Consider the following 48517-nt stretch of genomic DNA (forward strand, 5'->3'; position numbering starts at 1 on the left):
AATTTTCTGACAAATATTTCTCAAATAAACTTCGAGTAATTTCTACCATCAATCAATGAAAATAATTTCGATCGATCAACCAGTAAAAATCCACACAAGTTGTTCTTCATAATCTCTTAATGATCTTTCTAACACCTCGTCAGTGCTAGAAGCTGGACTTCGACAAACTTAACAACTCAGCAATCTGCTTCGTTCGTTTCCGTCTATCTCGTCGGTATGGGTGCATTCTAGAGGATTTCAGAATCATTGCAACCCCCTATTCACTATATTTTTCACGTATGTCTTTTTTTTCTACAAAAAATCCTAAAAAATCGCTTTTTTATCTAATTTTTAAGCGTTTTTATGCAATAAATGCACTAAACACATCATTTTATTTTTATAAGCCAAAATTTAATTAGACTTAAAAGCGATCAAAATAATAGCTAGAGTAGTGATTTTTTACTTTTTATCTTTAAATAATGCTTTTATCTCGTTCAACCCCCAGAAACAAAACCAAATCATGACATATTAGCGAAACCAACGATTCTTTCCCTTCGACTTGGTAGTTCATTCGCACTTTTTCAGTGAAACTTCTTATAAAAGCGTATAGGTATCTTAGGCTATAAAGACGTTATTCAATGATTTTGGTGTTTGGGTATAAGGCCGCACAAGCTTGCTTATCTATATAGATATAGAGATAGAACATATCAGCAGGTTAATTCTATTCAGTTACTTTTCCTGCTTGCGCTGCTCAAGCCAGTATTGCATGACTTCTATAATCATGTCTTTTTTGCCCTGATAGTCTTCAGCAACAAAGAATAGTTTTGCGCGTCGCGGTAAACGCTCTTCAATCAGGGAAAATAGATAGTAATTCGCAGCCAGATCAAGCTGCATAAATAAGTTATAGACAGGGATATAACGTTGCTGTTTTTGTTCGGCAGACTGATATTCAAATAAGAAACTTAAAATACAATCAATGTCTTCATCAAAAATATTTTCTGTTGGATAGCGATACATCGAACCCCCTCTGCTTTCTTTTTATATTGTGCTGTCTTTTGCGAACCAATATAGTCAGCCACCCTTTAGCTAGCAAAACAACACTTAATTAGAGGATGAATTCTAGGTGGAATGTCCTCCAAGAAAATAATACCTGCGATTTTAAAGGTTCAGAATGAAATCGCTACAAATAAAAAAGGAAGAGATCTCTCCCAAAATCTCCTCCTTAGAATTGAATCTTTACCCGATCCATTATGTCATTATTATAGTTATTCACTTTAAAGCTTAAAAAAGAGTCTCTTGGGGAAGAGACCTTATAAATTGTGGAGTTGTCTTATTATCACCCTCTAGATGCTTTGAACCAATTCTCTAGATGAATAAATCCTATAGATAATAAACCCGAAAAGCAAGCAATTTGGGAAAATTTAACTCTTGTTTTTATAGGGTTTTTTTTGAAGTTGCTTATTTGCTTTATGAATATAGGACATCAATAAAAAAGCAGACCGAAGCCTGCTTTTATTTCAATAACTTATCAATTTTTTAATCGGTGAAAGTAACTTTCGCAATCGCTTTTTTGCTGGCCTGAACGATCAAGGTCAGATTTTCCTTAACCGAATAAGAACTATCTACAGTGTGCCAATCCACTTTCACCGCGCCACGACCTAAAGCATCTTTGGCTTGGGCCGCATTCTTGGTCAAACCTGCTTCACGTAAAATTGAAGTAATAAAGATTTCACCACCAAACTCGCCACGTGAAATAGTGACTTCTGGCGTACCTTCCGGTAATTCACCCTCAGTAATGATATTACCCGCACCTTTATGTGCATGCGCAGCAGCGTCACTTCCGTGGAAACGCTCAACCAGCTCCAGCGCAAGAATCTTTTTCACCTCTTGAGGATTACGGCCTTCAGCAATTTCTTTTAGCAACTGCTGAATTTCTTCAATTGATTTAAAGCTGAGCAGATCAAAATAACGCTCAATCAATGCATCCGGCATTGAAAGCACTTTTTGATACATCGCACCTGGCGCATCAAATACACCAATATAGTTGCCTAAAGATTTAGACATTTTATTCACGCCATCTAAACCTTCAAGAATAGGCACCGTAATACACACTTGTGCTTCCTGATCATAACGACCTTGTAGCGTACGACCCATCAACAGGTTAAAGGTCTGGTCTGTACCGCCCAACTCTACGTCCGCTTCTAAAGCCACCGAATCATAACCTTGTACCAATGGATACAAAAATTCGTGAATCGCGATCGGCTGTTGACTGTTATAACGCTTGGTAAAGTCGTCACGCTCCAACATACGCGCCACAGTTTGCTGTGATGCCAATTGAATTAAATCAGCCGCGGTTTTTTGTGCAAACCATTCCGAGTTAAATACAACTTTGGTTTTGTTTGGATCAAGAATTTTAAACACTTGTTCTTGATAGGTTTTTGCATTTTCTAAAACTTGTTCACGTGATAATGGTGGACGTGTAGCACTTTTACCTGTTGGATCACCGATCATCGCCGTGTAGTCACCGATCAGGAAGAATACTTCGTGGCCCAAATCCTGAAATACTTTTAACTTGTTGATGAGAACCGTATGACCTAAGTGCAGGTCAGGCGCAGTTGGGTCAAAACCTGCTTTAATTTTTAATGGACGATTCTTTTTTAATTTCTTAAGAAGGTCTTCTTCAGAAATAATTTCATGGGTGCCTCGTTGAATGAGGGCAAGTTGTTCTTCAGCCGGCAGGAAATTTGACATCACAAAATCCAATACATCAGTTACTCAATTTGTGCGATATACTAACACTTTTTCAGCATATTGCAGGCTTAAGAATAACCATGACAGCGATCTATATTGGGGTAATGACCGGCACAAGCATGGATGGTGTCGATATTGTTGCTGCTTCTTTTGATCCTTTACAGCTTCATGCCACACTCACTTTGGCATTCGATCCTGACCTGCGGCATGAGCTGATGGCACTGACTTTGCCCGATGACAATGAAATTGACCGTATGGGCAAGGCCGATGTGGCCTTGGCAGAAATGATTGGTCATGGTATCAACCAACTGATTGAAAACAACCAGTTAGATAAATCTAAAATTAAAGCCATTGGCTCACATGGTCAGACCATCCGCCATCGCCCTGAGCATGGTTTTACCCTGCAAATTGGTGACCCCAATATTATTACCGAAATCACCCAGATTCCGGTGATTTCAGATTTCCGTCGTCGTGATTTGGCGGCTGGCGGTCAAGGCGCACCATTGGTGCCGGCCTTTCATCAGGATATTTTCCAGCATGACAGCATTCACCGGGTAATTTTAAATCTGGGCGGGATTGCTAATGTCAGCCTGTTACCTGCCGGAAAGCCTGATGATGTTTATGGCTTTGATACAGGGCCGGCCAACATTCTGATGGATGCCTGGTGCGCGCGTTATACCGGCCAGCCTTATGATGAAAATGGCAATTGGGCCGCTTATGGTACGCCGATTCGCAGCCTGCTGGATCGTTTACAGTCACACGAATTTTTCTCTAAAGAACCGCCTAAAAGTACCGGCCGTGAAGACTTTAACCTGGAATGGCTGGATGAACAGATTGCCGACTGGCGCAATGACCTGCAATACGATGAACTGGAAGATACCCCGGAAAATGTGCAGGCGACCTTATTAAAGCTCACTACCCGCGCCATTAAAAAAGCCATTTATCGTTCTGGCATGGATACCGGACAAGTTTTCGTGTGTGGTGGTGGCGCTTATAATTCTTATTTACTTGAGCAACTGCGCTGGCGCTTACGCAAACATGAATGGAGCATACAAACCACGGCTGATTTGGGCCTAAGTCCGACCTGGGTAGAAGCCACCGCCTTTGCCTGGCTGGCGATGCGTTTTATCAAGCAACTCAATGGTAACCTGCCAGCGGTGACCGGTGCTTTAGGCTACCGTGTTCTGGGAACCATTACTGCTGTTTAAACCTGACCAGAGCAATCTAAAGTTATAAAAAAAGGTCTACATTTATACAGACCTTTTTCATTTTCAATCTTACTTATTGCATCATCAGTTTGGCATTTTCATTACGGAACGCACGCAGAATCTGCTGGCCGGCGCGGCCGGTCGGACTCAAGCCCAAACGCTGCTGTTCCTGACGAATCGCCTGACGGGTTTTATCACCGATCAGGCCATCCACCGCACCAATGTCATAGCCACGATTTAGTAAAAATTGCTGAATCTCGCGACGTTCTGAACGCGAAGTACCCGCGTCATCGGTTGGCCAAGATGTGCTGAAGCTCCCTTTACCCTGTAAACGATCAGATAAATGCGCAATCGCCAAGGCATAACTTTCTGCTGCATTATAGCTATAAATGGCATCAAAGTTTCTAAAGACCAGGAAGACTGGGCCATTCGGGCCGGCAGGCGCAAGCAAGCCAGCTTGAGAAGACGCTGATAAATTCCCTTGAATTAAAGGGGAACCATCGGCACGCACTACACCACGGCTAATCCAGCTATTCAGTGATTTTTTATTGCGACGGCCTTCATTTGAGATTGACATGCCTTGCGGGATTTTTACTTCAAAACCCCAAGGCTGTCCGGCCTGCCAACCACGCTTGCTTAAAAAGTTGGCGGTTGATGCCAAAGCATCCGGAATACTACTGACCAGATCACGGCGGCCATCGCCATCAAAATCGACCGCAAGCTCATCATAGGTCGATGGCATAAACTGGGTATGACCAAAAGCTCCAGCCCATGAACCTTTCAGCTGATCCTCTCGTACATCACCGCGCTGTAACAGTTTCATCGTGGTAAAAAACTCACCACGGAAATAACTCTGGCGTCGCCCTTCACAGCTCAATGTTCCCAGAGCCTGCAATAAAGGATAGCGACCGGAAATATCACCAAAATTACTTTCTACACCCCATACCGCGACAATCGTTTCTGCAGGCACGCCATAGGCTGCGGAAACACGATTTAAGACTTCGCGATGTTGCTGTAATTTTTGCCGGCCGAGCTGAACCCGCTCTTCATCGACCAAACCAGACAAATAGTCCCAAATCGGGGTAGAAAATTCCGGTTGATAGTTTAAACGTTCAATTACGGAATAATCAGGCGTTAAATTTTGCGTATAACGGTCATAGCTGCCTGCACTAACACCTTTTGCTACAGCCTGACTACGTAAATTCGCCAAACAGTTTTGAAAATTATTCTGGGCAGGGAAATTTGACGGGCTGCTGGCCGCTGAAGGCAAAGTAGTCGTGTCGACACGCTGACCATTAATAATCAGCTCGGCATTTGCCTGAGAAACAGCCAAGAATAAAGAACCAACCACAAGCGCAAAACGTTGCATAAGACCCTTGAATATTTAGATTTTGAATTATGTTCCTAACATAGCAGCTCAATCTAAAAATTAAAGCTCAAATAGGTAAATTTAAATTCATAATTTCTGCACTTTTGAATTCATTTTGTAGTTTTAAATTTAAATAACTTACCCACAACTTGTTTTTAAATTCAAAAGCAGCGGCGCTGTTTGAATTTAAATTTAAAATCCAGGAAACAACCTTTAAATTCAAAACCTTCTTTGTGGATAACTTAGCATAAACAGGATTAATCAGATATTTATCAAGGTTTTATTTTGTGAATTAAAAACAGGGTGGCTTGGTTTATTTTTAAATTTAAACTTTGAATTCAAAGTAGCGGTTTGAATTTAAATTCATATTTTGAATTCATTTAAACTTTAAATTCAAAGACTGTTTTAAATTTAATATTTTAAATTCAAAGTATTTCTCTGTGGTCTGTGAATCTTCATTTAGACTCTTTTATGTATACGCAATTGTTTATTTTACAATCAATTGAAAAATATCATGATCCGATAAATGGCAGGCATTTTCGAAGAGGCGCAATCATGCCTGAATCTGGATAAATAAAAAAGCGACCACCGAAGTGATCGCTTTTTTTATCAGCAAGATAGCGCTTAAATGGTCATATCTTCGCTCAATGCCAGTGGATTCGGTAAAATCTTCGCCAGTTGACGGCATAAAGTCGTCAGCTGAGTACTGTCGGTTGGCATCAGGGTAATGTGACCAATCTTACGACCTTCACGCTCTGACTTGTTATACAGATGCAAATGCGCACCTTCTAAAGCCAGAACATCTGCAGATTTTGGATGCTGTCCGATGATATTCACCAGTACGCTTGGACGAATCACTTCCGTTGAACCCAGTGGCAGACCGGCCACCGCACGAATATGGTTTTCGAACTGTGAGCAGACTGCACCTTCAATCGACCAGTGCCCTGAGTTATGCACACGTGGTGCCATCTCGTTTGCATATAAGCCTTTGTCTGTCACAAACAGCTCAAGGGTCAAGACGCCCACATAGTTCAGATGATTGAGCAGGCGAGTAATGTAGTCCTGTGCGACCGGTTGCAAGTCTGCACTGTTCGGTGCAGGCACAATCGAGTGCGACAGAATGCCATTGTGATGATGATTTTCAGCCAGGGGCCAGGTTTTTACATCACCATTTTGACCACGTACCGCAATGATCGATACTTCACGTGAGAACGTCACAAAGCTTTCTGCAATCAGTTCACCGGCAGGGCCAAGTTCCGCCCAAGCCTGCTCAATCTGATCAGCACTACGCAGGACAAATTGACCCTTACCATCGTAACCACCGCGAGAGGTCTTTAATACAATCGGTAAGCCCAGTTCAGCCACAGCAGCCTGTAAACCGTCAAGTGCAGTCACTGCTTTATACGGCGCAACAGGAATGTCGAGCGTATCAAACAGGGCTTTTTCAGACAGACGATGCTGTGCAATTGCCAAGGCTTGACGTGGTGGATACAGGTCTTTATTTTTCACCAGCACATCCACATCTGAAAGAGGTGTATTTTCAAATTCCAGACTGAATACATCAGCACTGTCAATAAAATCCTGTAGACCATTTTCGGCCTTGCTGGAAATCACTTGACCGAGTGCCGCAGAAGGGCAATCCGTACTTGCTTCAAAGAAAGTACATTGAATATTCAATGGCAATGCCGCTTGCGCCATCATGCGCCCGAGCTGACCGCCGCCAAAAATACCGATGGTTTTATCCATGATGTCTGTCCCGTATGAAGCTTGGTTTTAGTTTTGACCAGGAATGTTATTGCTTGCCACTTTATCTGTTTGTGCCGCACGGAAATCTGCAACATTTTTCGCGATATCAGGGCGGGTCAGACCTAAAATTTGCGCTGCCATAATGGCTGCATTGGTTGCACCGGCAGGGCCAATCGCAAGCGTACCCACCGCAATACCTGCTGGCATTTGTACAATTGAAAGCAAAGAATCGACGCCGTTTAAAATGGATGATTTGACTGGCACACCCAAGACTGGAAGATCAGTCTTTGCCGCACACATGCCCGGCAAATGCGCAGCACCACCAGCACCGGCAATAATCACCTGAATGCCACGATCACGCGCCTGTTCAGCATATTCAAATAAACGGTCAGGAGTACGGTGTGCAGAAACGACTTCAGCTTCAAATGGGACACCAAGCTGCTTGAGCATGTTGGCAGTATGTTCGAGAGTTGCCCAATCTGATTGAGAACCCATGATAATTCCTACTAGAGGAGCATCTTGTGCAGCAGCCGCATTCATTGCAAATTTTCCAGAGATTAAAGTAACAAAAAATAAATCTCGACGAGAGAGCCAAGCTTTAATAGGAGGTGCTTATTATAGACTGATTTTTCGGCTTCATAAAATTTAACGGTCAAAGCAAGGTTCGATTTTTCTTATTTTTTTGGCAGAATATTAAAAACTGGAATAAAAATAGGCCTGTAGTCTGCAAAGCTTTCGATCAGGAAGTTCTGAAGACAAAATACACACATCCGCACAGACACAAGGCTGCCCAGAGATAATCCAGTTTAAAGGGCTGCTTAAACATGAAAATCATAAAAGGCACAAAGACCAGCAAGGTCACCACTTCCTGAGTGATTTTCATTTGCCCCACGGCCAGTCCCTGCTGTGCCAGTAATCGGGTGGCCGGAATCATCAGGCTATATTCAAACAGGGCAATCATCCAGCTGAATAAAATTGCCTGCCACAACGGCGCATCATGCGGTAAAAATTTTAAATGCCCATACCATGCCAAGGTCATAAAGCAATTGGCAATTACCAGAAGAAATAAAGCCGGTAACATCGGCATGTACTCTGCAAAAAGATCGGGTTTATTCTACGATTTATTTTGCAAAAAGATATTCTCTAAATTTGAAATTTTCTCTGAATTTATCCGTGAAACAGGATTTAAAAATTCCCGCTGCAATGCTTGAACTTTGACTATCTTTTCCGTGTAAGCCTTGCTATCGTTGCTTGCAAATTGAATAAATCATGATAACCGCACCAATATAAGGTGATGGGTCAGACAGGAACGGAGTGAAGTAGATGCATCTGCATATTTTGGGTATTTGTGGCACTTTTATGGGATCGCTGGCGCTCCTTGCACGCGATCTGGGCCACAAGGTGACAGGTTCAGATTTGAACGTCTATCCACCGATGTCGACCCAACTTGAAAATGCAGGCATCAGCTTGATGCAGGGTTATGAGCGTAGTCACTTGCAGCCACATCCGGACCTGATCATTGTCGGCAATGCCATGAAGCGTGGTATTGATGCAGTAGAATATATGCTGAATGAAGGCTTGCCTTATATTTCAGGCCCACAGTTCCTGGCAGATCATGTTCTGCAAGGCAAACATGTATTGGGGGTTGCGGGTACACATGGCAAAACCACCACCACAACCATGCTGGCCTGGGTGCTGGATCAAGCCGGTTTAGAGCCAGGCTTCCTGATTGGTGGTGTGCCACTGGGTTTTAGTGAGAGTGCACGTCTCGGTGGCGGCAAATATTTCTGTGTCGAGGCGGATGAATACGATTCGGCTTTCTTCGACAAGCGTTCCAAGTTTGTGCATTACCATCCAAAAACGGCGATTTTAAATAACCTTGAATTTGACCATGCTGATATCTTTGATGATCTGGCTGCGATTCAAAAGCAGTTCCATCATTTAGTTCGTACCATTCCAAGCGAAGGCCGCATCATTGCGCCGATTACCGAAAGCAATATCGATGAAGTACTAGAGCAGGGTTGCTGGACACCGGTGGTACGTACCAGTCTGGATGCCAACGAAAAATCTGAACTGTATGCTGAACAGTTATCGACAGATGGTTCTCACTTTAAAGTCTTGCAACACGGTGTGGTGAAAGGTGAAGTGCAGTGGAGCATGACCGGACAGCATTCGGTGGCCAATGCGCTCGCGACGATTGCCGCTGCCGAGCATGTCGGCGTCTCGATTGAAACCGCCTGTGAAGCTTTATCTAATTTCGGTGGGGTAAAACGCCGTATGGAACTGTTAGGCACAGTCCGTGGTATTGAGGTTTATGATGATTTCGCCCATCATCCGACAGCGATTGATACGACCTTGGAGGGCGCGCGCAAACGTCTGGGCGAACGCAAACTCTGGGCAATTATTGAACCACGCTCCAATACCATGCGTATGGGCAGTCATAAAGAGGGTCTGGCTCATTCAGCACGTCTGGCCGATGCAGTAATCTGGTATCAACCGGAAGGACTGGACTGGGATCTGCAACCGGTCATTAATGCTGCGCCAAATAAAGCCAAAATTGCACGCACACTGGATGACATCATTCAGACCGTGGTAGCAGAGGCAGGTGAGGGCGATGTGGTGGTGATCATGTCAAATGGCGGTTTTGGTGGTTTGCATCAGAAATTGATCAGTGCTTTAAACGCATAAAATAGATGCGTGGATAAGTATGTGAAAAAAGAAGCCCGCGATGCGGGCTTCTTTTTTTAGGGCAATTGTTTTAGCAAAAAGAGAGAATGGCTGTTTTGACCTTCACATTGCATGATGTCAAATTGGCCTAAAATGCCGATCACTCATTAGTCATTACGCATGATGTTTTGTTGCAATCTGAACGCGAGATAGATTGCAGCAGCACATCACTCAAGGCACAATCGAGAAGAACACAGGTATTTATAGACCTGACAGCCAGATCAGAATCAGGTCATTCTCATTCCTCACTCCTTCAGGAGATGTGTCATGACAACAATGAAAGCCATGGTCTATTACGGCGAAAACGACATCCGGTTTGAAGACCGTCCCATTCCCACTATTTTGCATCCCAGCGATGCTGTTATCAAACTCACTAAAGTCACTATTTGTGGTACAGACCTCGGGATCTGGAAAGGTAAAAACCCGGAAATTGAACAGCAAGCCACACGCAAACAGGGCAGTTTTAATGGCCGTATTTTAGGCCATGAAGGCATTGGCATTGTAGAAGAAGTCGGTTCTGCCGTTCAAAACTTCAAAAAAGGCGACCGGGTGATTATTTCCTGTGTCAGCCGCTGTGGAACCTGTGAAAACTGTCAGAAACAGCTGTATGCACATTGTCGCAATGAAGGCGGCTGGATCATGGGCTATATGATTGATGGTACTCATGCCGAATATGTACGCACGCCGTTTGCGGATACCTCACTCTATCATTTACCTGAAGGGTTAAATGAAGATGTCGCTGTGTTTTTATCGGATATCTTGCCGACATCACATGAAATTGGTGTGCAATATGGCGATGTCAAACCCGGAGACAATGTGGTGATTGTCGGTGCCGGCCCGATCGGCATGAGCTGCCTGCTGACCGCTCAATTCTATTCACCGGCCAACATTATCATGGTCGATGTCGATGACAACCGACTCGAGTTCGCCAAAACAGTGGGAGCGACGCATAGCATTAACTCCGCGAAAGAAGATGCCATACAACGTGTGCTGGAGCTGACGGATGGGCGAGGGGTCGATTGTGCCATTGAAGCGGTTGGTCTGGAGGCAACCTGGAATATCTGCCAGCATGTAGTCAAAGAGGGTGGACATATTGCCAATGTCGGCGTACATGGCAAATCAGTTAATTTTGAACTGAATAAACTCTGGATTAAAAACCTGACCATCACCACCGGACTGGTCAATGCCAATACCACTGCTATGCTGCTCAAAACCTGCTGTTCCGGTAAATTACCGCTGGAAAAACTGGCGACCCATCACTTTAAATTTAATGAATTTGAAAAAGCTTATGATGTGTTCAAGCATGCAGCCGATGAAAAGGCCTTGAAAGTGATGATCGAACTCAATTAATGCGGGAAAGTAAAAAGTCCGCTTGGCGGACTTTTTTTTATTTGTAGCTGGAGTGAAAAATAGGGCATATCACCGCACTACTTATCAGCTTGTATTGAAAGCTCATTAGGCCGTTTTGCTCTTGGCAAATCGATCTAAATGATTAAGTAGAAGAGGCCGCGACATCAGATAAACTTTGGTCACGCTTAAACATCACATCCACATAGGAACATTGCGGAATGATGGTTAAACTTTTTTCACGGGCAAAATCGACCAGCACATCCAGCATTTTTCGGGCAACGCCCTGACCACGCAAGGAATGATCGACCCAGGTATGATCTGCAATAATCACCGAGGCTTCCCGCCATTGATAGGTAATCTCGGCCAGACGTCGACCTTGATCTTCCATAAAAAATACACCACCGCGTTTTGAATCTTGATATTGAATCTGCATAGATCTCCACCTTTATTTTCATTTTTAACTGCTTAACACATCGCTGAAATTAGGATCACGCTCAAATACCGATTGAGCAAAAGGGCATTCCGGAATAATCTTGACCCCTTGCTCACGGGCAAACTTGACTGCTGCTTCGACCAGATAATGTCCGACATGTTGTCCACGCAAACTGTCATCGACCCAGGTATGTTCAATCACCAGTCGATCCTCATCTTTCCAGAAATAACTCATTTCGGCCAGACGCTTTTCATTTGGCTCGACAAACCATTGACCTTGACTACCTTGTTGCTGATGCTCAATCAACATCCTCTAAACTCCGTATTTTTAATCCAGACTGACATATTTTTCAGTCGCATATTGTTCGATTTCTTTAAACGATTGTGAATCTGTGCTCTTTCCTGATATCACCGTGCAATGAACAGGTTTAAACTGCCTGTCTGTTGTTTAAGCCAGATATTTATGTCCAGCCCTTCTTTTAGCTCCTCGGTAAGACGTCAATGGATCTGCGTAATTGCGTTAGCCAGTGCCGCCTTTATTTTCAACACCACCGAATTTATTCCCGTGGCCTTACTCAGTGATATTGGCGCAAGTTTTGACATGTCGGCGACTCAGGTCGGGTTGATGCTGACCATTTATGCCTGGGTCGTGGCTTTATTGTCTTTACCGATGATGCTACTGACCAAAAACATTGAACGGCGTTTCTTGTTGATGGTTTTATTTGCGGTCTTCATTTCCAGTCATGTGCTGTCTTATTTTGCCTGGAGTTTCAGTGTTCTGGTATTTAGCCGGATCGGGATTGCAGTAGCGCACGCGCTGTTTTGGTCAATTACCGCTTCGCTTGCAGTACGTGTCGCACCAGCAGGCAAAGAATTTCAAGCCTTGGGTTTATTGGCCACAGGCACTGCCATGGCCATGGTTCTGGGAATTCCCTTTGGTCGCATGATCGGGGAGGCCTATGGCTGGCGCAATAGTTTTGCCTTGATTGCCATCGTCGCCAGCGTGGTCTGCCTGCTACTGGCCAAAACCTTGCCCTTATTACCGAGTGTCAATTCAGGTTCACTCAGCAGCTTGAAAACCTTGTTAAAACGTCCAAGCCTGATGCTGGTATTTGCCCTGACGGTCATTGTAATTAGTGCACAATTCACCGCCTATAGTTATATCGAGCCATTTTCACTGAATATTGCCCAGCTCAGTTCTGTACAGACCACGACTTTATTGCTGGTCTATGGTGGGGCAGGTTTAATCGGCTCTTATCTATTTGGCCGTTTTGCACCGCATTTTCCCAAACTTACTATTCCACTGTTCACACTTGGACTGGCTATCTCGTTGCTATTATTGCTGCCGTTGTCCAGCAATGTCTTGCAGTTAAATACCCTGGCTTTACTCTGGGGCGTCAGTATTATTGGTTTTAGTCTGGCCTTGCAAGCCAAGACCTTAAATCTGGCCTCCGATGCCACCGACGTGGCCATGGCGATTTATTCTGGCCTGTATAATATTGGAATTGGTGCTGGCGCTTTACTCGGTGGGATCGCAACGGCACAGATCGGCTTGCACAGTATTGGCTGGCTCGGGGCCATCTTGGCCAGTCTGGGTTTTCTCATCACGTTATATTTAATTCGCCGTCCGGATTTTATTGCTCAAAAAATAGCTTGAATCATGCATTTTTGTAAATGAAATTGTAGTCTTAATAAAAATCTGTCATGCTTCTGCATATTGAGCATTTGCTCAAACAGAATTTCGTTTGAACAAGGGGAGTAGCCTCCTCCAAACGTTTAGCAATTGTAGTTCAGATTGTTCAACGTGTCAGAATATCGTCATTACACTTTGCAAAAAGTCGGTATCTGAGCATCTTACTGCGACACTTTCAATGAGAAGTGTAACACTAAGATGTAGGCAAGACCTTGATCATGTTGGTATAGATGTTTTTCATCTGACAACAGGTCAAGGTTTTTTTATGGCCGATTGTCAGATGTGGAGAATTCACATGGAAACAATTGGTACGCTGTGGCTGTATCTTGTCTTTTTCGCGATTGTCGCAGTCATGCTGATCATCGATTTCGTCGGCTTTAAACATCAGCATGGTCAGGAGGTCAAAGTCCGGACTGCGGCCTACTGGAGTATTGCCTGGGTCAGTGTCGCGACCTTATTTGGTGGCGGTTTATGGCTGTATCTGGAGCAGACTGCAGGTACGGCAGTTGCCAATGCTAAAGTCATGGAATACTTTGCCGGTTATCTGCTGGAAAAATCCCTGGCAATTGATAACGTCTTTGTCTGGCTGATGATCTTCGCTGCTTTCGCCATTCCACCCGCGCTGCAACGTAAATTGCTGCTCTACGGTGTACTCGGTGCGATTGTCCTCAGAACCATCTTTATTTTTATTGGCGCCTGGTTCGTTCAGGAATTCTCATGGATTTTATATATCTTCGGTGCCTTTCTGGTGTATACCGGCTTTAAATTCCTGCGTGGTCAGGATGAAGAAGAAAGCAATATTGAAGATATGGCGATTCTGAAATGGCTGCGTAAACGTATGCGGATTACCCCGCAACTTGAAGCTGACAAATTCTTTATCCGTAAAGATGGTTTACTGTGGGCAACGCCGTTATTCCTGGTTTTGATTCTGGTCGAAGCCTCGGATGTGATCTTTGCGGTCGATTCTATTCCGGCAATTTTCGCTGTGACCACCGATCCCTTCATTGTACTGACTGCTAACCTGATGGCGATTTTGGGTCTGCGCGCGATGTTCTTCCTGTTATCGGGTGCCGCATCAAAAATGCATTATCTGCCATATGGTCTCGGGATTATTCTGGTCTTTATCGGCTTTAAAATGCTGATGCTGGATGTATTCCATATGCCAATCTGGATTTCACTGAGCTTTATTGTGATTGTCTTGACAATCACGGCGATCCTGTCGATTCGCCACAGTAAAAAACATAACCAAACCACGCTCTAATAACTGTATAGACGATCATCTTTAGCGTCACAAAAGTCCGTTCAATCATGAGCGGTCTTTTTTTATTGCTCGACTGCCTTACCACAGCTTCGACTTAACTCAGGCAAATGAAGTCAGCATGATCACGTTATAAATCCACTGAAGTGGGTTACAATCTATTGAAAAAATTAAAAGCACAGGTTTTAACATGTCTTCTCAGATTGCAACAACGGCAGTCCGCGGTCGTTTCCTTGATATCCAGCATACAGTTGCCCAGGCACATGAGATTGATGACCAGGTGCGCTATGTAGAAGATGGTCTGATTATCATGCAAGACGGCAAGATTCAATGGTTTGGCAGCTGGGATGAAGGGCAGAAACATCTAGCTGAAAATATCCAGGTCGCCCATTATCCTGAACAGCTGATTGTGCCGGGATTGATCGATACCCATATTCATTTCCCGCAAACCGAGATGGTCGGGGCCTATGGCGAACAACTGCTGGAATGGTTAAATACCTATACTTTTCCAACAGAAATCCAGTTTGCAGATACAGCCTATAGCGAAAAAATCGCCGAATTTTTTGTGCAGGAATTGCTTAAAAATGGCACCACCACGGCACTGGTCTTCTGTACCGTACATCCTGAATCAGTAGATGCTTTGTTTACAGCGGCGAGCCGCAGAAATATGCGTCTGATCGCCGGTAAAGTCTTGATGGACCGACATGCACCGGAAGCGCTGACAGATACAGCAGAAAGCGCTTATACCGATTCTAAAGCGCTGATTGAGAAATGGCATGGGCAGGGCCGTAACCTGTATGCCATTACCCCTCGCTTTGCCCCGACGTCCACCAATGAACAACTTGAAAAAGCAGGTCAGCTCAAAGCCGAATATCCAGATGTCTATGTACATACCCATTTAAGTGAAAATAAAAATGAAATTGCTTGGGTCAAAGAGTTATTTCCGGAACGTAAAGGCTACCTGGATGTCTATCATCACTATGGTTTAACCGGTGCAAAATCAGTGTTTGCACATTGTGTACACCTGGAAGAGCAGGAGTGGGATTGCATGCAGCAGACCAATTCAGCGATTGCCTTTTGTCCGACCTCAAACCTGTTTCTGGGCAGTGGTTTATTCCCATTAAAGAAAGCGTGGGACAAGCAGGTGAAAGTCGGTCTGGGTACCGATATCGGGGCAGGCACCTCGTTTAACCAGCTACAGACCTTAAATGAAGCCTACAAAGTGCAGCAATTGCAGGGAGAAAAACTCTCTGCTTTTGAAGCCTTGTATCATGCAACGCTGGGCGGTGCTAAAGCCTTAAGTCTGGACGATCGTTTGGGGAACTTTAATATCGGCAAGGAAGCGGACTTTGTGGTGCTGGATCTAAATGCCACTGCCTTACAGCAATTACGTCAAAGCAGAGCCAAAAATATTGAAGATGCATTTTTTGCACTGACCATGCTCGGCGATGACCGTAATATTGCAGTGACCTATGTCTACGGAGAAGCTATCTATGTCAAAGCCCGATGTACCCGCTCAGACGACTAAAACCCAGCACCGCCATTGCTGGCTGATCGTCTCTGCCATGTTGCTGACCTGTACTTTCATCCTGCGCAGGGATTCGCAGGCAGCAAAGAAATGATTACATTTACAGCATGCAAAACAGGTGCATCTGCAGTAGGGATGTATTAAAATTACAGTGTATTCAGGTGTTGCAGGTCAACACCTTTTTTATTTTGCTATTTTTACTTTTTAGGTATCTACCCATGACCGTTCAAATGAGCGTAATGATTTCCGCTGAAGAAATTCAAGCTAAAGTCAAAGAGCTTGGTGCTCAAATCGATGCACACTATGCCAATAGTGACAAAGACCTTGTGCTCATCGGTTTATTACGTGGTTCAGTGATTTTTATGGCCGATTTGTGTCGTGTGATTTCCAAACCCCATGAACTGGATTTCATGACGGTATCCAGTTATGGCGGCGGCACCGTATCTTCGCGTGATGTAAAAATTCTGAAAGATTTAGACGGCGAAATCCGTGGCAAAGACGTGCTGGTGGTTGAAGATATTATTGACTCGGGTAATACCTTGAGCAAGGTGCTGGAAATCCTGCAAACCCGCCAACCGAACTCGATTCAACTGTGTACTTTGGTAAGTAAACCATCACGTCGTGAAATCGATTTAAAGGTCGAATTTTTGGGCTTTGAAGTTGAAGATAAATTTATCGTAGGTTATGGTCTGGACTATGACCAGAAGTATCGTCATCTGCCATTTATTGGTGAAATCGGTCTTTAAAATTTATTTAAAAAAGTGGCTTAGGCCACTTTTTTTATGTCTCAAATAGACAGAAAAATAGGAACAAAAAATAACATCTCGTTTCAGGATTCAACTTTTTTTGCTTTCTATTCTGTTTCAAGATAATTAAACATGATGTAAAAACAAAGACATGATAACAAGGAGCATACCTATGTGGACAATTATTGTTGCGATTGTCATTGGTTTTATCGCGGGTCTGATTGCACGTGCAATCCATCCAGGTAATGACAAGGCAGGCTTTATCATGACGACACTGTTAGGTATTGCCGGTTCCTTATTGGCTACATTTGCTGGTCGTATGCTCGGTCTTTATTCGGCAGATTCTGCGGCAGGTCTGATTGCTTCCGTGATCGGTGCGGTGATTATTCTGTTTATTTATAACATGCTGACCAAACGCCGTACGGTCTAAGCGGTTCTGGCTTAATCTGAGCAGTTCCAGTAAAAGCACCCAGTCGGGTGCTTTTTGCTCTTGTATATCTCTCGACTTTATAGTGAAAATTCCTTAAAAATCTGTTCGATCTGTTCTGCCGGATAGGCCCCCATGACTTTAAAACCATTCGAAAAAATAATTGCTGGTGTCCCATTCACACCCAAAGACTGGGCCAGTTTTTTATTGCGCTCAATCGGATTGGCACAACTTTTTTTCGATTTTGGCAGGCTACCTTGAGTGATCAGATCTTCCCAGGCCTGAGCAGGATTAGACGCGCAATACACCTGTTTTGAAGGCGCAACCGATTGTGGCTTTAAAGGCAGAATAAAAGTATAAATCGTCACATCCTTGAGTTTTTTCAACTCTACTTCAAGCTGTTTACAATACGGGCAATTTGGGTCAGAAAAGATCGCAATCTGACGTTTCCCCGTACCTCTTACACTTTTCACAGCATCTTGAAGCGGCAATTTTTTCCAGTCAACACTGTTCTGTTTTAGTATCAAATCACGGGTCAGATTATGCTGATCCTGAATCCGCAGCATCGACCCGGCAATCAGATGCTGGGCATCTTCATTCAGATAAACCACTTGACCCTGCATAAAACCACTGTAGATGCCCTTCATTTCCGTGGTCTGGATATTTTCGATTTTTAAATTGGGGCTATTCTTTGCCAGATTGGCTTTTACCATATCAATATTAGCGAATGCGAAGCTTGAAATGACTGTACTTAAAGCAATGATCAGTGTTTTTTTTAACATGAATGTTCTACATGAATCAGATAAAAATATGCTTCGATTCTAATGGGTCTGCTTTTAAATTACCCACGGATTTATGTTACTGTTTATTCCAAGTTTAATCAGTGAATTATGTTTCACGTGGAACAGAAGCGATAAAAGAAGCTTAAATAACGGACAAAAATAAATCTTGCATGAGATTACATTCTGGTTAAGATTTTATATCTTATAAAATAATATATTATTTTATTGAAATACATATAAACACATCTATTTGATTTAAAATCTTTTACTGATTCGCCCTTGACCATGTTTCTTGGCCCGCTCTACACTGCATATACTTTTCTTTTTCTTCGCTATGCCCTGACATGGATTGGCCAAGGATCAACACTATAACGGCATGTTCATGACAACAATAACCACTTGGCGACCCTTCTGGATGGTCAGCCTGGCTTTAATCATGGGAACGATTGGTACTGCTTTAGCGAGTCCACTCTATCCGATTTATCAACAACTCTGGAATTTATCCCCAAGCCAGATTACCTATATTTTTGTCGCCTATATGTTTGGCTGTCTGGGCACCTTATTGTTTCTGGGGCGCACCAGCAATAGCATTGGCTTTTTAAAAACTCTACAAATTGGCCTCGTGTTTATTAGTCTGGGTTTGATTATTTCGGTCTTTGCCAATAATGCCCTGATTTTATCTCTGGGCCGTTTCATTATCGGGATTGCCTCTGGTTTGATGACGACTTCTGCCATGCTTGGCATGATACAGACCATTCCGGAGAGTCATAAGCAGCTTGCGCCGCAATGGGTCTCTATTTTGACTGCGATTGGCTTTGGCCTGGGTCCGTTTATCGGGGGTGTCATTGCGCAGTTTTCTCAAGCCCCGCTGGTGACTCCCTATATTCCGATTATTGTTGGAGCAGTGCTTTGTTTTATCGGTTTATTCTGGTTAAAAGTGCCTGCTTTTGAGCGTCAGCCCTTTAGTATCGCCCCCAAATTACAACGTCCTGAGGCTCAATATCATGCTGTATTTATGATCATTGGGTTCACTGCATTTAGTGCCTTTGCTGCCTTTAGTTTATTTGCCTCACTTTCGCCTTCTTTTGTGCAAGATATTTTACCGTGGCATGGTCCTTTAGTAAGTGGTACCGCCATTACCTGTATCCTGCTGGTATCTGCAGTGGTGCAATATCTGGCCAAAGCGGTGGCTGCAAAAAAATGTCTGAATATCGGCTTGGTCATGATGCTGATTAGCCTGCTCAGCCTTGCATTGTGTATGTTGCTTAAGGCAAGTTTCTTATTCTTCGTGAGCGATCTCTTATTTGGTATTGGGCATGGTTTTGCCCTGATGGGGGCTTTTGGCGTGATTCATGCTATCACCACTTTGCAAAACCGGGCCGCGGTGATGTCGACCTACTTGTTTATTGGCTATTTGGGCACCATTGTGCCGATTCTTGCGGTGGGTTACTTGGCCGACCATTTTGGATTAAATTTCGCTGTGATCAGCTTCTGTGTGGCGATGAGTGCTTTATGTGTCGTGCTCTGGTTATGCCACCAGAAGCTCAGTGTAAAAGCTTAAAATAGCCCTCTGATGAGGGCTATTTATGCATAATTTTTTGCTTACTTTCCAATACAAAACGAACCGAAAATTTTTCCAAGCAGATCATCGGCACTAAAGTCACCAGTAATTTCCCCCAGTGCATTCTGGGCTAGACGTAAGGACTCCGCCACCAGTTCACCGGCGTTGTACACCACCAATTGTTCACGTGCTTCAGCCAAATACAGTTGAGTGCGTTTCATTGCGTCTAAATGACGGGTACGCGCAATAAAGGTATCTTCTTCAGGCTGGAAGCCTGCATGCGCTGTAATCGCCTCTATGAGCGCTTGCACACCAGTTTCCTGCTTGGCAGAGACTGCGATATGCCGAAAACCATTCAAATCAGCAATTGCAGCTTCAGCACCAGTCAGATCACACTTATTCCCAATCAGCATCAAGCGTTTTGCTTCAATATGTTCAGCAAAATATTCTTGGGCCAGTTGCAGCGGATCTTCACCTTGACTTAGGTCATAGACCAGCAGTAACAAATCGGCCTGTTCGATTTCCTTGATTGCGCGGCGAATCCCTTCTTTTTCGACAATATCCCCGGTCTCACGCAAGCCTGCGGTATCCGTCAGGGTAATTGGCAAGCCATTTAAGGTGATTTTTTCATGCAGCACATCACGCGTAGTACCCGCAATATCCGTCACAATCGCACGTTCAATCCCGGCCAGCGCATTCAGTAATGAAGATTTACCGGCATTCGGTTTACCGGCAATCACCACTTGCAAACCTTCACGCAGTAACTGACCTTGACGTGCTGATTGCTGAACTTGCGTGACCGCAGTCGCCACACCATCGAGCAGATTCAGAATCTTGCCATCAGCCAGAAAGTCAATTTCCTCTTCTGGAAAATCAATTGCGGCTTCCACGTGCAAACGTAAATGTACCAGCTGCTCAAGCACCGTATTGACTTTGGTCGAAAATGCACCTTGCAGAGAACGAACCGCAGAACGCGCAGCTGCTTGTGAGGTGGCATCAATCAGGTCAGCAATGGCTTCAGCCTGTACCAAGTCCATCTTGCCATTTTCAAAAGCACGCATAGAAAACTCACCGGCTTTGGCAGCAATCGCACCCAGTTCCAGCAAACGTGCAAGCAAGGCATTTTGAATCACCGGACCGCCATGACCTTGTAACTCCACTACATCCTCACCGGTAAAAGAATGCGGATTCGGGAAGTAAATGGCTAGGCCTTCATCCATAATTTCACCAGCGGTATCGTAAAACTTACGAAAGGCAGCATAGCGTGCACCGGCAAGGGGTTGTTTTGTGAGTGCTTCGGCAATTTCATAGGATTTTGGACCCGATAGGCGAATCACCCCAACGCCGCCACGTCCTGGTGGCGTTGCAATCGCAGCAATAGTCGTGGTTCGGTTGAGCATAAAATTCACCTAAAAAATCCAAAAGTTCAGCCAAAAAAAATCCGCCTAAGAGTATCATCTTAAGCGGATTTATTCAGCCCGTCATTACAACTTAGTTGACTGGCGTTGCTTCATCACGTTTGGCACGTTCTTTAGCAACAGACTTGTTAATCAAACCTTGTTGCAGGATGGTGATCAAGTTGTTCACAATCCAGTATAGAACCAAGCCCGCAGGGAAGAACAGCAAGAATACGGTAAAAATCACCGGCATAATCTTGAAGACTTTAGCTTGCATTGGATCAGTGGGTTGTGGATTTAAGGACTGTTGAATATACATCGTCAGACCCATTAACAATGGCAGGATAAACCATGGATCCATTGAGGATAAATCCTGAATCCAGAGCATCCATGGCGCATGACGCAGTTCAACCGACTCCATCAAGACCCAGTACAAAGCCAGGAAGATTGGCATTTGTAATAACAGCGGTAAACAGCCTGCAAGCGGATTGACCTGCTCACGTTTATACAGTGCCATCATTTCCTGAGAGAAGCGCATACGGTCTTCACCAAACTCTTCTTTCATACGCTGCATTTCTGGAGCAATCACACGCATTTTCGCCATCGAGCGGTAGCTCTTCGACGACAATGGCCACAGAATCAGTTTCACCAGAATGGTCAATAGAATAATTGCCCAGCCCCAGTTACCCACTAAACCATGGAAGAATTCCAGACCCACGAACAAGAGCTTCGCAATTGGCCATAACCAGCCATAATCGACTGTTTGGTTTAAACCTGTGGCCAAATCCTTCAATTCTGACTGGATTTTTGGACCTGAATAGAAGGTCGCATCAATCTCGGCCACAGTACCTGCAGGCACATTAAAGGTTGGAGAAGTAAAGCCAATAATGTTCATGTTATCGGTTGATTTACGTGATTCAAGCTTGGCGCTATACGCTTCACCATTACCCTGAGTCAACTTCAGATTACCAGGTACCCAAGCACTGACAAAGTAGTGCTGTACCATGGCAACCCAGCCACCTGTCGCTTCAGTACTGACTTTTTCTTCAACAAAGTTGTCAAATTTAAGCTTGTTGTACTGCTCGTCTGGCGTACCCCAGGCACCGCCCAGGAAAGTCCCTAGCGTGAAAATACCCTGGTCTGATTTACCCGGATCTTCTGAATTATCACGTTTGATCTGGCCAAACATCTGACCTTGCCAGGTCTGAGCACTGCGGTTCACCACTTTGTGGTTCACAACAACCGGATATTCACCTTCAGTGAAATTGAAGGTTTTGATAATCTCGACACCATCCGCGGTTTTAAATACCAACGGTACAGACAAGACTTTAAGGTTTTCACCCTCTTTAGATTTGGTTGCTTTCGCGTCTGCCAAGGTATAAGCGGTTTTTTCCAGCTCATACATCGGACGGCCGTTACGGCTGCTGTCCGGTCCATTCAGACCGATCAGACCAGACTGAGCGACATAAGTACGTTTCGCATCGCTTTCCAGCATCACGAACGGTTCATCGCTGTCTTTGTTCTTGTCATGATTGAGTAATTCAATACGAACAATATCACCACCCTTAGGATTGATCCAAAGATGATAAAGGTCAGTTTGTACTGAAATAAGCTGCTGACTTACAGGTGCTGTGGCATCCGTGGCTTGCTGTGCTGGCACATTTGCTTGTGGCAGATCAGAGGCAACTGTAGCCGTCTGACCATTTGGCAAATCTGCAGATACGTCATGCGAAACAACAGCAGTTTCCTGCTGCGGTTTTGTTTCAGCATTTCCATAATCTTTTTGCCACGCCAAAATGAGCAAATATGCGACAACAAACATGGCTCCGAGAATTGCAATCCTGGCCCATTGTTGCATATGTATTACCCCAAGTGGTGAGAGTGATTTTGGTTCAATAAACGATCACGAAAGGGTACAGCAACGTGAAGCGTTTGAGAATCTATTTGCTGAAATGAAATAAAACGAATCGCTTTTGAGGGAACAGGATCATATCCCGAGCCCCCCCACGGATGACAACGGCAAATACGCTTAGTAGCCAGCCACACTCCACGTCCAGCCCCATGTATCTGGACTGCTTCCAAGGAATATTGAGAACAAGTTGGAATATAACGACAGCGCGGCCCCAATAAAGGACTGATCGCAATCTGATAGAAACGTATCAACCAATGTAGTAAACGTACCATTGGCCTACTCTACTTTTGTGGGGAGGGGGCTATTTTTGTATGCTTTTTGGCAAGACGGTTCAGTTTTTGCCAAGCAAATTGTAATTGCTGATGCAATTCTGCATTAGGCACTGCTTCCACACCAATTTTTGGCATGATTACAATGTCTAAGTCATCTAATTGCTGTTGATGCAGGCGAAAACTTTCGCGAGCAAGTCGTTTTACTCTATTTCGTTCGTGTGCTCGGCGCACTTTCTTCTTAGCAACAACTAAACCCAAACGGCTATTTGGCAGTTCGGAATGTTTTGCAAGAAATAAGAAATGGGGCTGATGCACTTTAAAAAGCGCACCATCAAACACACCTTTATAATCGGCGGCACAGCGTAATCGCAACTCTGTACCAAAACTATAAAGTTTTGTCATAACACCCAAAATCGTCTTAGCGTAACTGATTAAACAGTTAAGCTATGACGACCTTTTGCACGACGGCGAGCTAATACTTGACGACCAGCTTTAGTAGCCATACGAGCACGGAAACCATGAACACGCTTACGCTTTAATTCAGATGGTTGGAATGTACGTTTCATATTGAAACTCCAAAAAATGATCTTTCTATGAAGGTCCGCGATTTTAGTGCTCATTGCTTGAGCTGTCAATGCAAAAGCACTTTTCTTTTCAAATAAGCTTAAAAAAGATTTTTATACGAGTTTTCAAAAAACTGTTGCTAAAATGACTAAATTATACTTAACCACAGATTAAATTATTGTTATACATAGATATATAACTTATAAACAACTCTATCAACAAAGTTATCCACAATCTATCTAGTGTTGAAAAGCAAGATTCTGTTTTTGAATTTAAATTCGTAATCTCTCGATTTATCCACAGAAAACTCAAAGCTTATAAATAAATTCAAATTTATAAATTTAAGTTTATTATTATTAGGGAGCACTTTTTCTATGGATAAGCCACTTTTTATTTAACTAAACATACATTTATGTTGTGGATAAAACTGTTTCTAATAATTTTATACTTTGTGGATAACTTTGTGCTATATTTTATCCACAGCTTGCGGATAAACTTATCCACACCGGGTTTTAAATTTAAATTTATGCACGATGATGGCTTTTTGCACAGTTTCTGTGGAAATGATCATGACAGATGTGGATAACTTGGTTAGAATGGCGACCCGCTTTTGGTCGCGGTCATCTTTTTGAATGAACAATGGAATGAATAGGGGATTCACATGCTTTGGACGGACTGCTTAAATCGCCTGCGACAAGAGCTCTCTGGAAATGTCTTTACAATGTGGATTCGCCCATTGGTTGCAGAAGAGCTGGAAGATAGCTTGCGTTTGTATGCACCTAATCCTTACTGGACGCGTTACATTCAAGAGCATCATCTGGAACTGATTACGATTCTGGCTGAACAGCTGTCCGAAGGACGGGTACGCAAGGTCGAAATTTTGGTCGATTCACGTCCTGGTGCGATTTTATCGGCCAGTGAACAGCCAGCGACCACCACCGCGGCGTTGACTTCAACCCCAATGCCGGTACAAAAACCGAAAAAAGAAAAAGAAGATACGGTTAAAAATAGCCGTAGACGTCAGCTCAATCCGTTATTTACTTTCTCGCTGTTTGTCGAAGGCCGTTCTAACCAGATGGCAGCAGAAACCTGTCGCAAGGTACTGACCCAACTCGGTGCTTCACAGCATAATCCCTTATTTTTATATGGGCCGACCGGTCTGGGTAAAACTCACTTGATGCAGGCCGTGGGCAATGCACTGTTGCAGGCCAAGCCGAATGCACGGGTGATGTACATGACCGCGGAAAGCTTTGTACAAGATTTTGTTAGTTCTTTGCAGCAAGGCAAAGTGGAAGAATTTAAGAAAAATTGCCGTTCTCTGGATTTGTTACTGGTCGATGACATCCATTTACTGGCCGGTAAAGAAGCCAGCCTGGTAGAATTTTTCTACACCTTTAACGCACTTTTAGATGAATCTAAGCAGATTATTCTGACCTCGGACCGCTATCCAAAAGAACTGACTGAACTGGATCCACGTTTAGTTTCACGGTTTTCCTGGGGCTTGTCGGTCGGGGTTGAACCACCGGATATTGAAACCCGGATTGAAATTTTATTAAGAAAAGCCGAAAGCAATCAGGTGGATTTACCGCGTAACTGTGCCCTGTTTATTGCGCAGCAGGTGGTGGCCAACGTGCGTGAACTGGAAGGTGCGCTAAATAAAGTGGTGGCGATTTCACGTTTTAAAGGCACACCGATTGATCTGGATGTGGTGCGTGAATCCTTAAAAGATGTGCTGGCGATTCGTGCCCGCACCATCAGTACTGAAAATATTCAGCGTGTGGTCAGTGAATATTTCCGTATTCCCTTAAAAGAGATTGTCGGACCGAAACGCACCCGAATTTATGCCCGTCCACGTCAGCTGGCGATGGGTCTGGCACGTGAACTGACCGGCGACAGTTTTCCAGAAATTGGCATGGCTTTTGGTGGTCGTGATCACAGTACCGTGATGCATGCCTGCGAGAAAGTGCAGAGCCTGCGTGAGGAAGATCCAATCTTTAACGAAGACTATAAAAACCTGCAACGTCTGTTGCAAAGTTGACCTAAATCGCTCAAATTCTATTCTTGCTATGCGGCTGCTTTTGCCGCATAGTAAACCGTTAAAAATTCACTTTTTCTATATTAATCTTCAGCTTTAGAGGAATGCACCGTGCGTTTAAAAATCGCGAAAGAAAGCTTACTGAATGTTCTCTCACATGTCGTAGGAGCGGTTGAACGTCGCCATACCTTAAATATTTTATCTAACCTGAAAATTCAGGTGACTGCCCAGGCATTAACGGTGACCGGTTCCGACCTTGAGGTTGAACTGGTGGCCAGTACCGCACTGGCTGAAGGTGCATGTTTGCAGGCCGGGGAAACCACAGTTCCGGCGCGTAAGCTGATTGATATCTGTAAGTCACTTCCTTCAGCGGCATTGGTGGATTTGCATATTACTGAAGATCAGCGCTGCATTCTCAAATCAGGTAACAGCCGTTTTGTGCTGGGTACCTTGCCTGCTGATGATTATCCATTACTGAATACTGAAAACACCCAAGGTACGCAAGTAACTGTTACCCAGCGTGAGCTGAAGCGTTTATTCGAGAAAACTGCCTTTGCGATGGCGGTGCAGGATGTGCGTTTTTACCTGACCGGTACTTTGCTGGAAATTGATGCCAATCAGCTGCGTGCTGTGACCACCGATGGCCACCGTCTGGCGCTTTGTGAAACTGCGGCTCAATCTACTGCGACCCAGCCGATTCAAGCGATTGTGCCACGTAAAGCCGTGGCGGAATTACAGCGTCTGCTCAGTGTTGAAGATGAGCAGTTATCTTTGCTGATTGGTCGTGAACTGCTGAATGTGACCATCAATATGCCAAGCCGTGACAAGGAACAGGCCGATATTACCGTGCGTTTCACCACCAAACTGATTGATGGTAAATTCCCGGATTATCGTCGTGTGATTCCACGTGGCGGTGACAAAATCGTGATGATTGCGCATGATGTGTTCAAGCAGTCTTTGCAGCGTGTCGCGATTTTAAGTAATGAAAAACTCCGTGGCGTGTTCCTGAATTTTAATGCCGATTCCCTGCAACTTCGCGCCAATAACCCGGAACAGGATGAGGCGATTGAAGACTTAGCCATTCAATATGCCGACTCACCGCTGGAGATGTCGTTTAATGCGCAGTACTTGATTGAGGTGCTGGGTGTGCTGGATGGTGATGATGTCTCCATGACCATGACTGAAGCCAATCAGTCTGTGTTAGTACAAGACCCGGCACATACCGATCAAACTTATGTCGTCATGCCGATGCGTGTTTAAGTCGCGGCTATTGATACTCGTATAAGACATGCATATTACGCGTTTACATATTGAGCGTGTACGGAATTTAAAGACGGTTGCTCTCCACGGATTGCAGCCGTTTAATGTTTTTTATGGCCAAAATGGTTCAGGCAAAACCTCGATTTTAGAAGCGATTCATTTACTTGCTGCCGGTCGTTCTTTCCGTACCCATATCCCGAAAAATTATATTCAGCATGGCGCACAGGACGCGATTGTGTTTGCACAGTCCGCGACCGAAAAAATCGGCATGCAAAAAATGGCCAGCGGGGAACAGCTGATTAAGGTCAATGGTGATCTGGTGGCAACGCAGGGCCAACTCGCCAAGCTATTGCCTTTGCAGCTGATTGACCCACAAAGTACCGATATTATTGATCATGGTGCCAAGCCACGACGTCAACTTTTAGACTGGTTAATGTTCCACGTGGAACCTGAGTTTTATCATGCCTGGCAATATTATTCGCGTGCCTTGAAGCAGCGCAATAGTTTGCTCAAAAGCAAACGTTTCTTGAGTCTGTCCGATCTGGAGCCTTGGAACCAGATGCTGAGTGAGTATGGTGAACTTCTGCATTCGCAACGTGCGGGTATCGTGGAACAGTGGAAGTCCTTTTTTGAAGATGATCTAAAGCAGCTATTGCCTGATCTGCAGATCAGTCTGGAATACAGTCCGGGGTTTCATAGTGAAACCGGCCTGCTGAATGATCTGACCAATCAGCATGCAAAAGATCTGGAAAGACGTTATACAGAATACGGTCCACATCGCGCAGATTTGCGTCTGAAAACCCCTCTGGGGGATGCTGATGTGATCCTGTCACGCGGGCAAAAAAAGCTGCTGATGATGGCGTTAAAACTGTCGCAAATCGCAATGCTGCATTCTTGTAATAAGGAAACTGTGGTATTATTAGATGATGTGACAGCAGAATTAGATTTAACCGCACAACAACGTTTAATTGAGCGATTGAGCCAACTTGGTAGTCAAGTTTTTATTACCACCTTAGACCATGAATCAGTACAAAAGCACTTACATGATTTGTCTATCTCATATCAGTTATTCAATGTTGAAAACGGTACAGTTCAGGTTGTTGTGCAATAGTATTTTTTTAGTTTTACCCATCTTGGGATAGACCTATTTTTCACTAGGGAGAAACCATGAGTTCAGAAGATCAAGCTGCTTCTCAAACAGAACAAACCATTGAAAAGGCTTATGATTCCTCTAGCATCAAGGTATTACGTGGTTTAGACGCAGTACGTAAGCGTCCGGGCATGTACATTGGTGACACAGACGATGGTACAGGCTTGCACCACATGGTGTTCGAAGTAGTCGATAACTCGATTGATGAAGCCTTGGCAGGCCACTGTGATGAAATTATAGTGACTATTCATGAAGATGAATCGGTTTCAGTTTCTGACAACGGTCGTGGTATTCCAACCGATATTCACCCTGAAGAAGGCGTGTCTGCGGCAGAGGTGATTTTGACCATTCTGCATGCCGGCGGTAAGTTTGATGACAACAGTTACAAGGTCTCAGGCGGTCTGCATGGCGTAGGTGTGTCTGTGGTCAACGCACTCTCTGAAAAACTACTGTTGAACATCAGTCGTGCAGGTAAAACTTATGAACAGGAATACCGTCATGGTGATCCTGTTTATAAATTACGTGAAACAGGGATAACCGAAACGTCAGGTACCACTGTACGTTTTTACCCAAGTGCTGAAACTTTTAGCCAAACCATATTCAATGTCGATATTCTGGCGCGTCGTTTGCGTGAACTATCGTTTCTGAACGCAGGTGTACGCATTGTACTTCGCGATGAGCGCGTCAACCTTGAAAATATCTATGACTATGAAGGTGGTTTATCTGAGTTCGTTAAATACATTAACGAAGGCAAAACGCATCTGAACGATATTTTCCATTTCACTACTGCACAGCTCGATACCGGCATTACGGTAGAAGTGGCATTACAGTGGAATGATTCTTATCAGGAAAACGTACGCTGCTTTACCAATAACATCCCGCAAAAGGATGGTGGTACACATTTGGCCGGTTTCCGTGCTGCACTGACCCGTGGTTTAAATAACTATATGGACAGCGAAAATATCCTGAAAAAGGAAAAAGTTGCAGTCTCGGGGGATGATGCCCGTGAAGGTTTAACCGCGATCGTCTCGGTGAAAGTGCCTGATCCAAAATTCTCTTCGCAGACCAAAGAAAAACTGGTGTCGAGTGAAGTAAAAACTGCGGTTGAGCAGGCCATGAACAAGGCATTTTCTGAATATCTTTTAGAAAATCCACAAGCAGCGAAATCGATTGCCGGCAAAATTATTGATGCCGCGCGTGCCCGTGATGCAGCGCGTAAAGCCCGTGAAATGACCCGTCGTAAGAGCGCGCTGGATATTGCCGGTCTTCCAGGTAAGCTGGCCGATTGTCAGGAAAAAGATCCAGCCTTGTCTGAATTGTATCTGGTCGAGGGTGATTCTGCAGGTGGTTCAGCTAAGCAAGGCCGTAACCGTAAAATGCAGGCGATTTTACCGCTGAAAGGTAAGATTCTGAACGTAGAGCGTGCGCGTTTCGACCGGATGATTTCCTCTGCGGAAGTCGGCACACTGATTACTGCACTTGGCTGTGGTATTGGTCGTGAAGAATATAACCCGGACAAATTGCGTTACCATAAAATCATTATCATGACCGATGCTGACGTCGATGGTTCGCACATTCGTACGCTGCTGTTGACTTTCTTCTTCCGTCAAATGCCGGAACTGGTCGAGCGTGGTCATATCTATATCGCCCAGCCACCACTCTACAAGCTGAAAAAAGGCAAGCAGGAACAGTACATCAAAGATAACGATGCACTGGAAACTTACCTGATTTCCAATGCCATTGACGAGCTAGAACTGCATATCAGTGCTGAAGCACCTGCGATTCGTGGTGAAGCACTGGCAAGGGTGATTGCCGATTATCAAACCTCACAGAAGAGCTTGGCGCGTTTAACCCAGCGTTATCCGGCGAGCTTGCTCGATGCTTTGCTGTCGCTGGACGCCTTTAAACTCGATCAGCTTGAAGATAAAAGTTATGTCGAAACTTGGGGTGAAAACCTGCGTGCAGCGATTGAAGCCATTCAGCCGACGCTACGTCCAGAATTAACGCTGGAATCTTTCGAGAAAGAACTGGCAGATGGCCAGAAAACTCAAAGCTGGTTACCAAGAATCACCATCTATGTGCATAACCTGCCACATAGTTATCTATTAGACTCTGTGCTTTTAGGTTCAAGTGAATATGCACGTTTATTAAAGAATTCGAAGAGCTGGTTCAGCCTGCTTGAAGAAGGTGCTTATTTGCAAAAAGGTGATCGTAAGATTAACGTGAACAATTTTCATCAGGTTTGGCAGCATATTCTGTCTGACTCGCGTCGCGGCATGATGATCCAGCGTTATAAAGGTCTGGGTGAGATGAATGCGGAACAGTTGTGGGAAACCACCATGGATCCGGATAATCGTAACATGCTGCAAGTGACAGTCACCGATGCGATTGAAGCAGACCGCATGTTCTCTTGTCTGATGGGCGATGATGTGGAACCACGTCGTGCCTTCATTGAAGAAAATGCCTTGAATGCAGACATTGATACCTGATTAAGATGATTTTAAAAAGCGCCTTTCGAGGCGCTTTTTTGATGCAAAATTTATGCGAATATCATCTGAATTGTTTTGGAGGAATTCCAACCTAGAGCGTGCTTTTCTGCCAAATGATCAGCTGATTTTAGCTGCAAAAAAAGTCGAATTAAGCGGTGGCTAATCGACCTAAAAAATTATCCATAAGTAAGCAATATAAAGACAAGTATGAGATCTGGATGAATGCAATTTATCATGGTGGGGAAGTAATTGTGCCACTATAAATATGAAGATTTTAGCAGGGTTTAAAGGATAACTATCGATACTAGGATCAATTGTACATGTGCTAAAAAATAGCGTGTAGAAGCCATTGAAGCCAAAGTTGGTGTATGAAAAATACCCGTAGCGAAGGCCGAATTGAAGAGTGGAGAGCAATAGAGCTGGAAAATAATAAATACAAAATGATAAAGCTGGTTTTTTTAAATTCTATTATTTGAATGGCTTATTAAAATATCCTGCCGTATCTCAAATAATATGTGAATAGGATTATTTTAAGGTCTGCTCTAAATATGATCAAATATGTGGATAACTACAAAGTTATCCCTAATTAATTATGTGAATAAGATTGTATTTATCCACAAACCAACTCCCTCTCTAGTTAATTTCTGGTTTTAAATTTAAAAATATTTGGCTTGTGGGTAAGTGCTTTTGAATTTAAAATGGCGTTTTGAATTTAAAGTGCTATTTAGAGTTACATTTCCTCTGTTATATAACCCTGCAAAATCAATAGCTACTCGTCAGCATGCTTGAGCAGCTATTTTTATCGAAAACTACAAATACTTTTAAAATTAATTACTTATATATCTATTGTAGTTTTATTTAATAATGAGCGTGAAACATATTTTGATTGAAAAATAGAGGGTGTAGTTAAACTACATAATTAATTTAACAATCAAGTGAATTTTCATTTTTTAATTTAAAATCATCGTGTTATTACTTTCCTTTCTTAACTCTTTAGATTTGTATCTGCTGGTTAAGGTCTAAATTTCATTGTGACAATCATGCTATGCATGATGTTTAGAAAAAACAGAAAAGGACATCAAAGTTTTGTGAATTGAAAATAGAAAAAATACAATTCATCAAATGCTGTAAAAAAAGCGCCTGACGGCGCTTTTTGCTATCCAAGCTATTTAGGGTGTCAGGATAATCTTGCGGCAGTCTTCTTCACGTTTATCGAAAATGCGATAACCTTCAGCAGCATCTTCCAGTTTCATGCGATGGGTAATAATCAGGTCTGGCGAAAGATCACCATTTTCAATATGTTCCAGTAATTGTGGCAGGAACTTATGCACATGGGTTTGTCCCATTTTAAAGGTCAGACCTTTATCGAAGGCATCACCAAACAGGAAACCGTGAATTGGACCGGCATAAACCCCCGGCACACTGACCACACCGCCACGGCGCACCGCCGCAATACATTGTCTTAGCGCAGAACCACTCGAACCTTCCAGTTTTAGATTGGTCATTACCGTTTCCAGCATACTCCCTTTGGCCTCAAAACCCACCGCATCAATCACCGCATCGACACCACGATAACCTGCCGTATTTTGAATGATGAATTCGGCTGCATCCACGTCATCAAAATTGACCGGAATCGCCCCATAAGTTTGATGAGCAAAACGCAAGCGATAAGGATGGTGATCGACCATAAAGATCTGTTCGGCACCAAGCATGCGTGCGCAGGCCGCAGCCAGCAGACCGACCGGCCCAGCTCCATAAATGGCGACACTGGAACCTCGGCCAATCTGGGCATTGGTCACAGCTTGCCAGGCTGTGGGTAAAATATCGGTCAGAAACAATACTTTTTCATCAGGCAGGGAACCGGGAACCTTAAACGGTCCGACATTGCCTTTGGGAATCCGCACATATTCGGCCTGACCGCCTGGTACACCGCCATACAGATGGCTATAACCAAACAGGGCGGCACCTGGTGGAATCTGTTTTTTATTGATAATCGCACCACGTCCGCTATTGGTATTTTCACAGGCAGCCATCAGCTCGTGTTCACAGAAAAAACAGTGGCCACATGCAATCACAAAGGGAATAATCACCCGATCGCCTTTTTTTACTGAAGTGACTTCAGGACCGACTTCTTCGACCACCCCCATAAATTCATGACCGAAAATATCACCCTGTTCGGTTGCGGGAATTTTCCCACGATAAAGATGCAGGTCTGAGCCACAGATAGCAGTAGCAGTTACTCTGAGAATGACATCATCTGCTTCCTGAATGACTGGATCAGGAACAGATTCAACTCGTACATCGCGAGTACCGTGATAAGTAAGAGCACGCATGCGGATTTCCTCTCTCTAGTTCAACATTAAACAGACTCGAATCAAGGCTGCCAAAAATTAAAAAACACTTGTATTAGAGCCTTAGGATGCAAGCTGACGCTGTAAATTAATGTATGAAAAAAGCCACTCCACTGTTTAAAAAATAAACTTATATGGCACTTGCGTAATTCACGACAAAATGTGTCGAGTTTTGAAGAAGAGATGCAGCACTCAAGAATAGCGAGGAACTACACGAAGATGAAAAGCAGGAGGAAAATATTAAAAATGGGTGGTTTTAATAAAAAAAAAGAGATGAATAACGCTTGTTACTCATCTCTCAGATAATGGGGGGTATTGAAATAGCGTTAGAAGGACTGCTCCAGACTTTCCAGTTCCATCATCAGTTCCAGCATCTGTTCCTCGGCTGTTTCCAGTTTGGCTTTCAGCTCGGTTTGCTCATTCATCAGTTTGAGCAAATCATTTTTACGTGAGGCTTCATATAAAGCACTGTCACCCAGTAAAGTTTCAATTTCAGCCAGACGCGGCGTAACCTTTGCAATCTGTGCTTCGCATTTTTCGATATTTTTACGAATCGGGCGGCTCAGTTCCCGCTGGCGTGCCGCTTCCTTACGCTGTGCTTCTTTGTCCAGTTTGGAAATGGTTGCTTTGACTTCGACCTGAGATTTCACCGGCTCGGCTGGCTTCTGCCCGTTTTTGATCATCTCAATGCGGGCTTGGCGTAACCAGTCGGCATAAGCGGTCAGATCACCGTCAAATTCACGGCATTGACCATTATGTACCAGCAGCAATTCATCACAGACACTGGCAATCAGCTGGCGTTCATGCGACACCAGCACCACAGCACCTTCAAAATCCTGCAAGGCCATGGTTAATGCATGACGCATATCCAAGTCTAAATGGTTGGTCGGTTCATCCAGAATCAACACGTTTGGACGCTGCCAGACAATCAATGCCAAAGCCAGACGGGCACGTTCACCGCCCGAGAAACTTTCACTCGGCGTATCCATGCGTTCGCCGCTAAAACCAAAACTGCCCAGGAAAGAACGTAAGCTGGCTTCACTGATTTTTTTATCGGCAATACGGGCCAGCTGTAACATCGGGCTGGCATTGCCATCCAGTGCATCCATTTGGTGTTGGGCAAAGTAGCCAATATTGAGCAGTTCCGAGTCTTTGCGCAGACCCTGAAGCAATTTTAAATCACCGACCAGCGATTTAATTAGGGTAGATTTACCGGCACCATTCATCCCGAGCAAACCAATCCGGCTGCTTGGCGTGATCTGTAAATTGACATTGGTGACAATCAGCTTGTCACCATAACCAATATCGGCATGTTCCAGTTGCAATAAAGGCGAACTCATTTTGGTCGGTTCACGGAAACTGAAGGTAAATGGTGTATCAACATGGGCAGCAGACAGTTCCTGCATACGCTCCAGCTGTTTGATCCGGCTCTGTGCCTGCTTGGCTTTGGTGGCTTGCGCTTTAAAACGGTCAATATATTTTTGCAGATGTGCGCGGGTTTCCAGCTGCTTTTCATAAGCCTGTTGCTGCTGCGCCAGACGTTCACTGCGGGTACGCTCGAAGGTCGAGTAGTTACCGGTATATAAAATCAGTTCCTGATTTTCAATATGTAAAATATGGTCGGTAATCGCATCGAGAAAATCCCGGTCATGCGAAATCAGCACCAGCGTACCTTCATAGGCTTTCAGCCAGTCTTCGAGCCAGAGAATGGCATCCAGGTCTAAATGGTTGGTCGGTTCATCAAGAAGGAGTAAATCGGAACGGCTCATCAGGGTACGCGCCAGATTCAGGCGCATGCGCCAGCCACCAGAAAAACTTGAAACATCCAGTTGGGATTGATGTTCAAAAAAGCCCAGACCGGCCATCAGTTGCGAAGCTTTGGCCGGCGCAGAATAACCTGAAATTTCATCAAAACGGCCATATAAATGCGCCAGTTCTGCATCATCCAGTTGATCTGGCTGCTCCAGTTTCTGTTGAATATCCCAGTATTCTTCATCGCCGGACAAGACGAAATCAATGGCTTTCATATTCAGCGCTTTGATTTCCTGCGCCATATGCGCCACGGTCCATACCGCAGGACGGGTCAACGAACCGGTGTCTGACTCCATGCCACCAAGCAAAGCTGAAAACAGGGTCGATTTCCCGGCACCATTGACACCGGTTAGGCCAATTTTCCATCCTGGGTGTAACTGCATCGACGCTTTTTGAAATAAAACACGTCCACCGCGACGTATAGATAACTGGTCTAACTGAATCATTGAGAAATCAAAGCTAAGAAATAAGATGCGCCTATTCTAAAGGAAAGCCTTGTGAAAATGAAAAATCTTGCGACTTTTACTGAAATGAGCCAGCTTTTAAATATTGTGAATTTATATATTATGGACGAATAAGTTGAGTATAAGCTCTATTTTCAGCATTAACAGTTGTTTATAGTAGAAGCTGATCAAGCAAAAAATACGATAGAGTAAAATAAAAATGAAAAAGGGATTTTTAGTTTTATCTGCACTGGGTCTACTGGCATCGACTTCAAGTCATGCCAAAGTAAATGTCTGTGTTTTTGATTTGCTGGGCAAGTCTGGCGAATCTTTTAAATTAATGGAGGAATGGGCTTTAGCTGCAAAAGCCTGGAATACTGATGTTCAATTGACTGCCTATCAGGACGAAGCCAAAGTGGATCAGGATGCCAAGGCCGGCAAATGCGATGGCTTCTATATGACCTCTATGCGGGCCCGCGCCTATAACAAATTCGCCGGCTCGATTGATGCGATTGGTGGTGTGCCAAATAATGACATTGCCATGAAAGCCATCAGTTATGTACTGGACAAACGCAACAGCAAGCGCCTGATCACCCAGATTGGCAAAGAAAAATTTGAAGTGGCTGGGATCGGGCAGATTGGCCCGGCTTATATTTTTGTCCGTGATCGCGAGCTGAATAAACTGGAACAGGTAAAAGGCAAGAAATTTGCCGTGCTGCATTATGACTATGCCCAGAAAATTATGGTCAACCGGATTGAAGCCGTGCCGGTAATGTCGGAAATTTCCAATTTTATCCGTAAGTTTAATCAGGGCGAAGTTGATATTGTGGCTGCACCGGCTTATGCCTTTAAACCGCTTGAATTAGAAAAAGGTCTGGGCAATAAAGGCGCCATGATTAATTTTCCAGTGATCAATGTCACCGCCGACCTGATCATCCGGCAGGATAAATTTCCTGACTCTTTCGCAGTACAATCCAGAGACTGGTTTGTGAAACAGTTGCCGCGCAGTTTTGCCATGGTGAAACGTATGGAAGCGGAAATTCCCAATAAATATAAGTTGAACTTAAGCCGTGAAGATCGCATTGCCTATCAGAAGATTCTGCGCGAAGGCCGCATCGATTTAACCCGGCAGGGGATTTATGATCCCGGCATGATGACGGTATTGAAGCGTGCCCGCTGTACCATCGAAAGAACCAATTTTGAGTGTTCAATTAGTGGCGAATAAAATTCAAATGATGTATATCTTTGTAACTCTCACGGATTAAATGTAATGATACGAAACTTCTATTAAATATTAAGAAATTGATATTTAAAAATATTTTATAAAATAATATTTAGAACATACGCTTATTTATCTTTATAGGCCAAAACACGGGTTTTAAATGGAGTAAATGCTCTATTTTTTTTAATTAAACTTGCTTAATATTTGTTCCGTGTAAGGACACTCAGCGAATAACAAGATTCCAAAGGATAATACAATGAAAAAAGCACTCTTATCATTGGCTGCACTTTCTACATTTGGTTTTGCCAATGCGGTGCATGCAGAAAAAGTCGATATCTGCGTGTTTGACTTACTGGGTAAATCGGGTGAGTCTTTCCAGATGGCGCAAGAATGGGCACTGGCTGCAAAAGGCTGGGGCGCAGAAATCAATCTGATTGCCCGCCAGGATGAAGCTGTTGCCGACAATGATTTTAAAGCCGGAAAATGTGATGGCGTATTTATGACTGCCATGCGCGCCCGTCAATACAATAAATTTGCCGGTTCTATCGATGCACTGGGCGGTGCACCGAGCAATGCAATTGCACAGCGTGCCATTAGTTTTGCGCTGGACAAACGCAATGCCAGCAAAATGGTGACTAATCTGGGTGGTAAAAAATACGAAATTGCCGGGATTGCACCACTTGGTTCGGCGTTCATTTTTGTCCGTGACAAAAATATTAACTCGATCGAAAAAGCCGCAGGTAAAAAATTTGCGGTATTGGGCTATGACGATGCCCAGAAAATTATGGTGCAGCGTGTGGGCGCGCAGGCCGTGATTTCCGATGTATCCAATTTTGTGGCCAAATTTAACAATGGTCAGGTGGATATGGTGGGGGCACCAGCCTATGCTTATAAACCGCTAGAGATTTATAAAGGCCTTAGCAATAACGGCGCGATGTTTAATTTCCCGGTGCTGCATGTGACGTCTGATTTTGTCATTCGCTCGGAAAAATTCCCGGCAGGTTTTGGGCAAAAATCGCGTGACTGGTTTATCAAAAACCTGCCAAAAAGTATGGCCATGATCGGCCGTCTGGAAGCCGGAATTCCGTCGAAATATAAAATGAATCTGAGCGCTGAAGATAGAACCAAGTACCAGAAAATGTTACGTGATGGCCGTATGGACATGACCAAACGCGGAATCTATGATGCTGGCATGATGTCAGTGTTAAAACGCGCGCGCTGTTCTGTCGAGAAAGCCAATTTTGAGTGTTCACTTTCGGGTGAGTAATTTGATTTTTAAAGAAAAAGCTTAGCTGAGTCTAAGCTTTTTTTGTAGTTGAACTGAGGCAGATCAGCCATTGTACAGCTGATTAAATAGCTTAAGCTTGATCTAAAGATTGATCTCTTATGATTGATATAAAAATAATTAGATGCGGCTGAAATCGCAATAACAAAAACAAGGTATAAGGACATTAGGATGATGCAAAGAAGATGGAAAATACTGGCATTGGCCGCAGCGACATTTACTGTTTCAGGTCTGGTACAGGCCAAACAGGTGATGTGCGTATTTGATCTGGTGGGCAAAAATGGCGATGTGTATAGCGTGATGAAAGATTATCAGCTGGCAGCGAAAAACTGGGGCGCTGATATCGAGCTTAGAGTGAATACCAATGAAGCCGTGGTTGCAGAAGATTTTAAGGCTGGAAAATGTGACGGGATTAGTGTCACTGGAATGCGCGGACGTCAGTTCAACAGCTTTACCGGCTCACTGGATGCTATCGGGGCGATTCCAGATCTGAATCTGGCCGTTAAAGTGATGCAGGGTCTGGCGAGTCCGACTTTTGCCAAACATATGCTCAATGGCAAATATGAAGTGGTGGGGGTGATTCCTGTCGGTGATGCTTTTCTGTTGGTCAATGACCGTAGTATTAATACCGTGGCCAAAGCTGCAGGTAAAAAAATTGCGGTACTCGACTATGATGAAGCACAAAAAATCATGGTGCAGCAGGTTGGTGCTCAAGCCGTTAGTGCCGATGTCACCAACTTTGGCGCCAAGTTTAACAATGGTCAGGTTGATATCATTGGCGCACCCGCTGCGGTATTTAAACCCCTAGAATTACACAAAGGCTTAGGTACAAAAGGTGCGATTGTGAATTATCCGGTGTTGCAAGTGACCGGTAATATCATTATCCGTCCCGATAAATTCCCGGCGGGTTATGGTCAAAAATCACGTGAATGGGTGAGAAGCCAGTTGCCGCGCGCTTTTGGTATTCTGGGCAAAATGAAAGCCGATATTCCTGCAAAATACTGGATGGATATTCCGGCTGCAGATAAACCGGGCTATCAGAAAATGATGCGCGATTCCAGAATCGACCTGACCAAACGCGGCGTATATAATAAACGCATGATGAAACTGCTGTGGCAATTCCGTTGTAAGCAGAACCCGCAAAACTTCGAATGTGCCTTACAGGATGAGAACTACAAATAATCCTGATAAAATTACTCTGATTTGACTTTTAATCTGTAGAGACTGACCATATATTGAGTGTGTTATACTTCGATATGGTCTTTTCTTTTTAAAGACATTCCATTCAACAGAGGAATCCGCCATGAATGCCCAAGCGCTTGTGCTCACCGACAATGCCGCAAATAAAGTACGCCAGTTGCGTGACAGTGAAGGTAACCAAGACTTAATGCTCCGTGTGTATGTTACCGGTGGCGGCTGTTCAGGTTTCTCTTATGGCTTTAACTTTGCCGAAAGTCAGAATGAAGATGATGCAGAATTTGCCAACGGCGATGTGAAAGTACTGGTCGATTCACTCAGCTATCAATATCTGGTCGGTTCCGTTGTAGATTATTTAGAAGGTCTGGAAGGTTCACGCTTTGTGGTGCAGAACCCGAATGCGACCACCACTTGTGGTTGTGGATCTTCATTCTCGATCTAAACGCGCACAATAAAAAAGTCCTCTTGATGAGGACTTTTTTATATCTGAAGAAAACTTAATTTTCCAGTTTTACCGCTTCCAAGAGGTCAAAAATTACTGATGTGACATCCTGACTCAGCTCGCGATTATTAAAAATCTCATAAGCGCTAATGGTAATGTCGGTATCACTTGGCAACAGGCGCTGCTCTTCTTCGATCAGGTCATTGATCGGCAAGAGGGTCTGTTTGATTTCCAGATGTAAAATATCTTTATATTCCAGATTCTCATCGTCCAGTTCAATCAGCTGTTCATTGAAATAAGGCAATAAAATCGCATGAAGATGTGGCTGAATATCCTCAATATCAAAGATCTCGATATCACGCGTTTCATCAATCGTACTAATGTGGTCATTTACTTCAATTAAAATATGGTAGTAACTCACATGAATCTCCAAAGATGGCCTGAACAATGTAGCCGTTCACAATAACATGAAATCCGAATAGAGTGTTTTTTATAACACTTATACACTTAAATTAATTAAGGAATTCAGGCTGATCACTTAACGGTGATACAGCAAAGTCTTGTCGGCAGGTCGCAACTGAAAGTGTTGCAGATTCTGTTTTCCCAGTACCGGATACATCAGCGCCTCTGGATCATCATGATGATACAGGCCCAAAGCATGCCCCAGTTCATGAGCCAGTGTCAGACGCAGATCATCTTCTGCATCAAACTGATATACATGAATCTGATGACCCATAAATACCCCTTTATGAAATTCACGGGCAGGAAAACGTTGCTGGGCCTGAATGATATTCTGTTGATGATTTTCAAGACTATGTTGATGCAGCGAAACATTCAGGTTAAAAGAACTTTGCTGTCGCTGAAGATACTCGGCTTCCCGTTTAAAATTTTCCGATTTGCGCTGTAAAGCCTGAAACTCATATTCTAATTGTTCGTGCTCATAGGCAGATAAATTTGGCTGATGCCGTCGTTGCTGTAGCTTCTGAAATTCATAATTAATCTGATCTCTTTGCTGGATCAAGCGTTGTTGTTGACTTTCCAGATGTTGATAAGATGCTTCCAGATTTTTGACCTGACGTTGATACTGGGCATCATCTGCCAGCAACTGTTTTTCGACTTTCTTTAAGGCATTATATTCCTGTTGCCGTTGATCATAGATCAGATGAATACTCAGCTGGGCATTTTCATCATAGAGCAGCAGATCATCGCGATGGGTGCCCTGATGCCAGATCTCGACGGCTTCTTTGCTCAGTTGAATCACTTGCTCTTTACTCAGCCCAAAGCCTGCATCTACCTGATCGACCTTAAAGCGTAAACGTGTGTCAAAAGGATGACTGAGCCGGTCTGCAAGCGAGTTGTAGCGCAGTTGTGGATGAGCTTTGGTCTGCATATGCATAGAGGCAGACAGGATTAACCCAACGATGACCAGACAAAATAGAAGGCGCATATTGCTATTGAGATGCTTGTTTTTAAAAAATATAGCTTAATTTTAAGGCATTTCCCATGCTTATTTGCCTTCCTGCTCAGCTTTTGGATAAAGTCCTAATTCGGCCAAGGTTTGCTGTAAAATGTCCAGGCGAATCGCCGGATCCATATGACTGTGCATCTGCATATTCAGGGAAAAGGCCACGATGTCAGCCTGTGGTGTTTCGATCCAGCCCGTGCGTCAGCCAACTTGCGCTTCCAGCTCCATACCCCGGCCGGATTTGGCATACAGTCGACAAGCGTGGCGTTCCTGTAGCAATAACATGGCTTTAACCCATTGCTGAAAGGCCGCAAAATCAGAATTTTCAGGGTTGATGGTCGTTTCATGCTGGATTTAGCTTAAACAGCTTTACTTGAACATACGATCCATTTTTAGTCATTTTACCTTCATGCTTTAAAATTTGGACATAAAAAAACCGCGCTGTTGCGCGGTTTTTCAGTTAAAGCGACAAATTATTTTTTGTCATCTTTTACTTCAGTGAACTCAGCATCTACAACGCCGTCGTCCGCTTTTTGCTGTTGTTGACCAGCGTCACCACCGAATGCGTTCGGATCAAAACCTTGCGCACCGCCTTGGCCTTGAGCTGCTTCATAGGCACGCTGAGTGATCGGCATGATGATGTTTTGCAACGCTTCAGTTTTCGCTTTGATTTCTTCAACATCATTTTCTTTAGTTGATGCTTCAAGCTCAGAAACCGCAGTTTCAATTGCAGTTTTTTCGTCTGCAGTCACTTGTTCGCCAAGATCTTTCACTGCTTTTTGAGCAGAAGAAACTAACGCATCCGCTTCGTTACGTGCTTTCGCTAATTCTTCGAATTTGCGATCTTCTTCAGCATTCGCTTCAGCATCACGGATCATTGCTTCGATTTCAGCATCAGACAAACCTGAGTTTGCTTTAATCTGGATCGATTGCTCTTTACCCGTGCTCTTGTCTTTTGCAGATACTTTCAAGATACCATCAGCGTTGATATCGAAAGACACTTCAATTTGTGGCACACCACGTGGAGCCGGTGGGATATCGCCTAATTGGAAGTTACCCAACAATTTGTTTTGCTGCGCCATTTTACGTTCACCCTGGAACACAGAAATGTCTACAGCAGGCTGGTTGTCAGCAGCAGTCGAGAACACTTGAGATTTCTTCGCAGGAATCGTGGTGTTTTTCTCGATGATTGCTGTTAACACGCCACCCATGGTTTCGATACCAAGTGTCAGCGGAGTAACGTCAAGTAGAAGTACGTCAGTTTTGTCACCTGAAAGTACCGCACCTTGAATCGCAGCACCCATTGCGACTGCTTCATCAGGGTTTACGTCTTTACGTGGCTCTTTACCGAAGAATTCTTGAACCTTCTGTTGAACCATTGGCATACGTGATTGACCACCCACCAAAATCACGTCAGAGATGTCTGAAGTCGAAAGACCAGCATCTTTAAGTGCAATCTTACATGGCTCAATGGTACGCGCAACCAAGTCAGCAACTAAACCTTCAAGTTTCGCACGTGTTACGTTGATCACCAAGTGTTTAGGACCAGTCGCATCAGCAGTGATGTATGGTAGGTTAATTTCAGTTGCATTCGAAGAAGAAAGCTCGATTTTTGCTTTTTCAGCAGCTTCTTTTAAACGTTGCAGCGCAAGCGGATCTTGTTTCAAGTTGAAGTTTTGTTCTTTCTTGAACTCTTCAACCAGGAATTCGATCAATGCGTTATCGAAGTCTTCACCACCCAGGAATGTATCACCGTTAGTAGACAACACTTCGATTTGCTGGTCGCCATCAAGATCCGCAATTTCAATGATTGAAACGTCGAATGTACCACCACCCAAGTCATAAACCGCGATTTTACGGTCGCCTTCTTTCTTGTCCATACCGAACGCAAGTGCAGCAGCCGTTGGTTCGTTGATGATACGTTTTACTTCTAAACCTGCAATTTTACCTGCATCTTTAGTGGCTTGACGCTGGGCATCGTTGAAGTAAGCAGGAACGGTAATGACCGCTTCAGTTACTGTTTCACCCAGGTAATCTTCCGCTGTTTTCTTCATCTTTTTCAAGATTTCAGCAGAGATTTGCTGTGGCGCAAGTTTCTTGTCGTTGACATCAACCCAAGCATCACCGTTGTCAGCTTTGATGATTTTGTACGGTACCAGACCGATATCTTTTTGTACCGCTTGGTCTTCATAACGACGACCGATCAAACGTTTGATCGCGAACAAGGTATTTTTCGGATTCGTTACCGCTTGACGCTTTGCCGATTGACCTACCAGAATTTCGCCATCTTTATAGGCAATAATTGATGGCGTTGTACGCGCGCCTTCAGCGTTTTCGATTACTTTAACTTTGTCGCCTTCAAGTACTGCAACACATGAGTTTGTAGTACCTAAGTCAATACCAATGATTTTAGCCATTTGGATGTTTCCTCAAAAATTTTTTTATTCCCAAACTTTTCCCTTTATCAAAGGGAAATTAAAAGGGATTTACTTGTTATCCGATATGAGAGCCGTTCGATTTTTTTCAAGTAAAATTGTTGAAAAAATTTCACAAACTCCCGAATTTATTTGGCTTAAGCGCCAACCATGACCATCGCCGGACGCAACAGGCGATTATTCAGCGTGTAGCCTTTTTGCAAAACAGTGCCAATTTCATTGGCTTTGGCATTTGGATCAATCCCAACTGCCTGATGCAGATCAGCATTAAAGCCGTTACTGGTGTCTACCACCACGACTCCAAATTTCTCTAAGGTATTCAATAAAGATTTAAGTGTCAGTTCAACGCCTTCCAGCAGTGGAGTTTTCTCTTCACCTGCGGCAACAATGGCGCGCTCGAGATTGTCGACGGTTTCTAAAAGTTCTTTAGAGAACTTTTCTAAAACGGTATCTTTATGCTTTTCAGATTCACGCTGAATACGTTCCACACTTTTTTGTGCTTCGTAGACTGCATTGGCCGTACGTGCTTTTTCTAACTTTAAGTCACCTTCAAGCTGCGCAATCTGCTCTTGTAAAGACTCAACGGAAACTTCTGCCTGCTCGGTTTCAGCTTGAGTTTGCGCTGTATCTTGTTCCGCTTGCTCTTGCTCAAATTTTTGAGCTTGCTCGTTTTGCTCAGTCGCCATTGATTTACTCCGTTTAAATGGGTTCTTAAACATGTACAGTCCTCAGGCCTCAGTATTCACTGCGTTAATGCTGAACTGCCATGGTTGAAGTTCTTGATTACCTAAAGAAATCGGGGCAGGGTGTAAAAATTCAAGCGTCAGTCAAGATTAAATTTAAGATTTATACAAAATTCTGAATAAAACAGCGAGCAGATGGCAGGCTTTTACCGCGATATAGGCGGAGATAAATTGAAGTAAATGATCAAGGAGTCATCTGATCATTGTTGTATACGTCGCTGAATAGACAGTCTGAGCTTTAAAATAAAACATGAATTATTTGAAAATAAATATAAAAAATTGATAATCGTATTTTTAAATAAATTTAATAATTTTAATCTGTTTTAAATATTAGTAAAAAAATTGCATGATACTGACATAGACAGCGACCTTGTTCAGAGGAGAGAGCCGAACTCGGTTGCTGTTGCCTTATTTTAAGTTACTTTTTTCAAGCTGAGTTCCCCCAAGACTTGGCTTTTTTTTGCCTGATTATTTATTAGACATAAAAGCGATTAATATCTAAGCAATAAAGTATTTCTCAATAGATGAACTTTTGATTAATATTTATTCCAGATTCTATCGCTGTAGTTTCTTCTTATTTTGAAATGTGTTTTCGTGGCTTATCTTTTTCTCTAAGATAGGCCTTTTTTTTGCTAAAATTGAGCATTCTTGATCTGATCAAGATAAAAATGATTGCTTGGCGGCTTAGTCCGACCTTCATGCAAAAATACTGCTTTTATTCAATCAGCTTGAGATAAAATTTTCCATTAAAAAAGCCTGCTACAGGCTTTTTTAACAAAGAGTGAAATCAAAGCATTAATCACGGCGATCGCGTGGACGCTGCTGTTGCTGTTGACGTCGATTATCGCTCCAGCGTGGGTTAGATGAACGGTTTTGCTGGGCTTTTCTGGCACGCTGATCGGTGATCCGTTTACGATCCTGCTCCAGGCGGCGTTTATTACGTTCTGCTTCAGCCTGTTTTTGCCGTTGGCTCATCATGTTTTTACGCTGCTGTTCCTGGCGTTGTCGTTCCAGTTGGCTTTTACGTCGGTCCTGTTCTAACTGTCTTTTACGGTCCTGTTCCCAGTTACGACGCTGCACTTCCTGTTTACGTCGATCCAGTTCAATACGTTTACGTTGCTGTTCATATTCCCAGCGTTGCCGATCATAACGACGCTGTTGCTCATAACGACGGTCCTGTTCATAGCGGCGATCAGAACGCTGATCATAACGGCCATCGTAGTAGCCACCATCTTCAGGGAAAGCAACACAGCCTACAGCCAAAAATGCAGTCGCCAGAGACAGAGCTATAATTTTGCCAGCCATAGGCATTCTCCCAACTTGAAATAAAAAATATACTGAAGCTCGCAAAACTACGTCAAAAATACCATTTAAATGATCAATGACATCTTTTATAAATCAGGTTAACGTATTGGATAAAACTATATGTACGTAGATATTAAGACTTATATAAGAATATGGTCACTGAAACGCTAATCGTGTAGAAACTATGAAGAATTAAGAGAATAAGGACTAAAAATAATGACTGTGAATCATCCAGTACTGAAAAGTGTAATCGAAAAAGGGCAAGGCACAGCAGCGCGTATGCTGGATCGCTTACCTGGTATTGCACAAGACGCATTGGTTAAGGCTTTGGACTATCCTCATCACTATCCTGATTTAGACCCCATGGTCAAATGCCTGATGGCGATTCAGCTTAAACAGGGGCATGGCAGCTTTCTGAGTGAAGATGTCGCACAGGCACGGGTGGCATTTGATGCGCGCATGAAAACAATTCAGGCCAGACCGACTGCTGTGAAAATGGTAGAAGAGTTGCGTCTGCCTTTGCAAAGTGGCAGTATCTTTGCCCGGCATTATCATCCTGCACCGCAAAAGAAGTTGCCTATGGTGATTTTTTATCATGGTGGTGCATTTATGGTGGGTGGTCTGGACAGCCATGATGAGTTCTGTCGCCTTCTGGCAGTGCATGCCAAAGTACAGGTGCTGAGTGTGGCTTATCCGCTGACACCGGAATTTAGTCCCTTGCAGATGGTACAGGTCTGTGAAGATGCCCTCGCCTGGGCACATCAGCATAGTAAACAGCTGAAAGTGTATAAAAACCGGATTGCCTTGGCAGGGGACAGTGCCGGCGGAAATCTGGCTACTGTTGTAGCTCAGCGCAGTGTAGGTAAATCTTATGCCGCACGAGCGCAGCTTTTGCTTTATCCGGCGGTCGACTTTAAAAGTCGCCATCCATCTTTTTATGCCTATAAAGATGGACTGGTACTTTCAGAGCAGGATATTGATCTGGTGACCTTCATGTATGCCCAGACCCATCAGATTGAATTAGATGATCCACTGATTTCACCGACCTATGGTGAATTGCAAAACTTGCCGCCGAGCTATGTGATTACCGCACGTCATGATGTCCTGCATGATGAAGGTTCAATCTATGCGCATAAACTACGTCAGAATGGTGTGAGTGTTCATTATCATGAATATACCGACCAGGCACATGGTTTTATCAACCTGACGCCGATCTCCCGCCGTGCCAAAAAATATGTGATTGAGATCAGCAAAAATTTCCGCAAATTCTGGGACAAAAATAGTTAAATCCAAGGCGTGAATGCAAAAAGGTGTTTCTCATGAAACACCTTTTTTTATAGATAGGTTTTTATCAATTCTTATACTTTGCTGCTGATCTGCGCTTCAGGAAAGATCAGATTGAATTTGGGAACATAAAAGCTTTGCAGCAATTTGGCTTTGGAAAAGTCTGGAAATATATTGTCGATATCTTGCCATTCTACTTGCGAGAGTTTGGAGAGATGACCACGGAATTGTGGGCTGAACTGAAAACGCTGACCTTTCCAGGCTTGCTGAATTTTGAGCATAGAGGCTGGAATATGATGACTATTAATATAGAACTTGCGCGCAGATTTGGTTTTTTTGAGTCGAATCGTCATACGCTGGTTTTGATACTGAATATGACACAATATTTCCTGATTTTTTTCCTGCCATTCAAATTCTGCATGTTCTTTGGGAATACCCCATAAATGCTGGCCGTGTATGACAGATTCATGAGTAGAGACATAAATTTTAGGAATCGAGCTGAGGCGTCGTTTACTAATTAAAGGATGATCCAGAATCAGTAACTCATCATAAGGACCAATGGGTGAAGAATGATAACGCACCAATAACACTTGTACCACGCGACCCAGTGGGGAGGGGGCAATACGGAACTGCTTGGCTTGCTGAATAAAGCCGGGTGTTAGCCAGTAATTCAAAATAAAACCTTCGCCCTGTAAATGCCAAGGCGGAAACTGGTGGATATTTTGCTCCTGTAATAATGCATGGCTCATTCTTATTCTCTTGTCTTTAGTCGGCAGGCAACTGCATTATGAGTTATAAAAGATTAATATACAGTCATTCACAACCATTACTTCTAAGTAGATGAGTTAAAAAATGTTAAAGAAATCATTATATGCGATCGCCCTTACTGCCATCAGTCTGCCAGGTTTTGCTGCCAATACCCTTATTGAGATGAAAACTTCATCGGGAAATATTGAAATTGAGCTCTTTAATGATCAAGCCCCGATCTCGGCAAAGAACTTTGAAAACTATGTAAAGAGCAACTTCTATAAGGACACTATCTTTCACCGGGTCATTCCCGGCTTTATGGTGCAGGGTGGGGGCTTTGATAGCAACATGCAGGAAAAGGCCAATACCCAAGCTCCAATTAAAAATGAATCATCGAATGGTCTGCAAAATAAACGCGGTACTTTAGCGATGGCGCGTACCAATCAGCCGGATTCTGCACGAGCACAATTCTTTGTAAATCTGGTCGATAACGATTTTCTGGATCGTTCTGCCCGAAATGCAGGCTATGCGGTCTTCGGTAAGGTCACTAAAGGTATGGATATTGTCGATCAGATTGCCAAAGTGCCGACTCGAAACTATGGAATGCATCAAAATGTGCCGGTGAAGCCTATCAAGATCAACAGTGTGAACATTAAAGCGCCAGTTGTGAGAAACTAGGTACAGAATAAAACAGAAATATTTAATTCATATTTCTGTTTTAAAAATATGTAGTTATGTGATGTTTTGTATAAATACGAACCAAATTGGTGCATAAAAATAAAACAGTCGTGATTCCTGTGAGTTAAAAGCGCTTGCACCTGTAGGAAATTACCCTATAATGAGCCCATACCGACGAGATAGACGGAAACGAACGAAGCAGATTGCTGAGTTGTTAAGTATATCGAAGTCCAGCTTCTGGCACTGACGAGGTGTTAGAAAGATCATTAAGAGATTATGAAGAACAACTTGTGTGGATTTTTACTGGTTGATCGATCGAAATTATTTTCATTGATTGATGGTAGAAATGACTCGAAGTTTATTTGAGAAATATTTGTCAGAAAATTGATGAGCCAAGATTGGTGTCCTTTAGGCACTACTGATTTTAAACTGAAGAGTTTGATCATGGCTCAGATTGAACGCTGGCGGCAGG

General features: G+C 43.7%; 41 protein-coding genes and 1 pseudogene. 19 read left to right on the top strand and 23 right to left on the bottom strand.

Annotation, left to right across the window (positions count from 1 at the left end; genetic code table 11):
- Window positions 1–708: 708 nt before the first annotated feature.
- Window positions 709–996: a hypothetical protein gene (locus tag FTU45_RS12215; protein WP_074383803.1), complete on the bottom strand. Its 288-nt coding sequence runs from the start codon at window positions 994–996 to the stop codon at window positions 709–711.
- A gap of 519 nt (window positions 997–1515) precedes the next feature.
- Window positions 1516–2730, bottom strand: coding sequence for a tyrosine--tRNA ligase (tyrS, locus tag FTU45_RS12220; protein ID WP_100535507.1), 1215 nt, complete (start codon window positions 2728–2730; stop codon window positions 1516–1518).
- Between the two features lie 80 nt (window positions 2731–2810).
- Here tyrS and FTU45_RS12225 point away from each other — a divergent pair, with 80 nt between their 5' ends.
- Window positions 2811–3938: an anhydro-N-acetylmuramic acid kinase gene (locus tag FTU45_RS12225; RefSeq protein WP_005173456.1), complete on the top strand. Its 1128-nt coding sequence runs from the start codon at window positions 2811–2813 to the stop codon at window positions 3936–3938.
- A gap of 73 nt (window positions 3939–4011) precedes the next feature.
- Here the strand turns inward: FTU45_RS12225 and FTU45_RS12230 are convergent, their stop codons facing one another.
- The 4 genes from FTU45_RS12230 to FTU45_RS12245 form a co-directional block, all read right to left on the bottom strand.
- Window positions 4012–5307, bottom strand: a complete 1296-nt coding sequence (locus FTU45_RS12230; protein ID WP_218208679.1) for a lytic murein transglycosylase — start codon at window positions 5305–5307, stop codon at window positions 4012–4014.
- 624 nt (window positions 5308–5931) lie between these two features.
- A complete protein-coding gene (locus FTU45_RS12235) occupies window positions 5932–7053 on the bottom strand; it encodes a 5-(carboxyamino)imidazole ribonucleotide synthase (RefSeq protein ID WP_180051055.1) in 1122 nt (373 codons plus the stop codon).
- A gap of 27 nt (window positions 7054–7080) precedes the next feature.
- The gene (gene purE / locus FTU45_RS12240; RefSeq protein ID WP_005173464.1) at window positions 7081–7593 is read right to left on the bottom strand and encodes a 5-(carboxyamino)imidazole ribonucleotide mutase; all 513 of its coding nucleotides are present in this window, start codon (window positions 7591–7593) and stop codon (window positions 7081–7083) included.
- Between the two features lie 199 nt (window positions 7594–7792).
- Window positions 7793–8134: a DMT family protein gene (locus FTU45_RS12245; protein ID WP_005173466.1), complete on the bottom strand. Its 342-nt coding sequence runs from the start codon at window positions 8132–8134 to the stop codon at window positions 7793–7795.
- Window positions 8135–8376: 242 nt separating this feature from the next.
- On the opposite strand from FTU45_RS12245, the gene mpl reads away from it, so the two are divergent.
- A complete protein-coding gene (mpl, locus tag FTU45_RS12250) occupies window positions 8377–9741 on the top strand; it encodes a UDP-N-acetylmuramate:L-alanyl-gamma-D-glutamyl-meso-diaminopimelate ligase (protein ID WP_100329854.1) in 1365 nt (454 codons plus the stop codon).
- 306 nt (window positions 9742–10047) lie between these two features.
- On the top strand, window positions 10048–11130 hold the full coding sequence (locus FTU45_RS12255) for a zinc-dependent alcohol dehydrogenase family protein (RefSeq protein ID WP_005173470.1): 1083 nt from the start codon (window positions 10048–10050) through the stop codon (window positions 11128–11130).
- 142 nt (window positions 11131–11272) lie between these two features.
- Here the strand turns inward: FTU45_RS12255 and FTU45_RS12260 are convergent, their stop codons facing one another.
- Together FTU45_RS12260 and FTU45_RS12265 are read right to left on the bottom strand one after the other, a co-directional pair.
- On the bottom strand, window positions 11273–11563 hold the full coding sequence (locus tag FTU45_RS12260) for a GNAT family N-acetyltransferase (protein ID WP_100329856.1): 291 nt from the start codon (window positions 11561–11563) through the stop codon (window positions 11273–11275).
- A gap of 24 nt (window positions 11564–11587) precedes the next feature.
- On the bottom strand, window positions 11588–11872 hold the full coding sequence (locus tag FTU45_RS12265) for a GNAT family N-acetyltransferase (protein WP_005173474.1): 285 nt from the start codon (window positions 11870–11872) through the stop codon (window positions 11588–11590).
- Window positions 11873–12025: 153 nt separating this feature from the next.
- Here FTU45_RS12265 and FTU45_RS12270 point away from each other — a divergent pair, with 153 nt between their 5' ends.
- The 5 genes from FTU45_RS12270 (at window position 12026) to FTU45_RS12290 (ending at window position 17217) form a co-directional block, all read left to right on the top strand.
- The gene (locus FTU45_RS12270; protein WP_005173477.1) at window positions 12026–13219 is read left to right on the top strand and encodes a sugar transporter; all 1194 of its coding nucleotides are present in this window, start codon (window positions 12026–12028) and stop codon (window positions 13217–13219) included.
- 331 nt (window positions 13220–13550) lie between these two features.
- Entirely contained in the window at window positions 13551–14516 is a 966-nt protein-coding gene (locus FTU45_RS12275; RefSeq protein WP_180076458.1) for a TerC family protein, read from the top strand.
- 187 nt (window positions 14517–14703) lie between these two features.
- A complete protein-coding gene (guaD, locus tag FTU45_RS12280) occupies window positions 14704–16041 on the top strand; it encodes a guanine deaminase (RefSeq protein ID WP_180076459.1) in 1338 nt (445 codons plus the stop codon).
- Window positions 16042–16259: 218 nt separating this feature from the next.
- Window positions 16260–16787 carry a hypoxanthine phosphoribosyltransferase gene (gene hpt, locus FTU45_RS12285; protein ID WP_074383796.1) on the top strand — a complete coding sequence of 176 codons (528 nt, stop codon included), beginning with the start codon at window positions 16260–16262 and terminating at the stop codon, window positions 16785–16787.
- A 172-nt stretch (window positions 16788–16959) separates the two neighbouring features.
- Window positions 16960–17217, top strand: a complete 258-nt coding sequence (locus tag FTU45_RS12290) for a GlsB/YeaQ/YmgE family stress response membrane protein (RefSeq protein WP_005173486.1) — start codon at window positions 16960–16962, stop codon at window positions 17215–17217.
- A gap of 77 nt (window positions 17218–17294) precedes the next feature.
- Here FTU45_RS12290 and FTU45_RS12295 read toward each other — a convergent pair whose 3' ends face one another.
- Complete coding sequence (locus tag FTU45_RS12295) at window positions 17295–17996, bottom strand: DsbC family protein (protein ID WP_180076460.1); 702 nt, start codon at window positions 17994–17996, stop codon at window positions 17295–17297.
- Between the two features lie 415 nt (window positions 17997–18411).
- On the opposite strand from FTU45_RS12295, the gene FTU45_RS12300 reads away from it, so the two are divergent.
- Window positions 18412–19557, top strand: coding sequence for an MFS transporter (locus FTU45_RS12300; RefSeq protein WP_180076465.1), 1146 nt, complete (start codon window positions 18412–18414; stop codon window positions 19555–19557).
- Window positions 19558–19598: 41 nt separating this feature from the next.
- Here FTU45_RS12300 and mnmE read toward each other — a convergent pair whose 3' ends face one another.
- The 5 genes from mnmE to rpmH all read right to left on the bottom strand — a co-directional run bounded on the left by mnmE (window position 19599) and on the right by rpmH (window position 23704).
- Window positions 19599–20957, bottom strand: coding sequence for a tRNA uridine-5-carboxymethylaminomethyl(34) synthesis GTPase MnmE (gene mnmE, locus FTU45_RS12305; RefSeq protein ID WP_100358098.1), 1359 nt, complete (start codon window positions 20955–20957; stop codon window positions 19599–19601).
- 91 nt (window positions 20958–21048) lie between these two features.
- Window positions 21049–22812, bottom strand: a complete 1764-nt coding sequence (gene yidC / locus FTU45_RS12310; RefSeq protein WP_180076461.1) for a membrane protein insertase YidC — start codon at window positions 22810–22812, stop codon at window positions 21049–21051.
- 5 nt (window positions 22813–22817) lie between these two features.
- Window positions 22818–23138 carry a membrane protein insertion efficiency factor YidD gene (gene yidD / locus FTU45_RS12315; RefSeq protein WP_005173498.1) on the bottom strand — a complete coding sequence of 107 codons (321 nt, stop codon included), beginning with the start codon at window positions 23136–23138 and terminating at the stop codon, window positions 22818–22820.
- Window positions 23139–23147: 9 nt separating this feature from the next.
- Complete coding sequence (rnpA, locus tag FTU45_RS12320) at window positions 23148–23540, bottom strand: ribonuclease P protein component (RefSeq protein WP_100355778.1); 393 nt, start codon at window positions 23538–23540, stop codon at window positions 23148–23150.
- Window positions 23541–23569: 29 nt separating this feature from the next.
- Window positions 23570–23704: a 50S ribosomal protein L34 gene (rpmH, locus tag FTU45_RS12325; RefSeq protein WP_000831329.1), complete on the bottom strand. Its 135-nt coding sequence runs from the start codon at window positions 23702–23704 to the stop codon at window positions 23570–23572.
- A 659-nt stretch (window positions 23705–24363) separates the two neighbouring features.
- On the opposite strand from rpmH, the gene dnaA reads away from it, so the two are divergent.
- The 4 genes from dnaA to gyrB all read left to right on the top strand — a co-directional run bounded on the left by dnaA (window position 24364) and on the right by gyrB (window position 30636).
- Entirely contained in the window at window positions 24364–25740 is a 1377-nt protein-coding gene (gene dnaA / locus FTU45_RS12330; protein WP_074383792.1) for a chromosomal replication initiator protein DnaA, read from the top strand.
- A gap of 108 nt (window positions 25741–25848) precedes the next feature.
- A complete protein-coding gene (gene dnaN, locus FTU45_RS12335) occupies window positions 25849–26997 on the top strand; it encodes a DNA polymerase III subunit beta (protein WP_005173508.1) in 1149 nt (382 codons plus the stop codon).
- 28 nt (window positions 26998–27025) lie between these two features.
- On the top strand, window positions 27026–28108 hold the full coding sequence (recF, locus tag FTU45_RS12340) for a DNA replication/repair protein RecF (RefSeq protein ID WP_180076462.1): 1083 nt from the start codon (window positions 27026–27028) through the stop codon (window positions 28106–28108).
- Window positions 28109–28164: 56 nt separating this feature from the next.
- Entirely contained in the window at window positions 28165–30636 is a 2472-nt protein-coding gene (gene gyrB / locus FTU45_RS12345; protein WP_005173515.1) for a DNA topoisomerase (ATP-hydrolyzing) subunit B, read from the top strand.
- A gap of 1169 nt (window positions 30637–31805) precedes the next feature.
- Here the strand turns inward: gyrB and FTU45_RS12350 are convergent.
- Both FTU45_RS12350 and FTU45_RS12355 read right to left on the bottom strand, forming a co-directional pair.
- Window positions 31806–32969 (bottom strand): zinc-dependent alcohol dehydrogenase, encoded by a 1164-nt coding sequence (locus FTU45_RS12350; protein WP_005173519.1) that lies wholly within the window; start codon window positions 32967–32969, stop codon window positions 31806–31808.
- A 344-nt stretch (window positions 32970–33313) separates the two neighbouring features.
- Window positions 33314–35245, bottom strand: a complete 1932-nt coding sequence (locus FTU45_RS12355) for an ATP-binding cassette domain-containing protein (protein ID WP_074383787.1) — start codon at window positions 35243–35245, stop codon at window positions 33314–33316.
- A 217-nt stretch (window positions 35246–35462) separates the two neighbouring features.
- Between FTU45_RS12355 and FTU45_RS12360 the strand changes: the two genes are divergently transcribed.
- The 4 genes from FTU45_RS12360 (at window position 35463) to erpA (ending at window position 39388) form a co-directional block, all read left to right on the top strand.
- Window positions 35463–36467: a putative solute-binding protein gene (locus tag FTU45_RS12360; protein WP_180041301.1), complete on the top strand. Its 1005-nt coding sequence runs from the start codon at window positions 35463–35465 to the stop codon at window positions 36465–36467.
- Window positions 36468–36720: 253 nt separating this feature from the next.
- Complete coding sequence (locus FTU45_RS12365; protein ID WP_180076463.1) at window positions 36721–37731, top strand: putative solute-binding protein; 1011 nt, start codon at window positions 36721–36723, stop codon at window positions 37729–37731.
- A 192-nt stretch (window positions 37732–37923) separates the two neighbouring features.
- Complete coding sequence (locus FTU45_RS12370) at window positions 37924–38931, top strand: putative solute-binding protein (RefSeq protein ID WP_257224033.1); 1008 nt, start codon at window positions 37924–37926, stop codon at window positions 38929–38931.
- A 121-nt stretch (window positions 38932–39052) separates the two neighbouring features.
- Complete coding sequence (gene erpA, locus FTU45_RS12375; protein WP_004281944.1) at window positions 39053–39388, top strand: iron-sulfur cluster insertion protein ErpA; 336 nt, start codon at window positions 39053–39055, stop codon at window positions 39386–39388.
- A 55-nt stretch (window positions 39389–39443) separates the two neighbouring features.
- Here erpA and FTU45_RS12380 read toward each other — a convergent pair whose 3' ends face one another.
- The 6 genes and pseudogenes from FTU45_RS12380 to FTU45_RS12405 all read right to left on the bottom strand — a co-directional run bounded on the left by FTU45_RS12380 (window position 39444) and on the right by FTU45_RS12405 (window position 45336).
- Entirely contained in the window at window positions 39444–39821 is a 378-nt protein-coding gene (locus FTU45_RS12380; RefSeq protein ID WP_167381287.1) for a hypothetical protein, read from the bottom strand.
- Between the two features lie 105 nt (window positions 39822–39926).
- Window positions 39927–40835, bottom strand: coding sequence for a matrixin family metalloprotease (locus FTU45_RS12385; RefSeq protein ID WP_100329869.1), 909 nt, complete (start codon window positions 40833–40835; stop codon window positions 39927–39929).
- A gap of 60 nt (window positions 40836–40895) precedes the next feature.
- Window positions 40896–41156, bottom strand: a pseudogene (locus FTU45_RS12390) (OXA-134 family carbapenem-hydrolyzing class D beta-lactamase); the annotation flags it as partial.
- Window positions 41157–41326: 170 nt separating this feature from the next.
- Window positions 41327–43270 carry a molecular chaperone DnaK gene (gene dnaK, locus FTU45_RS12395; RefSeq protein ID WP_074383783.1) on the bottom strand — a complete coding sequence of 648 codons (1944 nt, stop codon included), beginning with the start codon at window positions 43268–43270 and terminating at the stop codon, window positions 41327–41329.
- A gap of 155 nt (window positions 43271–43425) precedes the next feature.
- Window positions 43426–43974 carry a nucleotide exchange factor GrpE gene (gene grpE, locus FTU45_RS12400; protein WP_005173545.1) on the bottom strand — a complete coding sequence of 183 codons (549 nt, stop codon included), beginning with the start codon at window positions 43972–43974 and terminating at the stop codon, window positions 43426–43428.
- 852 nt (window positions 43975–44826) lie between these two features.
- Window positions 44827–45336 (bottom strand): hypothetical protein, encoded by a 510-nt coding sequence (locus FTU45_RS12405; protein WP_005173548.1) that lies wholly within the window; start codon window positions 45334–45336, stop codon window positions 44827–44829.
- Between the two features lie 216 nt (window positions 45337–45552).
- On the opposite strand from FTU45_RS12405, the gene FTU45_RS12410 reads away from it, so the two are divergent.
- A complete protein-coding gene (locus tag FTU45_RS12410) occupies window positions 45553–46623 on the top strand; it encodes an alpha/beta hydrolase (protein ID WP_180076464.1) in 1071 nt (356 codons plus the stop codon).
- A gap of 71 nt (window positions 46624–46694) precedes the next feature.
- Here FTU45_RS12410 and FTU45_RS12415 read toward each other — a convergent pair whose 3' ends face one another.
- Window positions 46695–47369 (bottom strand): acetoacetate decarboxylase family protein, encoded by a 675-nt coding sequence (locus FTU45_RS12415; protein WP_100329872.1) that lies wholly within the window; start codon window positions 47367–47369, stop codon window positions 46695–46697.
- 103 nt (window positions 47370–47472) lie between these two features.
- On the opposite strand from FTU45_RS12415, the gene FTU45_RS12420 reads away from it, so the two are divergent.
- Window positions 47473–48045: a peptidylprolyl isomerase gene (locus FTU45_RS12420; protein WP_074383779.1), complete on the top strand. Its 573-nt coding sequence runs from the start codon at window positions 47473–47475 to the stop codon at window positions 48043–48045.
- The last annotated feature ends 472 nt before the right edge of the window (window positions 48046–48517 follow it).

Origin of the sequence: Acinetobacter sp. YH12106, from assembly GCF_013418995.1 — a bacterium.
GTDB classification, from domain to species: domain Bacteria; phylum Pseudomonadota; class Gammaproteobacteria; order Pseudomonadales; family Moraxellaceae; genus Acinetobacter; species Acinetobacter pseudolwoffii.

Excerpts from the sequence above, each read along its gene's own strand:
- rnpA (WP_100355778.1), bottom strand. The coding sequence starts at position 23,540 with ATGACAAAACTTTATAGTTTTGGTACAGAGTTGCGATTACGCTGTGCC.
- mnmE (WP_100358098.1), bottom strand. The coding sequence starts at position 20,957 with ATGCTCAACCGAACCACGACTATTGCTGCGATTGCAACGCCACCAGGA.
- yidC (WP_180076461.1), bottom strand. The coding sequence starts at position 22,812 with ATGCAACAATGGGCCAGGATTGCAATTCTCGGAGCCATGTTTGTTGTC.
- FTU45_RS12235 (WP_180051055.1), bottom strand. The coding sequence starts at position 7,053 with ATGGATAAAACCATCGGTATTTTTGGCGGCGGTCAGCTCGGGCGCATG.
- recF (WP_180076462.1), top strand. The coding sequence starts at position 27,026 with ATGCATATTACGCGTTTACATATTGAGCGTGTACGGAATTTAAAGACG.
- FTU45_RS12290 (WP_005173486.1), top strand. The coding sequence starts at position 16,960 with ATGTGGACAATTATTGTTGCGATTGTCATTGGTTTTATCGCGGGTCTG.
- FTU45_RS12260 (WP_100329856.1), bottom strand. The coding sequence starts at position 11,563 with ATGCAGATTCAATATCAAGATTCAAAACGCGGTGGTGTATTTTTTATG.
- FTU45_RS12225 (WP_005173456.1), top strand. The coding sequence starts at position 2,811 with ATGACAGCGATCTATATTGGGGTAATGACCGGCACAAGCATGGATGGT.
- FTU45_RS12420 (WP_074383779.1), top strand. The coding sequence starts at position 47,473 with ATGTTAAAGAAATCATTATATGCGATCGCCCTTACTGCCATCAGTCTG.
- guaD (WP_180076459.1), top strand. The coding sequence starts at position 14,704 with ATGTCTTCTCAGATTGCAACAACGGCAGTCCGCGGTCGTTTCCTTGAT.
- FTU45_RS12215 (WP_074383803.1), bottom strand. The coding sequence starts at position 996 with ATGTATCGCTATCCAACAGAAAATATTTTTGATGAAGACATTGATTGT.
- rpmH (WP_000831329.1), bottom strand. The coding sequence starts at position 23,704 with ATGAAACGTACATTCCAACCATCTGAATTAAAGCGTAAGCGTGTTCAT.
- FTU45_RS12410 (WP_180076464.1), top strand. The coding sequence starts at position 45,553 with ATGACTGTGAATCATCCAGTACTGAAAAGTGTAATCGAAAAAGGGCAA.
- gyrB (WP_005173515.1), top strand. The coding sequence starts at position 28,165 with ATGAGTTCAGAAGATCAAGCTGCTTCTCAAACAGAACAAACCATTGAA.
- FTU45_RS12405 (WP_005173548.1), bottom strand. The coding sequence starts at position 45,336 with ATGGCTGGCAAAATTATAGCTCTGTCTCTGGCGACTGCATTTTTGGCT.
- grpE (WP_005173545.1), bottom strand. The coding sequence starts at position 43,974 with ATGGCGACTGAGCAAAACGAGCAAGCTCAAAAATTTGAGCAAGAGCAA.
- purE (WP_005173464.1), bottom strand. The coding sequence starts at position 7,593 with ATGAATGCGGCTGCTGCACAAGATGCTCCTCTAGTAGGAATTATCATG.
- hpt (WP_074383796.1), top strand. The coding sequence starts at position 16,260 with ATGACCGTTCAAATGAGCGTAATGATTTCCGCTGAAGAAATTCAAGCT.
- FTU45_RS12355 (WP_074383787.1), bottom strand. The coding sequence starts at position 35,245 with ATGATTCAGTTAGACCAGTTATCTATACGTCGCGGTGGACGTGTTTTA.
- dnaK (WP_074383783.1), bottom strand. The coding sequence starts at position 43,270 with ATGGCTAAAATCATTGGTATTGACTTAGGTACTACAAACTCATGTGTT.
- dnaA (WP_074383792.1), top strand. The coding sequence starts at position 24,364 with ATGCTTTGGACGGACTGCTTAAATCGCCTGCGACAAGAGCTCTCTGGA.
- tyrS (WP_100535507.1), bottom strand. The coding sequence starts at position 2,730 with ATGTCAAATTTCCTGCCGGCTGAAGAACAACTTGCCCTCATTCAACGA.
- FTU45_RS12300 (WP_180076465.1), top strand. The coding sequence starts at position 18,412 with ATGGTCAGCCTGGCTTTAATCATGGGAACGATTGGTACTGCTTTAGCG.
- FTU45_RS12415 (WP_100329872.1), bottom strand. The coding sequence starts at position 47,369 with ATGAGCCATGCATTATTACAGGAGCAAAATATCCACCAGTTTCCGCCT.
- FTU45_RS12385 (WP_100329869.1), bottom strand. The coding sequence starts at position 40,835 with ATGCGCCTTCTATTTTGTCTGGTCATCGTTGGGTTAATCCTGTCTGCC.
- FTU45_RS12270 (WP_005173477.1), top strand. The coding sequence starts at position 12,026 with ATGTCCAGCCCTTCTTTTAGCTCCTCGGTAAGACGTCAATGGATCTGC.
- FTU45_RS12295 (WP_180076460.1), bottom strand. The coding sequence starts at position 17,996 with ATGTTAAAAAAAACACTGATCATTGCTTTAAGTACAGTCATTTCAAGC.
- FTU45_RS12255 (WP_005173470.1), top strand. The coding sequence starts at position 10,048 with ATGACAACAATGAAAGCCATGGTCTATTACGGCGAAAACGACATCCGG.
- mpl (WP_100329854.1), top strand. The coding sequence starts at position 8,377 with ATGCATCTGCATATTTTGGGTATTTGTGGCACTTTTATGGGATCGCTG.
- FTU45_RS12245 (WP_005173466.1), bottom strand. The coding sequence starts at position 8,134 with ATGTTACCGGCTTTATTTCTTCTGGTAATTGCCAATTGCTTTATGACC.
- FTU45_RS12230 (WP_218208679.1), bottom strand. The coding sequence starts at position 5,307 with ATGCAACGTTTTGCGCTTGTGGTTGGTTCTTTATTCTTGGCTGTTTCT.
- FTU45_RS12265 (WP_005173474.1), bottom strand. The coding sequence starts at position 11,872 with ATGTTGATTGAGCATCAGCAACAAGGTAGTCAAGGTCAATGGTTTGTC.
- yidD (WP_005173498.1), bottom strand. The coding sequence starts at position 23,138 with ATGGTACGTTTACTACATTGGTTGATACGTTTCTATCAGATTGCGATC.
- FTU45_RS12365 (WP_180076463.1), top strand. The coding sequence starts at position 36,721 with ATGAAAAAAGCACTCTTATCATTGGCTGCACTTTCTACATTTGGTTTT.
- FTU45_RS12360 (WP_180041301.1), top strand. The coding sequence starts at position 35,463 with ATGAAAAAGGGATTTTTAGTTTTATCTGCACTGGGTCTACTGGCATCG.
- FTU45_RS12350 (WP_005173519.1), bottom strand. The coding sequence starts at position 32,969 with ATGCGTGCTCTTACTTATCACGGTACTCGCGATGTACGAGTTGAATCT.
- erpA (WP_004281944.1), top strand. The coding sequence starts at position 39,053 with ATGAATGCCCAAGCGCTTGTGCTCACCGACAATGCCGCAAATAAAGTA.
- FTU45_RS12370 (WP_257224033.1), top strand. The coding sequence starts at position 37,924 with ATGCAAAGAAGATGGAAAATACTGGCATTGGCCGCAGCGACATTTACT.
- FTU45_RS12275 (WP_180076458.1), top strand. The coding sequence starts at position 13,551 with ATGGAAACAATTGGTACGCTGTGGCTGTATCTTGTCTTTTTCGCGATT.